Below are 57,671 nucleotides of genomic sequence, written 5' to 3'. Positions count from 1 at the left end.
CGCGCCCAGGTGGATCGCCGAGTTCTTCCTTGCTGATGTTCCGCTTTCCGTGGAATACCGCGAAGGTAAGGCCTCTATCTTTGGCTTCCATCATGAATTGTTCGAAGCCAGGAAAAAGCACGCTCAATGCTCTCACGGCTTCTGCAGTGCTGTTTACAGCCAGGCTGTGCCTGCCACCAAAACGCTTGCCCAGCACGCCATGCAGACGGATTGTGCGAAGACGCTGATTCGGTGCGTAGTTTGTTGCGCTCATACCTGGTCCTCCGCGTAAATACCTGCGGAAATGATTGCTCCGCCCCACCTGCGTCTACCGCACGCAATGGCTACCGGGTTGCCCGATGCGGTTGTGTTTTTGGCGCTGCCAAATGCATACCCTGGCGTGTTCTCTGGCGCACCACTGGTCTTCAAGCCTTTTGCCTGCGGGCTAAGCATCTGGATGACGCCGCCAAGCGCCATTGATGCGCCCATCACGATCAAGGCAGACCCAAATGGGGCCCCGGCGCCAAAGGTGCCAGTTGTGATGACGAGGCCAACGACGATCAGCACGGCGCCGATGACAGTCTGCAACGCGCCGCCGCGCTTACTGCCAGCTATCACTGGAGCAATGCGGATTTCGCCTTTGCCATGGAAGCCGAGTTCGCCTTCTGCAAGGTTTTGCTTTCCGCGAAACACGGCGTATTCCACCCCTTTCTCTTTGCTGGACGAAAGGAATTTTTCGAAACCGGGAATCTGAACGCAGAGAGCGCGGACGGCTTCGGCAGGACTGCGCACCGCCAAATCAAACCTGCGCCCAAATCTGCGCAGAACGCCGTAAAGCTTGATTGTGGTAAGAGGGGTGTACTCAATGGCCATGGCCATATGCGTCTCCTATGCGCCGCTGGGGGCGCTCGGTGCGGTGGGTGATGCCGGGGTGAAAACGACCCCAAGCTGTCTGGCCAGAAGTGTTCGTGACGCCACGCAATGCTCTGTGACTATCTGTTTATGCTGGACGCCAACAAACCAGTTCACATCCTGTGCGCGCGCGCCCCGGAACGTCCCGCGAAGCAGGTCGGCTGAGATCCGCGCTTCATCCTCAGTGAAAAAAGGTCCGTCGATATTAACTTTCTGCCCATCACGAACGTGCTGAACATCCCACACAACAAAGCCCGGGCTTGCGGCGTGCGGAGTAAACTCAGTGGTCTTGCACGCCTCGGCGAAGCGCTCCTTGTGGGTTGGCGGTTGCCGGTCGGTGTTGCTGTGTTGGTTACTCATTCATTTACTCCGTTAGCGCCACTGGCGTCTGTCGTAGTGTCATCGGTCGGTGCGATCAGGCAAGCCATAAGTACGGGGACAGGCCTTGCCATGCCACGTGCTCGCGGCTCCAGATCGATCAGTGCGCGAGCTGCTGCGACGGCTTGGTCTGACGTACCAGGGAAATAGTGTCGCCGGCCTTTGATGTCGCACGTGTACCCCGACGGCGGTGCCATCTCAGGGCCTTCACCGCTCGCGTTCACCACATCGACAACGATCATCATGGGGGTTTCTAATCGGCTTGAGAGCTGGTTTTCCAGATCTTCCAGTCGAGCCTTAATCGTCTTTTGCATCTGCGCCCTCCATCAGGTTGAGCAATGATTTGGGTTGTTTGATCGGGCCGCCACCCATTGCCGCTGCGGCGCATTCGTCCATCACCTGGCTGATAGCCTTCACTGTCAGATCAAACTCACCTACACGCATCAGGCGCTCCAACTGGTCTAATTTCGCGGCAATCCTCATTCATCACCCTCCATGCTCGCCTCTATCGCTTTCAGGCGGCGCTCAAGGTCGGCCACTTCGATAACTCGGGACATCCCCAGGACGGCATCAAGCAGAACCTTTCCCTGTTCGGCAGGGAGGGTGCCGGCGGCGATCGCGCGCATGATCGATCGAGCAGTAGTAATCAGGTCGGTGTCGTCGAGGTCGAAACGCACAGGGTCAGAGGTGGGCTTGAGCGCTGGAATGAGGCGCTCAAGAATCAGACGGCAGGCCTGCATATCTCCGCCTTTCGCTGCTTCGAGCACCTTTTCGGTGACGTCCTCGGCGCCCATGGCCAACTTGGCGCGGATAGCCTGGGTTTCACCAGACCTGCCACCGGGATTACCTGAGACGCCGGCCTTGAATGTGCCGTTTTTGTTCCGCTCTTTAAGGTCTTTAAGATCGCTCAATGACAACCCCCTTACCTGTCGGGTAAAGGGTGTCTGCGAGCCGCTGGGCGCGGTCACGGGCCTCCTGCTCGCTATCGCCCTGCAGCACTGCCAACGTCCGGCCATCTTGCTTGAGTCGAACGTGGTATTTCGGAGGCAGGCCACGCAGGGCGCGATAGAACAGTTCGCCCAGTTCGATGGGGCGGTAGCGTGCAGAAAGCCCCATGCGTTACGCGGCCCCCTGAATTTGCTTGATGGCCTCGGCTTCCTGCTCAGCTTCCTCTTTCTCGATCGCGTCGAGGCGTTCTTTGATGCGATCTACGGTGCCGGGATGGACGCCCGTTACGAGGTCGTTTGCGCTGTCGCCGGCCGCGCCAACCTGGTCGTCAAGACTGATGCCGCTGTCTTTACCGATCAGTTGAAACGCGCGGTGAATGGTGTCCTGAGCATCCTCGGCAGCCTGATACAGATCTTCGAATTCCTGGGCTTCGCGAGGGTTAGCGCGTATTAAGGCCTCTTTTTGAACTCGGGCGTACCAGTCAGGGCTAACACCGCTTAATTCCCGAGGAAGACGCAACATTGCGTCAACGTAGGCCTTAGTAGTGCCCATGAGAAGGTGCGAGGTACGCTCAGAAGGCGTCATTGCGCGGAGCTGTGCCGCAAGGGCCAGATCGATTTGTACGGCGATGGAATCACCGTCACGGTAAGGCGTCACGGATGTCAGCCTTGCGGCTTGGGTTTTGTGGATTGCGCGCACCTCGTCAAGCTTGCGCTGCAGTTGGCCAAGGAAATAAAGCCGGTCTTTGGCTGCGCTTTTGATGTCGTCTTTTTTTGCCTCGGCAGACAAGCGAGTATCGCTGTTGAAATTCATGGCCGCGATTTGCAGGCCGGACACATGGTTACGGGCATCGGTAGCGATCTGGTAAAGACCAGAGAAGATGCCGTCTTGGGCGTGACGCCACATACCGACGATGCGATCTTTGCCGCCAGATGTAGCGCGAAGGTTTTTTACTTGCATGGGTTTCTCCAGGGGCTGCGGCTGGCTATTTCCAGCGCTGTGGGGCGAGGTCGTTTAGGCAGACATCTGCCAGGTCGCTGACAAGAAAATCGATGTAGCCGTTTCGGCCGTGGATGCGATAGCCGCCTGAGGGAATCGCATCTATGGCGATCCCGGCCTGGGCGGCGCGCTGGCGAACTACTTCGCGCTTTTGATCCTTCATTGCATTGCGCTGCCGTAAGCGTCTTCGCCCTGCTCAATACGGATGTGCTTCTTGATTGCGCCGGCGGTGGTGGCCGCTGGAATTCGAGCGGCCTGCAATTGGCGGTCTTCGGGGTATTGATCGAGAATCGCGTCGACCTGCTGGAGCAGATCAAGCGCCTTGTTCATGTCTTCGATAACTTTTTCCATGGTGATTGAGACCTATGCGGGAAGAGATGAGAGAAGTGGACGGCGCTCGGCCAGTGCAATCAAAAGCGCGCTGGCCTGAATATCGCCATTGCCCGCCGCAGAGCGCAGTCGGCACCAGGCCTCGCTCACTTCTGCCTGGGTTGCTTTCTTGGATGGTCCACGGCCTTTGGCTGGCTGATGCTCGGCGGTGAAAGTCATGATTTGCCCTCTGGCGGATGTCGAAAATTGCGACGACTGAGGGCAGATTTACGCTTAATTGGGTATTTGTACAGTGCTTTTTAAGTGCACCTTAGGTGCTACACGCAACCGGATCAAACGGGACTGAAATAGTTGGTTTGTAGCTGATCGGGGGAGGCTTTTTTGTTGCATTAAGTCGGAGGCAGGCAAATTGATACAGAGCCGAGCTTTCGGCTCAGTTCATCCTCAATTTGAGTCCGGATAAAATCGGGAGTACTTCGGATAACGAAAGGGGAGTCGTTAGAAGTCGGATTTCAAATCCAGCCTGCAACGCAGGGCGGGACAACTCCCACCATTGGTGGAAGCCTCCAACCCTCAGTGGGGAATGGACCCACTAGGATCGGCGCAGCAGTTCTTCTCACGCCGGAGAAGCGCCATATTGTCACGCGCCACGATTTGCGAATCACGAAAACGTGGCGCGGCAAGATGCCACGGGGTTTCGTGCCATTTACCTGCTCCGGCCTGCTGTCAGGGCCGGCCGACATCCGGTGCTGGGATGACAGAATCGTTCGGGTTAAGGCGAAGAAGGCAGATCAAATGATCCGATTCGGACGATTCGTCTGTCTCGCAGATGGATACTCAGCGCGTTTATCACTCGGGAATCAGCAGTTCATTGTATTTAGCTGGAACCAAAGCGATCTCTCCCCAAGCGAGATTCGTTGCTGCTAAGCCGATGCCGCTCTCGGTGATTTTCCCGAAAAACATTACGATGCGCCCTCTAGAGTTGTCGGTAATCCCTTTATCTCGACAGAAGCCGTTTGGAAGTTTCACATAAAAGTCCTTTACGGCGGAATTGCAAACAAGTTTAGTCATCCGGGTAGAGGTATCGTGGCTCCCAGCGTTGTGACTGCCGATGATCTTTCCGTAGTACAGGCGAGGTGTCTGGGGGCTATCCATAATATCGTAATCAACGTCAGCGATAGCTGTGAGCAGCTCTGCTAGCTTCACCGCGTGCGTAGCCTGCGGCAGAAAAAAGTACTTGTCCTTGTTTTTTTCGAAGTTCCGGCATATGCCCGCGATGGTGGTAATTGAGCTGGGTAACTCGAAAGATTCACCTTCATGCCTTCCTATTGGCACCTCCGACAAAGGCCCTTCGATGTCCTCAACTGGCGTTTCGTCATACTCGTTGCTTGGGGCCAATCGGACCTCAGGTTTCTCCTGCAAAAATTCCTTCACGATCGCCAGGTGTTCGTGCTCGATCGCCCGTCGGGCTTCTTCCCACGTGTCATACCGTTTTCCAACCGGTCTCTTTGCTCTCAATACACACGCGACGTGCTGCCACCGATTTAAGTGACGGTAGAAAGGATCGCGTTGGTTAGTGAAGATGTCCTTTTTTTTAGGGGTACGCTCGACGTTCGTATAGCAACCCGGGCAAAACAGGTTACCCATCATCTCTTCTTCATATTCATCTGGCGCGACCCGCTGGCTTGCTTTGAGGGTATCGCGGTTGCCGCCGTCAAAGTTCCAGCCAGAAAGGTGATATGCGAAAGCGATTTTTCGTTTTGTGGACATTGGTTTTCATTCTTGAAAGGACTAATGCCAAGTAGCCATACCGTCAGCGGGAAATCAAGATATTAGGGGCACCTTCGGATTAGCCACCGTATCGCTTTCACCACATTGTGGCGTTTCGCCATTCGGGCGCGGTACCGATAAAATCGGAACGACTCGCGAATCGTATTCCCTCATTGGGGGAAGACTTCAGCGAAACCAAGCCAGCCCACAGATACCGGATCGCCTCACTCGGCAAAGCCGGAATTATGGCTTTGAGATGTGCTCAGTTTTGAGCAGATCTATATCCTCAGATTTGAGGGCATTCAGACGCAGCGGCGGCACGTCGTCTCGGCAAAACTGAATTTGAAATCGATCTTCTGGATTCGAAATCCGAAACTACCCGGGTATTGGGCAGATACCGGCAACATTTCCGGCATCTTGATTGGCTAAATTTTCAGCCGATCCCTTCGCTCCTACAGCCCTGGCCTATCCTCCCGTTTCGGTATGGCAGATGCCTCGGCGAATCACCACCCCATACCAGGGGCAGCATTTATTTTGCATCCTCCCTATTGCGTGACTGCTAACGAAGGCGCACCATTACTCCGTCGTGACTGCTAACGGAGGCCGCAATGAAGGAAGACGACTCGAAGGGACCGCTATCGGCGGCTGATCGCCAAAGGCTCTACAAGGAGCGACAGCGCGAACTGGGCTTTAGGCAAACCACGGTGTGGGTTCACACGGAAACGGAGGAGGAAGGCAAGCAGGCAGCACGGGACGGCAAGCCACTTAAGCCGATGGCGTCGAAAGACCCGTTGAGTTGGGCGGCAGGCTGGATCGCTGAGAAGGGTAAAGAGTAAACCACCGGAATCCCGGTAGTTTTGATGTCGGATATTCGGACATCAAAGGTGGGGAAATCCCGTAATTAGATATCCCGAAAGTTCGGGACATTAAGAAGAGGTGCCAGGCCGCTGCGTCAACAGCGGCCTAGCCATCACACGACGCCACTTTGAGGTATACGTCATGCAATTTCAGCACAATATCATTCAAATCATGGATGTGCGCGGGCAAATCATCGGCACTATGAAACTGCCCGCATCGATCAAGCTGAACGACCTGGCCCCGCTCAAGATGCTGGGTGCCATCAGCGTTAAGGTTCTGCCTTGTGTTGACCAGTTCAACGGCGTCAGCGCTGGGGGTGTGCAATGAATCTGCAGCCCTACGTCGCCGAGGGCGAACTACTGCACCAGGTGATCTTGAGCCCGCAAGAAATGTGCTCGATGAACTTCGCCCGCGAGGAGCTCAACAAGCTCGTACAGATACTGTGGCCGTTGCTCGACCCTCTGCTGTGCCGCGAGGAAAATGGGGTCGCCTCTGATATCGCGCGCCATATTGAGCTGATCCGCATCTTCAGCGGTAACTTCTGCTGGCGGCATCGCCACGTAGGTGCGTCTTTTGGGGTGGTGGGTAAACGAAAAGGAATCGACGACTGATGTGCCGCAACTGGGCACTACCCTGTAACCGGGTGGTGCCGGCCATCAACCCAAGGCCCGCACTCGTTGCGGGTTTGTTGCGCCTGGGCTTTGATGGAGCAGATTTGCGCCATGGCCCAAAGCTGGACCATATCAGGCCGGCACCAGTCCCATCTGTCTCGCGATCTGCCGAGGCTTCACGCCACCCTGCAGCGCGCGCCGGGCATCAAGCGTCATCTTGTCCAGCGCCTTCTCCTCAAACGCTACTGCCATCGCCTGAGCCTTGCGCACGATCAGCAATGCTAGCTCTGGCGGGAACTCAACTTTGGTGATTGGCAGGTAGTCGCAATCGATCACGGACATAGTTCGCTCCAGGTGGCCGGCGCGTTACTGCGCGTATGGCGGAAAGTTTAAAGCGTAGCGGTCCGGCTTGGTGAGCGTCTTCACGATCAACCCGCGTTCAACGAGGTCTGCCAGAGCTTTACGGAGTTTCAGCTGGGGAACCTCGCCCGAAACATCCGGGCGCAGCTCTCGGGGACGCGCATCCCAGATCTGATGAAAGAAACTCACAAGCACCATCCTCGAGTACTGCGGAGCTTTACGCCACTCCGCACCGCGCATGATCGAATCGGGCACGAGGAAGTACTCCTTCATGGCTGCGCGGATCTCGTACTTCTTCAACGTGACACCCATTATCTGCTCCTGTTCTCGGTAGTGGGGATGGTAATAGTTATAAAGGGGATCAGTTTTTGATCCGTTCACCCCTTCAAAAAGCCCGGCAAGGGTTCAATTTTTGACCCCTTCAAACCGGGGCGTATACATAACCAGACGCAACCGGAAAATAAGGGATCAAAAATTGACCCTACACGGATCAATAATTGACCCTGCAAAAATCGAAATCATGGGGCTAGTTTTCGGATTGGCCGTTCCGTCGGCCCGAGGTGAAGCAGCTTTCCTGGACAGTCGTGAATTCGCAGCCACGTAAGTGCGTACAGACTGGGCTTCATCCCGTTCTCACCCTTGAAGTTGTCGCGTGTTTTAACGATCAGATTCCTATCCTGGAGGCCCTGCAGAGCTCCACGTAGAGTGTTCTTTGCCATGCCCCCACGGACTTCCATCATGGATTCAGTCGCGGCCAGGTCGCCGTTGTTGTTTCCTCGATATTGGGAAATAAGCAAATTGAATACGCGACACTCCGAACCAGTCATGGTGCAGAAGTCAGGGTGCTCGCCCAGGAGCCTAGGGATCATGTACGCGCCACGCCCACCCCAGTCAGCGTCACGCCTTACTTGCTTCTTAGCCATTCAGCGACTCACGAGCAGGCGCAGAGATGCCCTCAGTTATGAGGGCATCCTGCAATCGGTGAATTACGACGCTTCGCGCATCAGAATGTATTTCGCAACCCGGTGCGGCGGCCGGCCTGGCTCCGTGGACTGATGCGTCCAGTAGGTGCGGATCTCGAACCCCTTTTTCCTGAGGCGGCGGATCGTGTTCGGGGGCTGGACGATATCCAGGTCTTTCGCTGCTTCGATGGTCGATACCGGCCCGTTGCGAAGGGCTTCAATCATCTTGCGATCTTGCTCGGTGGAAGAGTGTCGTGTCATAGTTTGATGCTCACGTTGGTGCTACCCAGTGTGTACTTGCTCTGGCGGTGCTCGAACACCGTCAGGGCAATCCTAAGCGCAGCCCTGCGCGAAACGACCTCCCTTATTCCGCAAATCAACGAGCCCCCGCTTTTGCTGCGCGTTCTATCCATGCCTTCAATTCGGCCACAAGGATCAAGCGGCGCTTGCCGAGCTTGAACGCCTTCAGATCCCCATTAGCCATGACTTCATAAATCCCCGACCTCGAGTAACCGGTCATACGTGCTGCTTCCTCAACGCTAACGGAGAGGGGCGACAGAGCAGCGATTTGCGACATAAACGACTCCTTCTGGCTGGGTTGATGGATGCCAGTGGTTGCTAGTCTATATTTAGAAATTCTAATTGTGCAAGCAATTGCTAAATTCATTCGTACTTATTCGGATTGACGAGAGAATGCGAGTGCAGCAAGCTATGCGCGTAGGTCGGTTGGGCCGACCCGTTGAGGTGGTAGGGCTATGGCAACGAAGACGAGCAAGCGGACCGGCGAGACCAGCACCACGGTTGCCGTTGGGATCAGGATTGATCCGAAAATAAAGTTCGCGCTCGACATAATGGGGCGCTTACAAAAGCGCTCTTTGACAGCTGTAATCGAGTGGGCCATTTCCCAGGCAATCGAACAACAATCAACCGATGTTAATGGGACATCCCTGGCAATCGTGCTCGACAACGTATGGTCGACTGATGAGTCTGTGCGACTCGTAATGCTCGCTATCAACTTGCCAGAGGCTCTCACATACGACGAGTTGAGAATCTGGGAAACTATCAAGGCAAGTTCATATTTTTGGCTTAATTACCCCGACGGTACTTTTAGTCATCGCAATGATGATTTGTCATTGAGTGCAGTTAGGTCCGGCTGGCGTGACCTTCTCGAGCACGTCGAAAAGTACCGCAATAGCGCGACGATCGTACCTATTAGAGATGAGGACATAATCCCATTTTAAATCAGCTCCACCGCCGCCGCCTTAGTGCCAGGCGCCAAGTGGGCATAGCGCAACGTCATCTTGATATCCGAATGCCCCAGCAGATCCCGTACCGTATTGAGCGGTACGCCGGCCATGACCAGCTTAGAAGCGAACGTGTGGCGTAGGTCGTGCCAGCGGAAGCGGTCGACCTTGGCCAGCTGGAGCGCCCCGGCCCATGACTTCTTGACGTTATCCAGCCGATTGCCGTCCCGGCCTGGGAAAACGAAGCCAACCCCGTCGCCTTGCTCTTTCCACTTCGTCAGCGTGTCGAGCGCCTCCCTATTCAAGGGTATGTGCCTTGTCTGCCCCGATTTAGAAGTGTCGCCCTCAACGGTGATAAGTTTGTTCTTCAGGTCGACATCAGGCCAAGTCAGGTTGAAGGCCTCCCCGCGCCGCACGCCGGTATTGATCGAGAGCAGCACCAGCGGCTCCAGGTGATCGGTAAAGCGCACAGCCCCCAGGTCGACCATGGGCTCTTTCTGGCGTTCTAATCGCCACTTGTTGGCACTGTCGCGCCCGGCGCGTATTTCGCCGCTGCGGGCATCCATCGCCTTCCGCAAGGCAGTCTCCTCGTCAGTGCTGAGGTAGCGTATCCGGCTGCGATCATCCACCTTCAATCGGCGCACCTTCACCAGCGGGTGAATATCCAACATACCCCACTCCACCGCCCGGCTCAGCACTCCACGAAGGCGCGTGATATTCCGATTCGCGGTCGATGGTGCCCGCCCTGCGCGAAGCCAGGCAGTACGGATCTGCTCGACGCGCTTGGTATCGATGCTGCTGAGAGGGAGAGCAAGCAGTTCGTCGAAGCTGTGCCGAATCGCCCGGTTACCATTTTTGGCATCGCGGTGGTGCTCAACGGCCCACGGCTCGAAGGAAGCGGTCAGAAACTCTTCAAGGGTGGGCATTGCGGCACCGGCACGTTTCTCCGTCACGGCTAAGGGCTCGCCATTAGCGTGAGCATCAGCAAGGTACTGTGCCGACTCCTTGCGCGCCTGGTCGAGCGTCATCGCGCCGACGCGGCCGAGGGTGGCCGCCTTGTTCCGCGCCCAAGTGACCATATAACTCGCGTGCCCGCTTGGAAGAACCCGAATGGAAAGCCCTGGTTGCAGAGTGTCGTGAATACGGTAAGTCTTCGCCGCAGGCACAATGCCGGTTATCGTCTTTCCAGTGATCTTTGTTTTCATTCCGGGCCCATGACAGCAGAGTGACAGCAAAAACAACTATACGGTCAAGGATTGGCGGACGCAACCGGACTGTAAGCCCAATGAATACTGGGCACTACCCTATAGACGCTGCACCTGAATTTGCCCTCCGAAGGCAGTGGTCGTGGGTTCGAATCCCGCCTGGTGCACCAGATTCAACAGAAAGCCCGCCATGTGCGGGCTTTTTTGTTTTTGCGGTAATTGCAGAGCGTTAGCAGGAACCTCACCGGCACCTGCAGTCCTTATAACGACTCATTTATCTGCTCGTCCAAGTTGATTTCCTTTTCCTGTCTCAAATCCCGTTTCAGATACATTAGATGTTCTAGATCCCGAGGAGATCTAAGCTTGCGGCCAAGGTCAGCTCTGCCAAAGCGCCAACCGCTATTGGGCCTATCTGTAATTGATCTAATCACGAGCGTCGGCCTGACTATCCTCCTTTCCTGCTAGATCCAACCTACCCTTTCAATGCCGGATGAGCTGCGAGATGAATGTGAGCGCCTTGAAATTGTTAGCCATTGCAGCACTACTGACTGGCTGCGCATCTTCCGGGCAAAGCGGGATAAAACCCATTCCGCCTTCGGCTGTAGCTCTGGATGATGCACAGATACGGAGCACGTTGATCGGAAATAAGCTGTTGAATGTCGGAACATCAGGGCTTCCGTATTCGCTGAGCTTCAATGGCGACGGGACGGAAGTTTTCCAGATGTCAGGCAACGCACCGGAGGTCGAGCGTTGGAGCACCAAAGATGGAGTGATTTGCTTTGTAACCTCGAAGAATCCTCACGAGTGCTATCGCTTGAAGAAGGACAATGACGACTACTGGTTTGTGAAACCCGATACCGGTGAGGTGCATTTCCACTACACCCTGAAACCTCAGTGACAGGTCGAAAACCTCACAAGCCTTCTCCCCCCTCGACTACACCCTACCTTCCAGCTGCCCTGACGCCACGCTGTCGCGCAGCTATTCGATTGATAGAAGTAAGCCCCCTCAAAACCAACACCAATCACCTACTCAACTATCCTAAGGTTCCCCATACCCAAGGCGACATCGGCCTACAGCGGAGGAACAATGAATAGCCTTCTGGCGAATGTCCTGGATGCACACGGCGGCCTTGATCGCTGGAATCAATTCTCGCGAGTCACGGCCACCATCATCGGTGGAGGTGGGTTGTGGCCGTTAAAAGGACTCGAAGCGACCACCACTCCGCGCGAGATGACGGCGACGATGCTGGAGCAAACCGCCTCGGCGAGTCCATTCGGCAAGCCGGAATGGCACAGCGTGTTCGAACCGGGGCGTGTGGCGATCGAAACCAACGAGGGTACGGTCATCAATGAGCGGTTGAATCCCAGAAAGTCGTTTTTGGGTCACACATTCGACACGCCTTGGGATCCGCTTCATCTGGCGTACTTCAACGGATATGCGATGTGGACGTACCTCAATACGCCTTTCATGCTGGCGTCGAGTGGTTTTGAGGTCACCGAGATTGAACCGTGGAAGGAAGGCGATGAGCATTGGCGAGTACTCCGGGCGCGATTTCCCAGGGAGATAGAGAGTCACTGTATCGAGCAGGACTTTTACTTCGGTGAAGACTACCTGTTGCGAAGACACGACTATCAGGTCGACGTAGCCGGCGGGTTTCGCGCGGCCCAGTACGTGAGTGAGATCGTCCAGGCCAACGGCATTTCATTTCCGTCGAAGCGGCGTGCCTATATGCGCGGTAATGATCTGAAGCCGATTCGCGATTTGTTGCTGGTGTCCATTGATCTGAGTGATTTTAGGCTTGAGTAGGTTCAGCAGGCATCAACCATGATCCAATGCAAACGCGCCTACGCCCCCGCCGCTTCCACCGACGGTCAGCGCATTCTGGTCGACCGTCTCTGGCCGCGTAACTGTCGCAAAGACCAACTCCCGCTGGACCAATGGCTACCTGACGTTGCGCCTTCCACTTCATTGCGCAAGGCCTTCAAAGCAGGTGATCTGGATTTTGCACAGTTCACAACCGCTTACCGCCAAGAGTTGGCAGCTCACCCGCAGCATTGGTGGGGGCTGGTGGATAGTGCCGCCAAGGACACGCTGACGCTGATTTTTTCCGCCAACGACCCGCTGGCCAATAACGCGGTGGTCCTTGCGCAATGGCTGGAGGAGGAGTTGGATAGGCGCTCGGATGCCCGTTCGCCGGCGTGTTACCTCAGTGATTTCCCCGACCACTGATCGATGGTTTTTCATTTCTGATAAAACATTTTTTATGCTTGAGCGATGCGATGGTTGCAACGGACTCAGCGGATGCCGACGCACCTCGCGACTGGAATAGTTAGTCCGTGCATATTAAGACACCCACAGCACCGGATAGCCCGCCGCCACCTGACAAGAAAGTATCATGATATTTACATTTAATTTACATTAGTGAATAGGCTTTTCACCTATGTAAATACTGTGAAAAGATTGTTGGCTTGACGATCAGCGGCTGTATCCTGAGCAACTAATCTATGAAAGCTACAGGCTCCCCAACTATGACCCGCTTATTTTGGAAGTTGATTCCAAAGATGCAGCGAGAACTTCTGCTTGAGCGGCTCTCGGTCGTGGATCGGCAGGTCGTAGACAAGACGATGTCCAGTCGCATCGAGTTCCCGGCGGTCTTCGACGAGCTGGAGTGTATCTTCATCCACGTCCCCAAATGCGCGGGCAGCAGTGTGGCGATGTCGATATTTGGCGATACGCCCACTGGTCACATCCCCTTGTACTGGTATGAGAAGCAGTTCTACGAACGCTACACCCACTACTTCAAGTTTGGCTTTGTACGAGATCCATTACAAAGAGCTTGGTCAGCGTACAACTATTTGCTGCACAACACGCAAAAACGCGATCGGGCAGCCAATGAACTAGTGAACAAGTTTCCTAATTTCGATGCGTTCATTGATAACTGGCTGCACCCGGACAACATCAACCGGCAGATACACTTCGCGCCGCAACACCTCTTTCTGCAAAACTCGATCGGACTGATCGATGTTGATTTCATTGGACGGCAGGAAACCCTGACCGAGGATTTCGTCGCGCTTTGCAAACAACTGGATGTTAAAGCCGAGTTGCAGCACATCAACCGCTCGCGACTACGGCCAAGTGACGAAAATCGCAACATTTGCTCCGCCGCCTCCCGGCGCCGAGTGAGGGAGGTTTATGCCCGTGACTACGAGTTGTTCGCTTATGACTGAGTTAAGACCAATCATCATCGCGCCCGCCTTGAGCGTCGATCACGCCCTGCGCGCCGGCATGAAGCAGCAGCGCCCTTGTTGCATCTGGTTCACCGGGCTCTCGGGTGCGGGCAAATCTACCTTGGGCAACCAGTTGGACCACGCGCTGCAAGCCAACGGCATGCACAGCTACCTGCTGGACGGTGATCGCTTGCGTCAGGGCCTGTGCAATGACTTGGGCATGACCGATGCTGATCGTCACGAGAACGTCAGACGCATCGTCGAAGTCGCTAAATTGATGGTCGATGCCGGCCTGGTGGTGATTGTCTCGGTGATCTCGCCGTTCCGTGCCGACCGTGACGCCGCCCGACAAGGCTTCGCTGACGGCGAGTTCATCGAGGTCCATGTCAGCACGCCTCTTGAGGAATGTGTCCGGCGCGACGCAAAGGGCCTGTACAAGGCAGTGAAAGAAGGCCGGATCACCAACTTCACCGGCATCGACAGCCCCTATGAAGCACCGCTGAAGCCCGAGTTCGTGATCGATACCAGCACCGGCGAGAGCGACGGTTTTATTGATCGGTTGGCGCAGCAACTGGATCGGATGCATGGCTGAAGAGCAGGCAGCGAGCACCTTGGGTGAACTCGCCGCTTTTTTCACCCGCCGTTAAAGGCCGCCAAGCACCCGCGCAAAAACCTGCCGATCAATATTTGCACCGCTCAAAATAACCGCCACTCTCTGCCCCTGCTGCACGTGACGTTCCTTGATCAACGCTGCCAACCCTGCGGCGCCAGCGCCTTCGGCAGTGTTGTGGGTATCTTCGTGGAACACCCTTATCGCGTCGGCAATTTCGTCCTCGCTGACCCGCACGATCCGCGCAGCACCCTGGCGAATAATCTCGAAGGCTTCCGGCAGCGGCATGCGACAGGCCATGCCGTCGGCGAAGGTATTGGCGGTTTCCGTGGTAATGATCCGACCTTGTTCGAAGCTCTGGGCAAAGGCGTCGGCATTCGCTGAAACGACACCGACAATTTCGGTGTTCAGCCCCAGCAAGTCACGGGTCTGAATCAGCCCGCAGATGCCAGAGCCCATGCCAATCGGCACGTAGACGGTTTTCAGATCCTGCACAGCTTCCAGCAGTTCCAGCGCGTAAGTCGCCACGCCTTTGATCAGGTCAGGGTGAAAAGCGGGGACACTTTCGTAGCCGTGAGTTTCGGCCTGACGCGCGGCTTCGGTTCGCGCTTCGTCGAAGTCCTGACCGAACTCGATCAACTGCGCGCCCATCGCCCGCATGGCGGCATTTTTCTCCGCCGAGTTACCCACAGGCACCACAATGATGATCGGCAAACCGGCGTTGCGTGCGGCCATGGCCAGGCTTTGACCGTGGTTGCCGCGGGTGGCGGTCACCAGACCCGCGACCTCGGGTTTACGCTGAAGCAGCCCTTGCACATAGGTCAGCCCGCCTCGAACCTTGAACGCGCCGGTTGGTGCATGGTTCTCGTGTTTGACCCAGACTTCGCAGCCCAGACGTTCGGCCAAACGCGGCCAGGCGTACTGCGGCGTGCCCGGAATCAATGGGCGAATGGATTGTGCAGCGTGGCGCAAGGCCGTCAGATCAAACATGGGACACCATCAGTTGGGTGGGTTTGACTCGATCTTAGGCGCAGAGCATTGTATGGGTTAAACCTTATATTGCATGAGCAACAATAAATGTGGACGCCAACGCTGCCGGACAGCGACCAACCGAAATACCTGGCGCTGGTTGACGCCATCACCCACGCGATCGAAAGCGGTGAGCTGAAAGTCGGTGAGCGTCTGCCGCCACAACGGCGTCTGGCGTGGAACCTCGGCTTGAATCCGAGCACGACCATGCAGGCCTATCGCGAGGCGGCACGTCGGCATTTGGTCTCGGGGGAGGTCGGACGCGGCACCTATGTACTGGCGGGCAGCAAAGAGGCAACCCTGTTCCGTCTTAAACAACCCGGCGAGCGACCAACGCTGATTGATCTGTCCACTAATGTGCCGGTGACCGACGACGACAGTCGGGATGAAGAGCGCTCGCTCAGCACCCTGATCGACAGCGGCCACGCACAACGCCTGCAAAGCTATCTTGGCGCAGACGACCTGGCATGGGGTCGCGCGCAGGGTGCTGCGTGGATGACCAGGCGCGGGCTGAACGTCGCCGCAGAAAATGTGCTGCTGTGTGGCGGCGCCCAGCAAGGGTTGTTCATGGCGCTGTTGTCGCTGTGTCAGCCCGGTGAACCGGTGCTGGTGGAGGCGTTTACCGCGCCGGGGATCAAGGCGGCCTGTCGGCAATTGCGCCTGCCTTTGCATGGCGTCGCACTGGACCACCACGGGATTGTTCCGGAAGAGCTGGACCGCATGGCGCGTGCGACGGGCGCCAGGGTGGTGGTGCTGACCCCGGTCCTGCAAAACCCCACGTCGACCATCATGTCACCTCAGCGCCAGCTTGAAATTGCCGAGGTGGTGAAACAACACGGGCTTTTGGTCATTGAAGATGACGTGTACGGCGCACTGACCTCCACACCGCCGCTGACCCGGCTGCTGGGCGAACGCGGGCTGCTGGTGACCAGCCTGTCGAAGACCGTCGCCCCCGGCCTGCGGGTTGGCTGGATCACGGCCGACCCTTCGTTACTCGAGCAGATCGATCCGCATGCGCAAGCCACGCACTGGGGCATCTCGCCGCTGTGCCTGTCCATCGCCGGGCAGTGGATCAAGGACGGCACCGCGCAACGCCGGCTGGCCTGGCAAACCGAAGAAACCACCCAGCGTTGGCGGCTGGCGAAGAAATTCCTTGGCTCAGCGCTGTATCAGAGCGAAAGCCCCTCACCGCATATCTGGGTGACCTGTTCGATGCCGTCGATGGCACTGGCACAGGCCTGCCGGGCGGCGCAGGTCGATGTGGTGCCGGCAGAGGTGTTCGCGGTCAAGGAGCACGACACCCACGCAATCCGCATCAGCCTGTGCGCGGCGAGTAACCGAGCACAGTTGAAAGTGGCGCTGGAACGGGTCGCAGAGATTATTAAATAGCGATGAATTTAATCGCCGAGTGGGTCTTCAAATCGCCTTCATGGGCCGCCAAGACAGTGGGCAACGATTCGCGCAGGAAGGTGACCCAGGTTTTGATTTTTGCATCGAGAAACTGACGCGACGGATAGATCGCGTAGAGGTTGATTTCCTGCAAGCGATGCTGTGGCAAGACACGCACCAGACTGCCGTCACGCAGGCCGTCGATGGCGGAAAAGACCGGTTGCACGCCAATCCCCATGCCGCTCTTGATCGCGACGGTCATGCCATCGGCGGTGTTCACATGAAAGGGAAAATGCGACAAGGTGATCAGCTCTTCCTGCTCCTCTGGCCCGACAAACTCCAGGCGCTCTTGAGGCACCGAAGCGTTGGTCACGCGCAGGCAATCGTACTGGTGTAGTTCCGACGGCGATGAAGGCTGACCATGCTTGGCCACATAGCCCGGAGAAGCACAGAGGATGTTGTAGGTCATGCCCAGTCGATGAGCGACGAATCCGGAATCCGGCAAGTCGCTGGCGGTGATGATCGAGACGTCATAGCCCTCTTCCAGCAAATCCGGAAGCTTGTTGGACAGGGTCAGGTCAAAGGTCACTTCCGGACGCACTTCGCGATAACGGGCAATGGCGTCGATGACGTAGTGCGTGCCCACACCCGCCATGGCGTGCACTTTCAGATTTCCCGCGGGCTTGGCGTTGGCGATACTGGCCTCCGCCTCGGCCTCCTGAAGATCCTCCAGAATGCGCTCACAACGCAGCAGGTAACGCTTGCCCGCCTCGGTCAGGGCGATGCGCCGCGTGGTGCGGTTCAGCAAGCGTGTATGCAGATGGGCTTCCAGCTGGGAGACGGCCTTGGAAACGTTAGCGGTGGTTTTATCCATGAGTTCAGCGGCGGCGGTAAAGCTGCCCGTTTGGACCACCAGACTAAAGGCCCGCATGTTTTGGAAAGTGTCCATCGAATACCCGCAGGTGATTAGCGTGAAAAGGGTAGACGATGCAGCAGGGCCGTACACTTCGACCTAAGCCGCACGCCTGCCCAGTTCTCCCTGCGCAGTAGTATATAAAGCAATGAACCCGGTGATTATCTCAAAACAGGTAATTCTGTTTATTGAAAATAGGCACCGGGTTCAAGGGGTTGTTTCTTTGCAATCTGCCTGAGCTATTGGCCCATGCCGCCGAACTTGCTCACAAGCATATTGACGAACTGCGGCACGGTCATTTTCTGATCGTTGAAGTTAACCACGTCGTTGGCGTAATGCAGCGTGGAGACCACGTCTTCGCCCTGGACCTTGGCCAGTTGCGTGACCACGGCCATGCCGCCCACCGTGTCGCTCGCGCTTTGGGCCTGTTGCTCGATAACTTTTGGATCGGTCTGACCACCGGCGGTGGCCGCCATGCTGGCGAGGTCTTTGACCATTGGCTTGGAGATCACCAGTTTAGCGTCCAGTTGTGTCAGCAGTTTTCTGACCAGATCCGGGATCTGTTGATCAAGCGTGCCAGGGTTGTTCAGGTCCAGCGCGATATGTAGCTGACTTTCGCCATTCGGTGTTTTGAGCGAGAGCTTTTCCAGTTCGATGTGCGGCTTGGCGGCCAGCATTTTCAGCATATTGGCATCGAGTTGCGCTTGATCGGCGTCGCTCAATTGCAGTTTCAGCGGCTGTCCGGCCAGCGCTGCGGCTTGTTGCTGTGGCTGAACTTTCTGTTGGTAGAGCGTGTACAGCGCCTGGGTCGAAGCGACGTCAAAGTTGCTAAACTTCCACAACATTTGCGCCGCGCCGACATCCTGGCCGCTGTAATTGATCATGCCGATGTCGTAGGTCACTTGTGCTGACAGGGTCGAAGCGTCTTCCTGCAGCAAGCTGGTGTTGACGAAGTCATGCAGTTTCAGCGGCGGCTTGCCAACCACCTGGAACACCGCGTTGGCGATCTTGAAATCGCTGTGGCCCAGATAGAAGCCTGACGCGCCTTTGGTACCGCCGGTATTGAAGGTCACGTCATGCAGTTCGACACTGACCGGGCCTTGTTCGGAAGGCATGGTCACGTTGAGGCCGTCGAGCTTGCCAACCACTTTGACTTTGTCGCCGTTTTCGCTGGCGTCCACCGCCAGGTTCAAACCGGAGAATTTGAAAGCGCTGTCCTGATTCTTGACGTCCAGCGGCAATACTTCTAACGCGCCTGACACCGAGCGGTCGTAGCCAATGGCGGTGTGGCCTTTCAGCGGCGTCGCGCCGTTGGTCAGGGCGAACCACTTCTCGGTGGCCGCGTTTTTCTCAATCTCGTAATTACTGGCAGCCATTACCGGCACCAGGTTCAAGGTCTTCAAGCGCGAGAACGGCAGCGGGCCATGTTCGATATTGTCGACGAACAGCAACTCTACGTTCTCGTTCCCCAGCTTTTTGCTGTTGAGGGTCATCCGATAGTGCGCGGTGCTGCTGAACAGATGGCGCTCGATGGAAACCAGCTCCAGGGTCGCAGTGCCGTCAAAACCGTTGAGCGAGCTCTTTACCTGATGGTTCGCATCATCAATGGTCGTGCGCAAAACGCCTTCCAATTGACCACCGGTGTACCACGCCCCGGCCGTACTCAGTGCTGCCACTGCAACGACGATTCCTACTGCAACCTTTGCTGATTTGCTCATCTGCCCTTCCATCCTTCGCTGTCCATGAACGCGCGAGATTATCATCCGCGGCTAGCCACGGTCTTCCCTGAAACGTTAGGCTGATGTTCGGATATGAATACGGGATCAGACGACATGGCTGAGCGAAACACGGATTTTGGCCCGATCAAGGCCGTTATTTTCGATATGGATGGCCTGTTGTTGGATACCGAGGGCATCTACACCGAAGTCACGCACCTGATCGCCAGCCGTTACGGCCGGGCCTTCGACTGGGAGGTCAAACGGGACACCATCGGCCGGGGCGCGCGGGACTTTGCCGGGTATGTGATCAACGCCCTTGAGCTGCCAATGTCCATCGATGAGTTCCTGACCACCCGCGAACCGATGCTGAACGAGCGTTTCCCGCAGTCGTCAGCGATGGCCGGCGCCGAAGCACTGGTACGCCACCTGGCCGCGAACAACATCCCGATTGCGGTCGGGACCAGCTCCTCGGTTCACTATTTCGAGGCCAAAACCACCTTGCACCGCGCGTGGTTCGAGCTGTTCGATACCGTGGTCACCGCTGACGATCCGCAAGTCGGCGCCGCCAAACCCGCCCCCGATATTTTTCTGGTTGCCGCTCGCCGACTGGGGGTCGATCCGAAAGACTGTCTGGTATTCGAAGACTCGCCGCTCGGCGTGACGGCAGCCAAGGCCGCTGGAATGTACGCCGTGGCCGTGCCGGATTCCCACATGCCGCTTGAGCAATACACCCATGCCGACCTGTGCTTGCCGTCGCTGGAAGCGTTTCCGTTGGAGGCGTGGGGGTTGCCGGGGTATTGATCCGGAACATCCTTCGGTTTTGATCAGACCGGTCAGGCCATGACCTTGAGGTCCACGCCCAACGCCTCCGCGAATGCCTTGACCAGCGGACTTCGCGGCGAGTTGTGGCGCAGGATCACGTTGAAAGGTGTTGAGAGATTGATCAAATCCGGCCGCAGCGCACGCAGTTTGCCTTCGCGCACCAACGGCTCGGCATAGTGTTGCGGCAGGAAGCCGACAAACCGTCCGGTAAGGATCAGCATCGCCACCGCCTCAACTTGCGAGGCCGAGGCGCCGACGTTGTCGTAATCGACGAAGTTGGCTTTCGCCCCATGTACGGCGTATCGATGATTGACCACCTGATGCTGGCGCAACACGTTGGCATCCATCTCACTGTCAGGCACTGCAAACAGCACGTGACCGGCAGCGCAGTAGGCTTGGGAGCGTTCTTCATACAACGCGAAGTAATCAAACTCTTCACGCTTTTGATACACCGGGACAACCCCCATAATTAATCGACCTTCGACCACGCCGCGTTCAACCTCATCCAATTGTGCGGCATGTAAGCGCAGCCTTACTTTCGGCGCACTCTCATTTAAAGTACGCAACGCAGCCACTAAAGGTGAATTAACATCGGACACGGTATTGTCAATAACGCCAATACTTAAATCACCGATCAACTCATTTTGTGCGGAGCTGAGTTTGTCGCGAAAACTGTCGACCGAGGCGAACAGATCGATAGACGCCTGATACACCTGCTTGCCCTCTTCGGTCAGGCAAAAGCCTTCCCGACCGCGCGTACACAGGCGCATGCCGATCCGGATTTCGAGGTCGGAGATCTGTTTGCTGATCGCCGCCAAGCCTACGTTCAGCTCGTTTTGTGCCGCACTAAAACCTCCCGCTTCCACCACCGCCTTAAATACCCGGAGCAGCTTGAAGTCCAGACCACTGAGTGCCAGTGGCGCTCGACCTCCCGGTTTAGGCGGCAAGTTTCCAGAAGTGGAAAGTGGGGTTTCCATAATACTTATTGACCTCACTCACACTATTCAACAGGCTTCGCCCAACAAAATATATAACGCCAGCGCACAATAATGACCCTCAATTATTGCGATTGGCAACCTCGAAATCATTTGTCCGTTCGGCGCCAAACTGCTGGCTTCAAGCAACTAAATTCCTGACATTTCGATCAGGTCTTTGTGCTTGTGATTTCTGTGTTATCGACCGAGGAAAAGAATAATGACGCAAGCGACCGACCGCCTCTGGGGCGCACGTTTCAAGAGTGGCCCTTCTGAAGCCCTGGCGGCGCTGTCGCGGTGCCCGGAGCGTTATTTTCGCCTGACGCCCTACGACCTCGCCGGCTCCCGGGCGCACGCCCATGAATTGCAGCGGGCCGGCCTGCTCGATGAGTCCGAAACCCAGTTGATGCTCGACGCACTGGACGGCATTGGCAATGACTTCCGCAACGGCCACCTGCATCCGACATTGGCTGACGAAGACGTACACACCTTCATCGAACGCGTGTTGACGGAACGCCTCGGCGCGCTGGGCGGCAAGCTGCGCGCCGGTCGCTCGCGCAACGACCAGACGGCCAACGATCTGCGTCTGTTCTTGCGTGATCATGCGCGCACCCTGACCACTGAAGTGCTGGCCCTGCAAAGCGCGTTGGTGGACCAGGCCGAGCAGCACATTGAAAGCATTTGCCCTGGCTTCACCCACCTTCAACAAGCGCAGCCGATTGTGTTTGCCCATCATTTGCTGGCGCATGCCCAGTCGTTTTTGCGCGATGTTCAGCGTCTGGTGGACTGGGACGTACGCTGTGCTTTCTCGCCCCTCGGTGCAGCAGCCATGGCCGGCTCCGCGATTGCGCGTCATCCGGAACTGTCGGCCAAGGAAATGGGCTACACCGCGCCGTGCGAAAACTCCATCGACGCCGTCGCCAGCCGTGACCACGTCGCGGAGTTCCTGTTCGTCGCCAGCATGCTGGGGGTCAATATTTCGCGCTTGGCCGAAGAGTTCTGCCTGTGGTCGTCACGCCAGTTTCAGTGGGTTGTGCTGGACGATGCCTACGCGACCGGTAGCTCGATCATGCCGCAGAAAAAGAATCCGGACATTGCCGAACTGGCTCGCGGTAAAGCGGGGCGTTTGATCGGCAACCTCACCGGGTTGCTCTCGACCCTGAAATCGCTGCCGCTCTCCTACAACCGCGATCTGAGCGAAGACAAGAGCAGCGTGCTCGACACCGTCGACACCTTGCTGCTGGTGCTGCCGGCGATGGCTGGCATGGTCGCGACCATGAAGGTCAACGTCGAAGAGTTGCGGCGTCAGGCACCCCTGGGCTTCACCCTGGCCACCGAAGTCGCCGATTGGCTGGCGGTGCGTGGCGTGCCATTCAAAGAAGCGCATGAGATCACCGGCGCGCTGGTCCAGTTGTGCGAGAAACATGGCATTGAATTGTGGGAGGCCACCCCGGCGATGCTGGCCGAAGTCGATACGCGCCTGACCCCACAAGTGCGCGACTGTCTGACCCTCGAAGCCGCCATCGCGGCCCGCAGCGGTTGGGGCGGCACCGCACCGCAGCAGGTGCGGCAACAGATCGAGCGCTTGCAAACCGCCCTCAAAGGCCAGCTGCAATGGGCCAACACCTACAACGGCTTTCGTATCTGACGAGGCGACTTCGGAGAAACACCATGAGCCAGACTCAGGCAGAGCGCTTGCAGGCCGAGCGCAAGAAGAACGAAAACCAGTTCGACATCACCCAGTACGAACACGTCCCCCGACGCTATTACGGGCGGATTTTCTTCGCCACTCTGATCGTGGTCGCCCTCGCCGGGCTGATTCGCGCGTTCGCCATTGGCCAGATCGAATGGTCGTACATCGGCCAGTTCCTGACCTCGCAAGCGATCATGTTCGGCCTGATGAACACCATCATCATGGCCGTGCTGGCAATGGCGCTGGGCGTGTTGTTCGGGGTCATTACCGCGATCATGCGCATGTCGCAGAACCCGATCCTGCGTTACGTGGCGATCACGTACACCTGGCTGTTTCGCGGTACGCCGCTGATTTTGCAACTGCTGCTGTGGTTCAACCTGGCGCTGATTTTCCCGGTGATCGCCATCCCCGGACTGTTCCAGCTGGACACGGTCAGCCTGATGACGCCGTTCGTGGCGGCGCTGCTGGGGCTGAGTATTAACCAGGGTGCTTACACCGCCGAAGTAGTGCGCGCCGGCCTGCTGTCGGTAGACACCGGTCAGTACGAAGCCGCCAAGTCCATCGGCATGCCACGCCTGCAGGCGCTACGCCGGATCATCCTGCCGCAGGCCATGCGCGTGATCATTCCGCCGGTGGGCAACGAGTTTATTGGCATGGTGAAAATGACCAGCCTGGCCAGCGTCATCCAGTATTCCGAGCTGCTCTACAACGCCCAAACCATCTACTACGCCAACGCGCGAGTGATGGAGCTGCTGATCGTCGCCGGTATTTGGTACCTGGCGGTGGTTACCGTTCTTTCTTTCGGTCAGAACCGCCTCGAGCGTCGTTTTGCCCGCGGCGCCGGCAAGCGTTCGTAAGACTGCCGAGGAGAATTTCACATGAGAAGCATCGTCAAAGCTGTAGCCCTGAACAAGTTCTACGACAGTTATCACGCACTGCAAAACATCAGCCTGGAAGTCGAACAAGGCGAAGTGCTGTGCATCATCGGCCCATCGGGTTCGGGTAAAAGCACCCTGCTGCGCTGCGTCAATCAGCTGGAAAAGATCGACAAGGGCGGCCTGTGGGTCGACGGCGAACTGGTCGGCTATCGCATCGTTGGCAACAAGTTGCACGAGCTGACCGAGGCGCAGATTGCCCGTCAGCGTCTGGCCACCGGCATGGTGTTCCAGCGCTTCAACCTGTTCCCGCACATGACCGTGCTGCAAAACATCATCGAAGGGCCGTGCCAGGTGCTCAAGCGCTCTCCCAAGGAGGCCACCGAAGAGGCGATCGAGTTACTGGCTCGGGTCGGTCTGGCGGACAAGCGCCATGCGTATCCGGTCGAGCTGTCCGGCGGTCAGCAGCAGCGCGTCGCGATCGCCCGCGCGTTGGCGATGCGCCCCAAATTGATGTTGTTCGATGAACCTACTTCTGCACTCGACCCGGAGCTGGTCGGTGAGGTGTTGTCGGTGATGCGCGACCTCGCGCACACCGGCATGACCATGATCGTCGTGACCCACGAATTGGGCTTCGCTCGCGAAGTGTCCAACCGCATGGTGTTCATGGACGCTGGCCAGATTGTGGAGGCCGGAAGCCCCGAGGAAATTCTAATAAATCCACAAAACCCACGCACTCAAAGCTTCATCTCTGCCGTTCGTACCTAAATTACAACTCAAATCGAGAACGACTTCATGAAGAACCTGATCCTTACCTCCGTACTTGCCGCCTTGATGGCGTCCACCTCGGCCTGGGCCGAGTTGCCGGCTGCGATCAAAGCCAAGGGCGAACTCGTCGTGGCGATCATGCCGAACTACCCGCCGATGGACTTCAAGGACCCGGCGACCAACACCCTGACCGGCATCGACTACGACCTGGGCAACGCCCTGGGCGAGCGTCTGGGCGTGAAGATCAAATGGCAGGAAACCGCGTTCGAACAGATGGTCAGCGGCCTGGTGACCAAGCGCGTCGACCTGGTGCTGTCGGGCATGACCGACACCGCAGAACGCCAGAAGTCGGTGACCTTCATCGACTACTTCACCAGCGGCCCGCAGTTCTACACCCTGGCCAAGCGTGACGACATCAAGGACGTCACCGATCTGTGCGGCAAGAAAGTCGGCACCAGCCGTCGCACCACCTGGCCGGCCGAAGCCGCCGAGTGGAGCAAGGCCAATTGCGAAGCGGCGGGCAAACCTGCGCTGATCGTGCTCGGTTCCGAAGGCTCCGCCGACGCGCGCGCGCAATTGCGTCAGGGTCGTCTGGATGCCGCCATGCAAGGTAGCGAAACCATTCCTTACCTGATGTCGCAGGAGAAGGATCAATACAAACCGCTGGGCACCGCGATCTCCAAACAGTTCACCGGTCTGGGCGTAAACAAGGCCAACCCTGAATTGGTCACCGCGATCAGTGAAGCGCTGCAAGGCATGATTGCCGACGGTACTTACCAGGCCATCCTGAAGAAGTGGAACCTGGAATCGGGTGCCGTGGACAAGATTCTGGTCAATAACGGTAAGTAATTCGCCTCCACATTGTAGGAGCGGGCTTGCCCGCGATGGCCTTGATTCGGTGCGTCTGATCCGACGCCATCGCGGGCAAGCCCGCTCCTACAGGGAACTCTACCCATAAGGACATACGCAACGCTGTGGCTACTTACTCGCTCGTGATTCGCCGGCTGATGATCTGTTCGCTGACGATCGTTGTCAGCCGGGCGATCACCAGTCCTTTGCTGACGTTGTTCCTGAGCAAGCGGTTGGGGCTGAATCAACAGGATGTCGGGCTGCTGCTGGGTATCGCGGTGTTCATCGCCACCTTGCTCGGGCTGTATGGCGGCTACGTCATCGACCGCCTGGAGAAGCGCAAGCTGCTGATTCTGGCGATGCTCTCCAGTTCGGTCGGCTTTGTGCTGCTGACCCTGGCCAACAACGTTTACCTGACCACCCTGACCCTGGTGATTACCGAGGCTGCGTCTGCGTTGTTTCTGATCGGCTCCAAGGCAATCATCAGTGAGAACCTGCCGATCGGGCAGCGGGCCAAGGTGTTCTCCCTGCGCTATACGCTGACCAACATCGGCTACGCCACCGGCCCGATGCTCGGCGTGTTGATTGCCGGGCAACTGCCATTGGCGCCGTTCTGGATCGCCAGCGGCATCGCCTTTTGCAGCGTGTTCCTGATGATCGGCATTGCGCCGACCCAACGCAGCGGCGACAGCAAACCCCTGAGTTTCCTCGACACCCTGGCGACTCTCAGAAGTGACCGCACGCTGATCATGTTCACCTGCGGCAGCCTGTTGAGCACTATCGTCCACGGCCGTTACACGCTGTACATGTCGCAGTACCTGCTGGTGATGTACAAGCCCGACCAGGCGCTGAACATCATGTCGGCCGTGCTCGCGTGCAATGCCGTGACTGTGATTCTCATGCAGTATCAAATTGGCCGCTTTCTCAAACGCGAGCAGTTGCGTTACTGGATCTGCCTTGGCACGGCGCTGTTCATCGCCGGATTGATCGGCTTCAGTCATGCCCAGAGCATGCTGTCGTGGTGTGTGGCGATGTTCGTCTTTACTTTGGGCGAGATGATCATCTACCCGGCGGAATTCCTGTTCATCGACACCATAGCCCCCGAGCCATTGCGCGGCAGTTATTACGGCGCGCAAAACCTCGCAGCCTTTGGTGGCGCCATGAGCCCTGTGATCTGCGGCTACCTGCTGATCAACTCGACGCCGACCAGCATGTTCTATGTGTTGAGCTGTTTGACGGCGGTGGGTGGGACTTTGTGTTTCTTGAGTGGCCGAAGGATCAAGGCTGTTCTGTGAGACCGCTTTCGCCAACAAGTTGGCTCCCAAAATAAATTGAGCTCCCACAGGATTGATATCGCTCGCGTTATCGCACTATTAATTTCAACGATATCCGGTAGCACTCTGATTGACTTCTTAATAATCGGGCACTGCGTAGAATCAGCCCCATGAAGTCCACATTTATACGGTTTGCTCCCTCGAACTCTCAGACTTCCCTTTCAGCCCGGCTCTTGCCGGGCTTTTTTTTGTCTGCCGTTTGACAAAAACCGCAGGTTTGAGGGACGTTAGTCTTCCTGTGTTCTGCCTTCCCCTCCTTCATTGAAAAGGATATCGAACATGACTTATCGCATTCTTGGCCAATCCGGCTTGCGCGTTTCAACTTTAAATCTCGGCACCATGATGTTCGGCGATCAGACCAGTACCGAAGAGTCGCTGCGAATCATCGATAAGGCTTGGGACCAAGGCATCAATTTCATCGACACTGCGGACGTGTATTGCGCCGGGCGCTCCGAAGAGATCGTCGGCGAAGCCATTGCGACGCGGCGTGATAACTGGGTCCTGGCGACCAAAATCGGCAGCGGCCCGACCCATGGTGTGCCGAACTCCAGCGGCTTGAGTCGCAAGCATATCTTCAACGGTATCGAAGCCAGCCTGAGTCGTATCGGCACCGACTACATCGACATCTATTACTTGCACCGCGAAGATCACGACACGCCACTGGACGTGACGGTTTCAGCCATTGGTGACCTGATTCGCCAAGGCAAAATTCGTCATTGGGGCGTGTCCAACTTCCGCGGCTGGCGCATCGCTGAAATCGTCAAGGTCGCCGAGCGCCTGGGCGTCGATAAACCGGTGATCAGCCAACCGCTGTACAACATCACCAACCGCACCGCCGAGGTCGAGCAGATTACGGCGGCGGCGTTTCATGGTCTGGGCGTCGTGCCTTACAGCCCATTGGCGCGCGGCGTGCTCAGCGGTAAATACGCCCCTGACGTCACCCCCGACAGCAACAGCCGCGCCGGGCGTCAGGACAAGCGCATTCTGGAAACCGAATGGCGCGTCGAGTCACTGCGGATTGCGCAGAAGATTCAGGAATACACCCAGGCCAAAGGTGTCGGCATCGTCGAGTTTGCGATTGCCTGGGTGCTGAATAACAAAGCGGTGTCGTCGGCCATTGTCGGGCCGCGTACCGAAGAGCAGTGGGATGGCTACCTCAAGGCGACCGAGGTGAAGATCACGGCGGAGGATGAGGCGTTTATCGATTCGCTGGTCACGCCGGGGCATTCGTCGACGCCGGGGTACAACGACGTCGCGCATTTTGTGTCGGGGCGGCAGTTGCGTTAGTACACCGGATACTTTGCAGGAGCTGCCGAAGGCTGCGATCGACCGGGCACGGGTCGCCCAATCAATCGCTATGAAGGTCCTTCGGACCTTTCGCAGCCTTTGGCAGCTCCTACAGGTAAGGCGTCGTCTGTTGTTAGCGCTCGTGCATCGCCTCTGCCCGCGCCCGCAAGATCGGTTTCAACAGATAGCTGAGGATGCTTTTCTTGCCGGTGATGATGTCCACCGAAGCGACCATGCCGGGAATGATCAGCAGCGGATGCTCATCGGTACCCAGGTGGCTGCGGTCGGTGCGCAGTTTGATCACGTAGAAGGTGTTGCCGTCGTCATCAGTGATGGTGTCGGCACCGATTTGCTCCAGCTTGGCCTTCAGCCCCCCGTAGATGGTGAAGTCATAGGCGGTGAACTTGACCATCGCTTCCTGACCCGGATGAATGAAGGCGACGTCTTGTGGACGGATCCGCGCTTCGATCAGCAGGGTGTCGTCCAGCGGCACGATTTCTACCAGGTCGCTGCCCGGCTGGATCACGCCGCCGATGGTGTTGACCAACAGCTGCTTGACGATACCGCGCACTGGTGAGGTCACCAGCGTGCGGCTCACCCGATCTTCCAGCGCTTTGCCGGTGGCCTGAGCCTTGCTCAGATCAGTTCGCGCTTCGTTCAACTGAGTCAGGGCTTCGCTGCGAAATTTGCCACGGGTCTCGTCGATTTTGCGCGCCACTTCCTTGATCGCCGATTCCGCACGCGGGATGGCCAGGGTGGTTGCGTCCATTTGCCCGCGCACTTCAACTTCCGAACGTTTCAAACGCAGCACTTCAACTGGCGAAACTGCACCCTGCGCCACTAACGGTTCGGACATACCGATTTCCTGCCGCAGCAGGTCCAGGCTGTGTTTGTACTGGGACTGCTTGGAGGAAAACTCGCGCAGTTCTTGTTGTTTCTGAATCAGTTGTTCCTGCAATCCAGCCACTTCGTCGTGCAATTGCTGGCGACGGCTTTCGTACAACGAGCGTTCGTTGGCAGCCTGACTGGGCGCTGCCTTGCTGACTTCGTCGGTGATGTTCAGCGCGCGATCATCCACCTCAGCGCTCAAGCGCTCGACGCGCAGCAGCATGGCCAGGCGATCCGCCTCGGTTTCGCCGACGTTGGAGACAAAGCGCGTGGCGTCCAGACGCAACAGCGGGTCGCCGATTTCGACGATTTGCCCTTCGTGGACAAACAGCTCAGAAATGATGCCGCCTTCCAGGTTCTGGATTTTCTGCAGCTTGGACGATGGAATGGCCTTGCCGTCGCCCTTGGTCACTTCATCGATAATCGCGAAATGCGCCCAAGATACGAGGAACACGAAGAAGCCGATCAACGCCCAGATAGTCAACCGCACAACACGCGGTGCATCTTCGAACAGCGCTTTATTGACCTCGGGCAGCGGCTGCCCAAGCATCGAATCGGTGCCTTTGAAATAACGTATCAGCGAGCCGGTCCAGCCCCCACCTTCTGACTTAAGCAACACCGATCTGCCCCTTTTTCAACGCTTCCATCACGGCGGCTTTCGGGCCGTCTGCCAGGATCTGGCCTCTGTCGATCACGATCAAGCGGTCCACCAACGACAACAGCGAGGCACGGTGCGTGACCAGAATCATGGTTTTATTGTCGATAACGCCTTGCAGGCGTTGCTTCAGGCGCTCTTCACCGGTGTTGTCCATGGCGCTGGTCGGTTCATCGAGCAACAGAATCGGCGGGTTGAGCAATAACGCTCGGGCCAGGGCAACGTTCTGCCGCTGTCCGCCGGAAAGGTTCTGACCGCGCTCGCCGACCTGCAATTCGTAGCCTTGCGGGTGCAAACGGGCGAACTCATGCACGCCCGCCAGCTCAGCCGCTTGCAGCACCAGTTCATCTTCGACGTAACGCGCACCCGAAACCAGGTTGTCACGCAAAGTGCCGCTCAACAGCTGGATGTCCTGCGCAACGTAGCCGATGTTGTGGCGCAATTCGCTGACGTCGATCTGCCGAATGTCCACGCCATCCACCAGCAACGCGCCGGAATCAGGCTGATACAGGCCGACCAGCAATTTGGCGAGGGAGCTTTTCCCGGAACCGCTACGGCCGATGATAGCGATTTTCTCGCCCGGCTTGATCGTCAGGTTAATGTTGGTCAGCGCCGCGTTCTGCTGTTGCGGGTAGGTGAAGTTCATCTGGCGACATTCCACCGCGCCTTGCAGGGTTCTGCGAGTCAGTGGGCGCTCGTCGTAGTTGCGCTCTTGCGGCAACTCCATCATCTGGTCGACCGAGGTCATGGTCACCCGCGCCTGTTGATAGCGCGTCAGCAGACCGGCCAGCGAACCCAGTGGGCTCAGCGCACGACCGCTGAGCATGTAGCAGGCAATCAGACCGCCCATGCTCAGGTTGCCGTCGATGATCTGGTACACGCCGAAAATGATGATGATCACCCCGGCCAGTTGCTGGATCAGCAGGGTGATGTTCATCGCCAGGCTGGAGAGCATTTTGACCCGCAACTCGAGGCGGCTCAGGGTACCAATGGTCTGTTCCCAGTGGTACTGACGTTCGCTCTCGGCGTTGTTGACCTTGACCGCGTCCAGCCCGGCCAGGGTTTCGATCAGGCTCGACTGACGCTCGGCGCCCAGCGCCATGGTGCGTTCCATGGTCGCGGTCAGTGGCTTTTGCAGACCCCAGCTGATCAGCAGCGCCAACGGGAATGCCACCACCGGCACCCACACCAGCGGGCCACCGAGCAGACCGATGACCAACAGAATCAGCAAGGTAAACGGCAGGTCGATTAGGCTGGTGAGGGTCAGCGAGGCGAGGAAATCGCGCAACGACTGAAACTCATGGATGTTCTGCGCAAAGCTGCCGACCCGGGCCGGGCGATAACGCATCGCCATGCCGACGATGCGCTCGAACAGTGTCGCGGAGATGATCAGGTCGGTTTTTTTCCCGGCAAGGTCGAGGCACAGGCTGCGCAAGCTTTTCAGCAACAGGTCAAAAATGTAGGCGCCGGTGATGCCGATCGCCAGCACCCACAGGGTCGATGCCGCCTGGTTCGGCACCACGCGGTCGTAGACGTTCATCACGAACAGCGGAGCCGCCATGGCGATGATGTTGATCAACAGGCTGGCCGCAATCGCATCGACATACAACCAACGCGAGCGCTTCAAGGTGTCGCGGAACCACGACCGTGCGCGCGGGATCAGCGAGCCGTGGTTCACGTCGAATTTGTGTTGTGGCTGAGCAAAAAACACTCGGCCGCTGTAATCGTCCGCCAACAGCTCGCGGGACACACGCACTTCGCCACCGTCGCTTTCGCTGAGCAGCAAGCGCGCCTGACCGTCTGCTGTCCAGCCGACCAATACCGCAGCGCGCCCTTCTTTGAGCAACAACAACGCCGGCATGGCGATCGCAGGAATCTGCTCCAGCTTGCGCTGCATCAAACGCCCTTGCAGACCGGCGCGGGCGGCTGCACGGGGCAGCAAATCCGCGCTCAAGCGTTGCGCAGGCAATGGCAGACCCGAGGTCAGCATCGCCCGGCTGGCCGGCTTTTGATGCAACTGGCACAGCGTGAGCAGACCATCCAGTAACGGATCGTCGTGTTGCGCGCGTGGATCATGACTGAGTTGAACTCGACTAACTTCTGATTCCACGCGTGTCACTCTTGATTAAGGCGGTTAACAAATAGGGCGGAGCGCTGAGTCAGTTCATGCCAGGCAGGCTGACGCGTGGCTTGACGTCGTTTTGCACGACTGTTGCCAAGGGTGCAACAACACCCTGACTTTTCAGCAATTCGCCCATGGTCGCTTTGATTCGATACTGAGTAAACAGCTGAAGATTTTTGACTTGGGCCAAACGCTGTTGCGCAGTGAACAATTCGTTCTCGCTATCAAGCAAATCGAGCAAAGTACGCTCGCCGAGGCTGAATTGTTTCTGATAAGCGGTACGCACCACAATGCTGTGATCGACATAAGTTTGTGCAATCGGCACTTGGGCAGTGGCGTTGTTATAGGCGTTCCATGCCAGACCCAATTCTTCATTCAACTGACGCAGCGCGTTGTTACGAATATCCAGCGCCTGTGTCGTTTGATACGACTTGGACTCTAGATCCGCCTTGTTGCTGCCACCGTTAAATACGTTGAAACGCATACGCAGCATGGCTTGCCATTCGTTATTGTGACCATTGAGGCCATCAACATCGTTGTCCGCCGAACGACCCAGCTCGGCGTCGAATTGTGGGTAGAAGCTCGACTTCGCAGCGTCGTATTGCTTCTCGGCAGCGCTAATGTCGGCTTCGGCCGAACGCAGAATCGGGCTGTTTTCCACCAGTTGACGACGGGCCTCATCCAGGTTGGCGGGCAGCATAGCGACAAAACCCTGCGGCTGAGTCAGTTGATCAGGCATCTGACCGACGGCACTCAAATAACCGGTTTGCGCATCGGCGAGGTTGGTTTGCTCGGTGATCAGGTTGTTGCGAGCCTGGGCCAGACGCGCTTCGGCCTGGTCAAGGTCAGCCATACGGCCCACGCCACGCGTGGTGCGCAGCTGGATCTGGTCGTAGATACGTTCGTGACTTTTCAGGTTTTCTTCGGCCAGACGCACCATTTCACGGCGCAGTAGCACGTCGAGGTAAACCTGGGCCACCGTCAGCGCAGTGCGCTCGGAAGTGCCCAGCAGCGAATAGGCGCGGGAGTTGACGTTGGCCTGTTGGCGGCCGACTTCGCTGGAAACCGCAAAGCCGTCGAATACCATTTGCGTTAAACGAACGCTGGACTCGCCACGATTGAGCGTCGAGTAGTGATTGTTGCCGTCGGCACGAGTAGTAACGCTGTCGGTACCTTCACGACCATAACCGGCCAGCACGTCAACGCGCGGCAAATAACCGCCCTTGGCCGCTTTTAATTGGTAATCGGCTGAAAGTCGATTATTGACCCCCGCCTGTATTTCCGGATGCACATCCATGGCCCGTTGCATGGCCTCTGGCAGTGTTTCTGCCTGAACAAAACTAGCAGCCAGAGCAAACGGAAGAACCGTTAAAAAGTGCGCACGCATATCAAATAAATCCCTTAAGACGGTGGTGTTCAACTGCCAGCAAAAAGATGCCGCTACGACAAAAAATAGGCAGCCGAATTGACCGTATATCGGGAAGAAAAAAGTGTTCCGAAACACGCAGCAAAAGTGGGGCAACCGCAGGAATATCAAAGTGACATTGTGTTGCCAATTGTTTAGGATGCCCATCAAATGGTCAATAGTTTGGCATAAACATTATAGCGAAAAAATCTAAGCCAAATTATTGACGACAAAGTGGCGCCAAATAACCGTACGTCCTGTCCTATTTAGCGGAAAATCGCTGCCCGACATGGAAATCAATCGAACGCAGTACCCGGAGAGTTTCCCATGAGCAGTGTTGTTGCCATCGTCAAAAGCATTGTTGGCCAAGTCGTCGCCGTATCTCCTGAAGGTGTTCAACGGGTACTCATCGAGGGCGACCGGTTATTCCTCGGTGACCAGGTCATGACAGGCCCTGCGGGCGCCGTCACTCTCGAATTGCAGGACGGGCGTCACCTGGATCTGGGTCGCGATACGCAATGGAGCAGCAACGAGCCAGACGTCGGCCAGTCCGCGACGGCCGCCGCCGATGCCTCGCAATCAGTTGCCGAACTGCAGCAAGCCATCGCCGCCGGTGCTGACCCTACCAAAATCCTCGAAGCGCCTGCGGCAGGTCCAGCGGTTCAGGGTGGCGGCCCGGCAGGTGGCGGCCATAGCTTTGTGCTGCTGGACGCGACCGCTGGCCGAGTGGACCCAGCCATTGGCTTCCCCACCGGCCCGATTGGCTCGGCTGCAATCGCGGCGGATCAACGCACGGGCGGCACCAACGACGGCAGCGAGCAGCTGCGCGCGTCGACCCTGACCCTCACCGCCACGCCGACCCTGACCGAAGCGGGCGGCGTGTTGGTCTACACCGCGACCGTGACTGCAGCGCCGCTGTCGCCGCTGATCATCACCTTGTCCAATGGCCAGACCATCACCATTGCTGTGGGCCAAACCACCGGCAGCGTCAGCGTGCCCTTGGCTGACCACAACAACGTCTACGTCAACCCAAGCGATATCAGCACCACCGTGACCGGCATCGCCGGCGGTGGCGGCACCGTGGTCACCATCGACCCGACGCCAGCCGTTACCCACATCACCGACACCATCGACAATACCGGCCTGACCCTGACGGCGAGCAACACCGTCACTGAAGGCGGGCAGATCATTTACACCGCGACCTTGACCAACGCCGCGCAGACCGCTGTCACCGTGACCTTGTCCAACGGTTCGGTGATCACGATTGCCGCAGGCCAAACCACCGGCACGGTGCATGTCGACACGCCGCCAAACGACGTCTACAAAAACGGCAGCACGGTCAGCACCACGATTACAGGCGCCAGCGGTGGCAACTTCGAGCAATTGACGCCCGACACCACCCCAGCCAAGACCACCATCACCGATTCCATCGACACCACCAACCTGACCCTGTCGGCCACGCCGACGGTCAACGAAGGCGGTCAGATCACTTACACCGCAACCTTGAGCAACAAGGCCCAGACCGATGTAACCGTGACCTTGAGCGGCGGCCAGAGCTTGGTGATCAAGGCCGGCAGCGATACCGGTTCGGTCACTCTCGATGCACCGAAGGACGACGTCTATAAAGATGCCGGCACCGTCAGCCAACACATTACCGGCGCTACCGGTGGCAACTTCGAGAACCTGGTACCGAGTTCCGACCCGGCTGTCACTAACGTTAACGACACCATCGACAAGTCCACCGTAACCCTGTCGTCCGACGTGGCCACCGTTGCTGAAGGCGGCGTCATCACCTACACCGCGACCCTGTCCGATAAAGTGACCGGCGCCCCGGTAGTGATCACCCTGGCCAACGGTCAAACCATCACCATTCCAGTGGGCGGCACCACCGGCACTGCCACCCAGTCGGTCACTGACGATGCGCTCAAAGGCCATCCGGACGTGGTCAACTCGATCAAGACCGTGACCGGCGGCAACTACGAGAACCTGGTTCCAGACACTTCGGATGTCAAAACCTCGGTGACCGACACGCCGACCACCACTAACCTGACCCTGTCGGCTACCGACACGGTCGCTGAAGGCGGCCAGATCACGTACACCGCCAGTGTCGACAACAATACTGGCACCGACCTGATCGTGCAGTTGAGCGGTGGTCAATCGATCACCATCAAGGCCGGCGAAAGCAGCGGTTCGATCACCGTCGATGCGCCCAAAGATGACGTCTACAAAGACGCCGGCCCGGTCAGCCAGACCATTACCGGGACCTCGGGCGGAAACTTTGAAAACCTGGTGCCGAGCGACAAACCCGCGGTCACCAACGTTACCGACACCATTACCGACTCATCGGTAAAGCTGACGGCGAACGCCTCCACCGTCGCTGAAGGCGGCACGATCACCTACACCGCGACCCTGTCGGATAAAGTCACCGGATCACCGGTTGTGATCACCCTGGCCAATGGTCAAGTCATCACCATTCCAGTCGGTAGCAGCACCGGCACCACCACTGAAAAAGTCAGCAACGACGCGGTGATTGGTCACGACGACGTGATCAACTCGATCAAGACCGTCACCGGCGGCAACTACGAAAACCTGGTGCCAGACACCACGCCAATCGCCACCAAAGTTACCGACGTCCTGACCCACACCGGCCTGAGCCTGACCGCAACGCCAGTGGCATTTGAAGGCGGCAAAATTGTTTACACCGCTACCCTGACCAACGCTGCCGGCACCGACCTGACCATCAAGCTCGACAACGGTCAGTCGTTCGTCATCAAGGCGGGCGCTACCAGCGGCTCGATCATCCTCGACGCACCGAAAGACGACGTTTACAACGATCCAAGCATCGTCAAAGCCAGCATTCAAAGCACCTCTGGCGGCAACTTCGAACAGCTGGATGTCAGCCATCAGCCGGCGCTTACCCTGGTGCGCGACACCATCGACCCGTCGAGCGTGAAACTCACCGCTGACGTGTCGGTCGCTGAAGGCAGCGTGGTGACCTATACCGCGACCGTGTCGGCGCCGGTCACCGGCTTCCCGCTGTTTATTGCGTTGGCCAACGGGCAGGTGATCTTCATCCCGATCGGCGGCACTACCGGCACCGCGACCCAGGGCGTGTCCAACGATGCGTTGATCGGCCACGCCGACGTGACCAACTCGATCAAGGGCGTGTTCGGTGGCAACTACGAGAATCTGATTCCAGATAACTCGACCGTTACCACCCACGTCACCGACACCCAGACCACCACTCACCTGACCCTGTCGGCGACGGCGGCAGTCAACGAAGGCGGCAAGATCACCTACACCGCCAGCGTCGATAACAAGACCGGCACTGACCTGGTCGTGCAACTGAGCGGTGGGCAGTCGATCACCATCAAGGCGGGCGCCAACAGTGGCTCGGTGACGGTCGACGCACCCCAGGACGACGTTTACAAAGATGCCGGCAAGGTCAGCCAGACCATTACCGGCTACACAGGCGGCAACTTCGAAAACGTTGCGGCGAGCACCACGCCAGCGGTGACCAACGTCGCCGACACCATCACTAATTCCTCGGTGAAACTGACCTCCGATGTCGCCACGGTTGCTGAAGGCGGCACGATCACCTACACCGCGACCCTGTCGGATAAAGTCACCGGATCACCGGTTTTGATCACCCTGGCCAATGGTCAAGTCATCACCATTCCAGTCGGTAGCAGCACCGGCACCACCACTGAAAAAGTCAGCAACGACGCGGTGATTGGTCACGACGACGTGATCAACTCGATCAAGACCGTCACCGGCGGCAACTACGAAAACCTGGTGCCAGACACCACGCCAATCGCCACCAAAGTTACCGACGTCCTGACCCACACCGGCCTGAGCCTGACCGCAACGCCAGTGGCATTTGAAGGCGGCAAGATTGTTTACACCGCTACCCTGACCAACGCTGCCGGCACCGACCTGACCATCAAGCTCGACAACGGTCAGTCGTTCGTCATCAAAGCCGGCGCCACCAGCGGTTCGATCATCCTCGACGCACCGAAAGACGACGTTTACAACGATCCAAGCATCGTCAAAGCCAGCATTCAAAGCACCTCTGGCGGCAACTTCGAACAGCTGGATGTCAGCCATCAGCCGGCGCTTACCCTGGTGCGCGACACCATCGACCCGTCGAGCGTGAAACTCACCGCTGACGTGTCGGTCGCTGAAGGCGGCGTGGTGACCTATACCGCGACCGTATCGGCGCCGGTCACCGGCTTCCCGCTGTTTATTGCGTTGGCCAACGGGCAGGTGATCTTCATCCCGATCGGTGGCACCACCGGCACCGCGACGCAGGGCGTGTCCAACGATGCGTTGATCGGCCACGCCGACGTGACCAACTCGATCAAGGGCGTGTTCGGTGGCAACTACGAGAATCTGATTCCAGATAACTCGACCGTTACCACCCACGTCACCGACACCCAGACCACCACTCACCTGACCCTGTCGGCGACAGCGGCAGTCAACGAAGGCGGCAAGATCACCTACACCGCCAGCGTCGATAACAAGACCGGCACTGACATGGTCGTGCAACTGAGCGGCGGTCAATCAATCACCATCAAAGCGGGCGCCAACAGCGGTTTTATTACGGTTAATGCACCGAGCGACGATGTCTACAAAGACGCCGGCCCAGTGAGCCAACACATTACCGGCTACAGCGGCGGTAACTTCGAGAACGTTGCAGCGAGCACCACGCCAGCCACCACGCAGGTCGCTGATACCAATGACACCACGTACATCAGCATCAAGGGTTCGACCTCGGTCACCGAAGGCGCCGACGCGGTCTACACCCTGTCGCTGACCAACCCGGCGCACGCGGCAGTTACTGTCACCGTCAATTACGACAATGGCGCGGGCTTCAAAGGCTCGATGACGGTCACCATCCCGAACGGTGCCAGCAGCTTCCAGTTCCCGATCCATATGCCGGACGACGCACTGGCTGGCAACGACAAAAACCTGGTTGTGACCATCAGCAATCCGGCGGGCGGCAACTACGAAAGCATTGCGGTCAGCCCGACAGGTGGCACGGCGACCACCACCGTGATCGATAACGACCCGCCGGCAGCGCAAGGCGGCACTGCGACCGGCACCGAAGACACCGCGCTGACCCTGACCTGGGCTCACTTCGGCATCACCAACCTTGACCCGAGCGCAGTGGGTGCAGGCATTACCCTGACTCACCTGCCCACCAATGGCACCCTGGAATACCAAGGCAAAGTGCTGACCGCTACCGACATCGGCACCGTGATCAGCAAAGCTGAAATCGACGCCGGTCACTTGGTCTTCACCCCGGCCGCCAATGAATCCGGCGTTCCGGCCAATGGCGGCCACGCTGTCGGCGATCAACAGGCGGACTATGCGCAGATCGGTTTCGAACCGACCCTGGGTAACGTCGTTGGAAACAATGCCACCGTGACCATCGACATCACGCCAGTGGCCGACATGCCGACGCTGACCATCGGCGGCGCGCTGGCACCGGCTACCGGCATGATCAAGGACACCTGGACCGGTTTGAGCGGCTTGGGCACCGACGGTAACGGCACTGCGCCGAACCTGCTGCAGAGCATCATCGGCGGCACCACCGCGACGCCTGACACCCACCAGACCGTGACCAACGTGACGGCACCCGATGTGGCGCAAGGCGTTGCCTCGAAGACCTCCGGCCTGATCTACATGGAAGCCGGTCACTCGTACACCTTCAGCGGCACCGGTGATGACGGTCTGTTGGTCACCGTTGGCGGCCAGCAAGTCGCGGCCACCACTTGGGGTGCTGGTGCGCAGCTCAACGGCACCTTCACGCCGACCGTGAGCGGTTACTACACGCTGGATATTTTCCATTACAACCAGAACGGTCCAGGCAACTACGACGTCAACCTTTCGGTGGATGGCAAACCTGCCACTGACCTGAGCAGCGCTGGCGTGCCGCTCTACACCTCCACCGCTGACCTGACTCACGCTGGCGTCCAAGTCGGTGACCTGCATGGCAGTAATGGCGAAGGTTACTACCAGGCCTACCAGATCAACCAAGGGCCGGAAAACGGCAGCGTGGCGATCTCGCCAATCACCACCAAACTGACGGACACCGACGGCTCGGAAACCCTGAGCGTGAAAGTCAGTGGTGCGCCAGCCGGTACGGTGTTCAGCGATGCCGCTGGCCATCATGCCACCGCTGACAGCCACGGCAATGCCGACATCAGCGGGCTCGACACCACCACCCTGAGCCTGAAGCCGCCCGCCAACTACGCCGGCTCGTTCGACCTGACCGTGACCTCGACCGCCACCGAGCACGCCAACGGTAGCCAAGCCTCCGCCAGCGGTGTGATCCCGGTCACCGTGTTCGCCCCAGTGGTTTCCGAAGCCAGCATTTCCGGCACCCATTCGGTCAACGAAGGCGATACCGCCAGCTACACCGTGACCCTGACTCAGCCGTCGCAAACCGGCACCACCATCAACTTCAGCTACAGCGGCACTGCGGCCAACGGCACGGACTTCACCGGCGTGGCTTCGGTCAAGGTTCCACAGGGTGCCAGCAGTGTTGATTTCAACATCGCGACCCTCGCCGACCACATTCTGGAAGGCAGCGAAAACTTCACGATCAAGATCGACTCGATCACTGCCGGCCTGAACGAAAGCGTATCGCCGAGCCACACCGCAGGTAGCATCACCACCACCATCGTTGATGGCGACACCGGCACGGTCACCCTGTCGGCACCGCAATCGGTGAATGAAGGCGGCCAGGTCACTTACACCATCAGCCTGAGCGAAAAAGCCCAAAACCCGATTACCGTGCATTTGAGCGACGGACACACGGTGACTATCGCGGCGAACACGCAGTCGGTTCAATACACTCTGCCGGCCCCAGTCAACGACGTGTACAACAACGCTCCGGTGACCTTGGCGATCAAGGACGCTTCGGGCCCGAACGGCGAACACCTGAGCTACAGCACGACGCCGGTTTCCACGCAAATCACCGGCAATGACGACACCACGCTGATCAGCATCAAAGGTGCTGCTGCATCGGTCACTGAAGGCGCAGACGCTACATACACTCTGTCACTGACAAACCCGGCACACGCCGACGTGACGGTGATCGTCAGCTACGACAACGGTGCTGGCTTAAAAGACTCGATAACGGTCACCATCCCGAACGGCGCCAGCGGCACTCAGTTCTCGATCCACATACCGGACGACACACTGGCCAGCAACAATAAGAACCTGGTCGTGACGCTCAGCAGTCCCGCTGGCGGCAACTACGAGAACATCGCCGTCAGCCCGACGGCAGGCAGCGCAACCACCACGGTTATCGACAACGACATCCCGGCCGCACGCGGGCAAACCGTCACCGGCACCGAAGACACCGGCCTGACGTTGACCTGGGCTAACTTCGGCGTCAGCAACCTTGACCCGAACGCCACCGGCGCCGGCATCACCCTGACCCAGCTGCCGACCAACGGCACACTGGCATATCAGGGCAAAGTGCTGACGGCATCGGACATCGGCACCGTGATCAGCAAAACTGAAATCGATGCGGGCCACCTGGTATTCACCCCGGCTGCCAACGTGTCCAGCAATCCATCTGGCGATGCGGGCCTGGGCAACAACCACGCGGACCTCACGCAGATCGGCTTCGAACCGACCTTGGGCAACGTCGTGGGCAGCAACTCCACAGTGACTATCGATATCAAGGCAGTGGCCGACGTTCCGACCCTGCACATCGGTGACACGCTGCCGCCAGCTACCGGTTTGATCAAGGACACCTGGACCGGCTTGACCGGCCTGGGTACCGATGGCAGCGGCGCGGCGCCGAGTCTGTTACTGGGCATCATCGGTCATACCACCGCGACGCCTGACACCCACCAGACCGTGACCAATGTCACCGATACGAATGTGCCACAGGGCGAAGCGTCGAAGACCTCCGGCCTGATCTTCATGGAAGCCGGTCACACGTACACCTTCGTCGGTACCGCCGATGACAGCCTGTTGATCACCGTCGGCGGCCAACAAGTCGCGGTCGCTACCTGGGGCGCGGGGGGGCAGGTCAATGGCTCGTTCACACCGACCACCAGCGGCTACTACACACTGGATATTTTCCACTACAACCAGAACGGCCCAGGCAACTACAACGTCAATCTGTTGATCGATGGCCAATACCCAAGCACCATCCCGGTCTACACCTCGACGGCTGACCTGACCGCCGCTGGCGTGCACCTTGGTGACCTGACCGGCAGCAATGGCGAAGGCTACTACCAGGGTTATCCGCTCAACGAAGGCCCGGAAAATGGTTCGGTTTCGCTGTCGCACATCACCACCGGCTTGACCGACATCGACGGCTCGGAAACCTTGAGCGTGAGCATCGGCAAGATTCCGCCAGGCTCGGTGCTGACTGACGCTTCGGGTCACACCTTTACCGCGACTGCAACCAGTACCAATGCCAACGTGACCGGCTGGGATCTGAATACCCTGACGATCAAGCCACCGGCTTACTACAGCGGTTCGTTCGATCTGTCGGTGACGTCGACCGCCACTGAACACGCCAACGGCAACCAGGCCAGCTCGGCCGGCACGATTCATGTGACCGTGGACCCGGCGACCTATCACACCACCGTTGGCGGTACCGGCAACGACACGCTGACGACCACCGACGGCAACAACATCATCGTCGCCGACGCCGGTCTGCACGTGGTGCAAGGCCAGAACTACAACATCGCGTTCCTGGTCGATACCTCGGGCAGCATGGGCACCACCGCGATCAATGCGGCCAAGGCCTCGCTGACGGCAGTCTTCACCTCGCTGCTGAACAGCCTGCAAGGCGCCAACCACGGCACAGTGAACATTTTCCTGGCGGATTTCGCGACCCAGGTGAATCACACAATGACCATCGATTTGTCCTCGGCAGGCGCCCTGGACAAATTGAAGGCCGCGCTAAACCTAATGTCGTCGAGTGGCACCACAAACTACGAAGATGCATTCAAGGCCGCCTCGAACTTCTTCGACAGCTCAACGGCAACGCACAACACCAACGCGACCAACCTGACGTACTTCATCACCGACGGTCAGCCGAACGTTCACGAGACGGGCGAATCCTTCAACCCGACGGTGATCAACTACAACACCCTGGCCGACAAGGCTCTCGACAGCCTGATCACTGTGGATAACTACCACATGGGTGACGTATTCAAGATGAGCCTCGGCGGGGTTGATCGGGTGGTCATCGACGCTGCGGGCCACGTCACTCAGTGGACCGAAAACAGTAAAGGCGCGTGGAGCGGCACCACACTGGCCGGCACCCTGCACTTCCAGGGCGACGGTACCTACGAGCTGGCGACCAACACCCAGAACGGCGACGTGTTGACCGACACCAAAGCGGCGTTCGCGGCGCTGAACAGTCAATCACACGTCAGTGCCATCGGCCTGAACAACGGCATCGTGATTTCGGATCTGTCGCCGTACGACACCGACCACAAGCCACTGACCAACATCAACCCGGCAGACCTGGCCAACGCAATCCTCGGCCACTCGGCGGCGGGCGCCGACAACGTCACGGCGGGTGTCGGCAACGACATTATCTTCGGTGACGTGGTCATCGTGCCGGGCTCAGGTGCTCAGGGCTACGACGCGCTGCAAGCCTTTGTCGGTACCCAGAACCACGTTGATCCATCGCTGGTCACCACCAAAGACGTGCATCAGTACATCACTGAACACGCTGCGGCGTTCGATATCTCTGGCCCGAACGACGGCAACGACACACTGTTGGGTGGCGCTGGCAATGACATCCTGTTCGGTCAGGGTGGCAACGACAACCTGGACGGCGGTGCGGGTAACGACACGCTGTTCGGCGGTGCCGGCAACGATATCCTGCGCGGTGGCATGGGTGACAACACGTTGATTGGTGGCCTGGGCGCGGACACCTTCGTCTGGAAATCCGGTGACACCGGTCACGATGTGATCAAGGATTTCAGCGCAGCGCAGGGTGATCGCATTGATCTGACCGATCTGCTGCACAACGAAACCGCAGGCACCATTGATAACTTCCTCAAGCTGACCACCGCCAGCGGACGGTTCCGCGACGCTGCAAATCAGCTCCGACGGCAAGCTCAATGCGGCAGGCGGCATCGCCAACGCAGATGTCACAATCAAGCTTGAAGGGACGAACTACTCGGGCTCCAGCATCAACTCGTTGATTGCCGGCGCCGACCCAACGATCAAGGTCGAACACCACAACTGATTGCCAGGCAACAATGCCGGGCGCGTCACAAAACGCGCTCGGCATTCTCCGTAGCACTCCCTGAATGGCACTCGCCGCTCATATTCGGGCTCAAAGCGCCTATGCTGCTGGGAACCGACGCCTTCGCTCGCTCAACTCAATGAGGGATTTCCAATGTTCTACGTTCAACGCGATGCACAGGGTTTGCTGATTCGCGTGGAAGCCGCACCTTATGCAGAGTCGACCGGCACCTTGCCGGCCGACGATCATGAGATTCAGGCCTGGTACGCCAGTGAAGCGGTGGAAACCAGCCTGAGCCAGCTCAAGCAGAGCGACATGGACATGATTCGGGTACTCGACGACCTGATTCAAGTGCTGACCAGCAAAGGCGTGATCCGCGTGACCGATCTGCCGGCGGCGGCGCAAGCCAAGCTGATGGACCGCAGCCACGCCCGGGAAGCCCTGGGTGGGCTCAGCCATTTGATCGACGATGATGAGACGGGGTTGATCTAAGCCAAGCAACACCCTGTAGGAGCTTGCCGAAGGCTGCGATCGACTGCAACGCAGTCGTGTTCTTATGGTCGCTGAAGGTCCTTCGGACCTTATCGCAGCCTTCGGCAGCTCCTACAGATACTCCCGCATTATTTCCAGGGCGCCGGCTCACCGAATAGCTGGCCTTGTACACCCTGAATCCCCATTTCCTTGATCACCTGCAACTCACCCGCGGTTTCCACGCGCTCGGCAATCAACGGCAAGTCGATGCTGTGCGCCGCGCGCTGGATGGCTTCGATGAACAGGCGTTTGTGGCTTTCCTCATCGATGGCGCGGATGTAGCTGCCATCGATCTTCAAATACGCCAGCCCCAAGTGCGCGAGGTTGCCGATCATGCTGAATCGACCACCAAAACGCTGCACCGCCAGGGAGTAACCGAGTTCGCGCAAGCGGCGAGTCAGTTGCACCAGCACCGACTGTTCAGGCAATTGCTCTTCGCCGATTTCCAGGGTCAGGCGTTTACCGAGGCGGCTGTGCTGCTTCAACGTGTCGAAGATTTTGTTGAGCGCCACTGGATCGGCCAATGTCGCCGCCGACAGGTTCAGCGCCAGCGATTGGTCGTGCAGCAGCATTTGTTGCACCACCATTTCCAGCATCAGTTGGTCGAGTCGCGTCGACCAGCCAAAGCGTTCAAGCCAAGGCAGGAAGCGCCCGGCTGGAATCGCTTTGCCCTGCTCATCGAGCAGACGCGACAGCACTTTGTAATGCAGGACGTGTTCGGTGTTGCGGCTATCGACCACCGGCTGGAAGAACAACTGGAAACGACGCTGAGTCAACGCCTGATCCAGCAGGGTGTTCCAGGTATATTGGTCGTCGCCCAGGGCCTTGGCTTCGTTGTGTTCGATGCAGCTCCAGGTACGCTCGCCCTCGCTTTCAGCCTGGGACAACGCTTGATCGGCCAGACCGAGCAGCGCCAGTGGTGAGTCGCCTGGGCTATAGGGCGCAAGACCGATGTGAGCGACGGGCGTGACATCCGACGCCCCGGTGGCTTGCAGGCTGAGCAGCGCATTTTCCAGACTTTGCGCCAACTGCAACGCCTCGGCGCGCATCATGCCTGGCGCCAGCACCGCGAACTCACCGCCACGGCTGCGGGTAATCAGGTTGGTGGTTTCAGGGTAACGGGCGCACTGGCGAACCAGTTGCTCGGCGACTGCCTTGAGCAATTCGTCGGTGCGTTTGCCGCCCAGGCGTTGGTTCAGGCCAGCAAGATCCGTGACCCGCAGCAGCACCAGAAAACCCGAGGTCGCCTCTTCCTGGTTGCTGACTCGCGCGTTGAGCTGCATTTCAAAATAACGGCGGTTGGCGAGGCCTGTCAGCGCGTCATGGTAAGACTCGACCCGCAGCTTCTCGCTACGCTCGGTATTTTCCAGAAACAGCGCCTTGAGCTTCTCGACCATCTGGTTCATGGCCTGAACCACACGACGCAGTTCCGGGGTGCGCGGCAGTTCCTGCAAGCTGAGGAATTCGCGACGGCCAATGGCGTGAGACTGCTCGACCATGTAATCCAGTGGCTTCAACTGACGGCGCAACAGCAGCGCACCAAGCACCGCACTGGCCAGACCGCAAAGCAGCAACCAGCCCAGGCTGCCGAGTGCGCTGTCCCACAGCTTCGCCACCGCGAACATCGGATGGCTGACCACTTCAACCCGTGCCGCCTGCTGCCAGCCTCGGCTGACAACCGCGTCGCCGCCCGCCGCTTCAAGGCCGATCAGCTTGACGAACCAACCCGGTACCGTGTCGTTGACCGGCGCGCCACTGCGCTCGACGATCACCTTCTCATTGCTCAGGTCGACGACACGGATGCTCGAGTAATAACCGCTGTCGAAGATCGAGCTGACCAGCAGACCGACCATCGTCGGATCGTCGATATTGGGCGTCAGCGAGAGTGCCAGGGCCGTCGCCGCATCCTGCGCATGCGAACGCAGTTGATTGACGTACTGCGCCCGAGAGCTTTCCAGGCTGACCATGAAACTGCCGCTAAAGGCGATCACCAAAAACAGACAGATAGCGATCAATAACTGTTTGAACAGAGACATTCCTACTCCTTGAGGTCAAGCTCGGCTAGAGATCAGGCTCGGCCGGGAAACCTTCGGCTTGCATCTTTCTCAACACATCCTGCCAACGTGACAGTTTCTTGGTATCGCTGACTCGCTTGTTACCTTTGGCGCCCGGCAACCATAACCCCTCGGCGTTGAAGGCATAGACCGGCAACAGGTCAGTCCGCTGGCTCGCAGGCTTGATCTCGTTGATCAGGCTGTCGAGCACCAAGGGTTCGGCGTTAGGGCTGGCGTAATACGTCAGCACCATGTGGGCACGGTTCAGTCGCAGGGCTTTGACGTAAGTGATCAACAGCTTTTCGCTTGGTACACCCAGGCGCCGGAGGCTGAAATATTTGGCAATCGCATAATCCTCACAATCGCCAGCCCCCTTCCACAGTGACTCAATGGGTGTCGCCCAGTAGTCCTCTACGTGCCAGTTATCAATGTCTTCCACGTAGCGCATCTGGTGGTTGAAGAACAGATTGACCACCTCAAGTTTCGCGCTCTCGCTCACCTGCTTTTCGTTCTCCAACAACCGCTGCCAGGCGTCGATGCGGTTGCGCCCCTCGCCCAGCGGACCATAAAGAGCCTCCGCCTTGCGGCTGATGACGGAAAAATCCCAATCGGCACTCAGACTGCCTGCCAGCAGCAAACCGACGAGCAGTAACCCACACAGGAGCCACCGCCCTACTCGAGGGACGGGCGCTGACTGATGAAGAGCAAACCGTGCCGCCAATTGTAATTAGTCCGTACGCTCATGCGAAATCCGGTCGATGGTGCGGGTTCGACCGAGAAAAAACAATGGCATCCTGCAATCACTTTTTACCAAGCGTCCGCTGGTTCCGCCGGCCGGGAAAATGACCTGTAAGATGTCCCACCCGACGCGCCACAGCTTGTACAAATATTGCAAAAGACTTTGCCGAAATTCCGGCCATAATGACCGTAAGCCTTGTAAACCAAGCGCTTCAGCGTCCCGGGTACTTCTACAAGGTTTGACAAGGACGCAGGTAATCACTAGTGTGGATTGGATCCAATATCCAGCTATATATAGAAGTATAGGTATGCGAGATAAGGACAACGAAAGCTTTTTAAGCCGCATCTTGGGAAAGGAGCAACCGCCCTCCCATCTTGCGCGAGCTGTGATCGAAGAAAAGTTGCGCAACGCCATTCTCGACGGGCGAATCCCGAGCGGCATGGCGTTGCGCCAACAGGAGTTGGCCACGCTGTTCGGTGTCAGTCGCATGCCGGTGCGTGAAGCCTTGCGTCAGCTGGAAGCGCAATCGCTGTTACGGGTCGAACCACACAAAGGCGCCGTAGTTGCGCCGCTTATAGGCGAAGATGCCGTGGATGCTTATGCATTACGCATCCTTCTGGAATCGGAAGCGCTGCGTTTGTCGATCCCGCATCTGACGGAAAACGATATCCATGCCGCACGAGGCTATATCGAGAAGCTCGAAGTCGAGACCGATTACAGCCAGATGGGCACACTCAACCGAATGTTCCACATGGCGCTCTACTGCAAGGCCCCCAACCAACGGCTGCTGCGCCTGGTGGAGCAAGGGTTGAACGAGGAAGAACGCTTTCTGCGTTTTAATCTATCGGCCATGGGCTTGGGCAAGCTGTCACAGGATGACCACTGGGCACTGCTTAATGCCGTCGCCGAGAAATCCACCAATGAGGCAGTCAGCGTGCTCGCCTATCACCTGAATCGCGGCGTGGAAGCCATCGCCCGCTATCTGAAGAACTCGGCGCCCGTCGAGCCAATAGCCCGATCACGCAAAATGAACGGTGCTTGAACGACCGGGACGAGTTCTCTGAGCTCGTCCTGAAACACTTTAAAGGCGCAGCCCTGTGCCTACTCCTGCAACGCCCTCCTTTCCCCCAGATGTCTACCCTGCACCTCCTGGGCCAGCGCCCTGACCCGGGCTGCCTTCTATTCTGTTTCGTGCCTTTGCTTATCGCGGGCTTTGCTAATGGTGCAGGTAGGCTCGTGCCACGATTAAGGCAAACTCAGACCATAAGCAGCGAGTGACATCACCAGGCCGAAGGACTGTTTGCCTGCAGAACTCCCGGCGCTATCAGGGCAGAACGTCTTCACACCACAGGGAGCCATCCAAGGAGTTTGTCGAACGGGCAGAAATCAGCTGGAAGGAGTTCCAGGATCGCCCGAAACATAAAAATCAACTTCTCACGTATCGAGCAATTCCGAGTGAGGCATTCACTCATTAATTAACATTCTGACTTTAATGGGCCGGAAGAGTTGCTCACACCCCAATAAAATCGAACCTCTCGACTTTATTCGGGCCCTGCTTACTCGAATTAAACCAAGTAACAAATATTATAAAAATAACTTGCCGATTGCTTTTGAACTGTTCTAACTTTTATTAAGTCGTCATCGACGACGCGCTGTGCGCTATTGACCGCCCGCCCTGCCACGCCGCCAGGCACAACGAATGCAGGTATACGCGGCAGGTAATCGTTTATTCACGACTTCAACTTCGAGGCACTCGCTCGTCCGCATCAACTATATGGACCACCGACACCAACGCCGATCACCTCACCGCGCGTTGATGGCCACAACAACTAAGGGACTTGTTTATGAATGGTCAAAAACTTCTTCTCGAACACAAAAAATCAGAACTCAGCGCTCACCCGATCTTTGCTGAAATTGACTCACTTCATGTGCTCAGGCGCTTCATGGAAACCCATGTGTTCGCGGTGTGGGACTTCATGTCCCTGACCAAGCGGCTGCAACAGGAATTGACCTGCACCCAGCTTCCCTGGCTCCCGCCCAAAGACCCGAAGGCTGCCCGCCTGATCAATGAGATCGTGCTCGGCGAAGAGTCGGACGACAAATTGACCCACGGCCACTACAGCCACTTCGAGCTGTACCTGGATGCCATGCGCGAAGTCGGTGCCAGCACCGCTCAGGTGGAGCGCTTCGTCGAGCTGCAGCAGGAAGGCGTCAGCTACGAAACCGCATTGCAGAGCGTCGATGCCAATCAGGCTGCCATCGGCTTCGTCAAACACACGCTGGAGACAGCGCTGCATGCACCGGCCCACAGCGTCGCCGCCGCTTTCCTGCACGGGCGCGAGAGCGTCATTCCGCTGATGTTCCAACGCATCCTCGATGACTGGGGCATCACCGTCGAACAGGCACCGACCTTTCGTTACTACCTGGAACGCCACATTGAGGTCGATTCCGAAGACCACGGCCCGGCCGCCGAAGCGTTGTTGGCGCGGTTAGTGGATGGCGACGAAAAACGTCAGCGCGAAGTGTATGACGCGGCCATCGCTGCCGTGGAAAGTCGTATCGCGTTGTGGGACAGACTGCGCCTGAGCATGCGCACAGAACTGATGGAGGTCAGCGCATGAACGCCGAAGACTACCTGTCCTTCGCCGATGCCTGGGAGGGTCGTGCGACGATTCGTACGCGCCCTCGCCGGATAGTCGAAAACGACGAAAAACTGATCTACCCACTCAGCCGCCAACCGCTGGTGCTGAGTGAAACCTTCACCCGTGAATGCGTAGATTTGCGCGACTTCGCGCTGGTGCAGAGCCTCTACAAATTCATCAACGATATTGTGATTTTCGAGACGGAGATCGTCGACAAGACCGCGCGCGCCATCGCCAAGAACCACTTTGCAATTCGCTTTCCGTTCGCCTGTCGCTATGACGCGATGACGGTCGTGGTGGACGAGGACTACCACGCGCTGGTGGCGATGGACTTCATGCAGCAAACCATCGCCCTCACCGGTATTCAGCCCATCCCGTTGCCCAATGAGATCGAGTTGAGCCGAGCAATCCCCGGGGCCCTCGCCTTGGCACCCGATCACTTGCGCAGCGCCGTGGAGCTGATTTGCGTGGCGGTCGCGGAGAACACCGTGACCAATGATGTCGCCGCCTTCGCCAAGGACGACACGGTCAAGCAATCGATCAAAGGCTTGATGGCCGATCACCTGCTCGACGAAGGCCGGCATTCGACATTTTGGGCGCGCCTGGTGCGTATTTACTGGACCAGCGCAGCGCAGGCCGATCGCGAAAGCATTGCGCACATCATGCCGGTGTTCATTGCTCAGTACCTGACCAATGACATCCAGAAAGGCTTCGACTTCGACCTGATCGATCACCTGCAGGTGGCCGACACGATCAAGCAACGGCTGAAGAACGAGGCGCTGGCCGTGACCTTCCCGATCAATCGCCATCATCCGCTGGTGGGCAACATCGTGCGCTTTTTCAAAAACAGCTCGATGCTCGAATCACCCTGTGTTCAGCGCGCACTGGCCGACTATCTGCCCAGCCAACCGGTGGGCCAAGGATCTTTGCTATGAAACGCCTGGAGATAGTTTTGATTGGCCAGAGCCTGGCCCTGCAACAGCTGATCGTTGAGCTGGAAGAGCATGGCCACCTGCTGCATACCGTGACGGATGCCATGGCGTTGGATTCCGGTTTACTGAGCAACGCTTGCCTGTTGATCGAAGACGGCAGCCTGAGTCTGACGGACCAGCAGGAACAGGCTTTCGCTTCGCTGGCGCAGTTGAGCCTGCGCGTGGGGAATAGCCCGGCCACCGAGGACGGCTTGCCTCAGCTTGAGTTGCTCTGCTGGTTCGGTACCGCCAGCGCGCAGCGCTTGATCTCACGCCTGATGCTGGCTGCGGAAACTTCAGGTAACGGCCGGGTGATGCGCGACAAAGCGATTGCAACGCTGGTTGAAATCGTCGCGCTACATGTCAGCCGCTTGTCCCGAGACGCCGGGTATTTTCTGCAAGCGCCTGTGGCCGAGCCTCCCCAGTCGGCGCAACAGTCAGGCCTGCACTTTTTGCAGCAACTGACGTTCAAGCATCGCTTCAACCGCACTGCCCGACCGCACTTGCTCGACCTGGCCGAAATACCGCTGGTGGAGCGCCTGGACCAAAGCTTTCGGCGATTTGCCGGGCGTACTGCGCTCAGCATCGGCGGCCAGAAGATTAGCTACAGCGCATTGCACGCTCAGAGCCTGGCGATTCAGCAACAGGTGTTGACTGTGCTGTCGCAGCAAAAGGCGGCGCCCATTGAAGGTCCGTTGGTGATCGGTATCTGTCTGCCGAAGTCGACAGCGTTGTTTGCCGGGATCCTCGCCATTCTCGGCAGCGGAGCGGTGTATCTGCCGCTGGACCCGAGCCAACCGACTCAACGCCAGCATTACATCCTGGAAAACTCCGGCGCCGTGCTGTTGCTGCACGATGGTCAACACCCCCTCGCAGAACAACGACCTGCGCTGGACATCAGCCACTTGGGGTTGAATGACACCGACCCTACCCGCCCTTTGATGCGTCAGCGACCTGCTTCAGATGCGCCGTGTATGGCGCTCTATACCTCGGGAACCACCGGCCACCCCAAAGGCGTATTGCTCAGCCAGCGCAACCTCAGCCATTTCACCGCTTGGTATGCGGAGCATGTGAGCCTGTCTGAGCACAGCCGGGTCCTGCAATTCTCGACACTCAGCTTTGATTCGTCAGTGATCGACATCTTCCCGACGTTGCTCTGCGGCGCGGAACTGGTGGTGCCGGGTGACGACCAGCGCCGCGACCCCTTGCAACTGGTCGAACTGCTCGGGCAGCAAATCAGCCACGCGTTTCTGCCGCCTGCGCTGTTGAGCATTCTGCCGCTGGATCGACCTCTAGGGCTTGAGCACCTGATGACAGGGGGTGATGTGTGTGAGCCTTATGTCATCGAGCGTCTGGCGGGGCAATGTCGTTTCTATAACCTTTATGGCCCAACCGAGGCGACGGTGCTGATCACTGCGGGGTTGTTCCAGCCCGGCAGCAGCAACAGAAATCTGGGGCAGCCGATTGCCAACAGTCAGATGCTGATTCTCGATGACGAGTTTCAACCCGTGCCCGAGTACACAACCGGTGAGCTGTACATCGTCGGCCCTGGGGTATGCCTGGGTTATCTGGGCAACCCGACGCTGACTGCCGAACGTTACTTGAACCTGCAATTGCCGGACGGCCAAAGTCTGCGAGCCTATCGCACCGGTGATATGGGTAAGTGGACGGCCGACGGTATCGAGCTGTGCGGTCGCCGCGACAATCAGGTGAAGATTCGCGGGTTTCGGGTCGAGCCTGAGGAAATCGAGCACTGCCTGCGCGACAGCCAATTGTATCGGCAGGTGGCCGTGGTGGTGGATGCACAGCGGCGGATTCTCGCGTTTGTTGCGCAACCGCAAGACGGACCCTCGGAGGTGGCACGCCAGGCACTTAGGGAGCACGTCGAACACCACTTACCGGATTACATGCGTCCTACGGCCTATACCGAACTGCCCGGCATGCCATTCGCCAGTAATGGCAAGGTCGACCGCAAGGCCTTGCTGGAACTGCCAGTGATCTTCCTCGACGCACAGCCGCGGCGCCTGCCGGAAACCGCGATCGAGCAGCAATTGCTGGAGCTGTGGGCCGAGTTGCTGGAGATGCCGCCTGGCGATATTTCCACCGATGAAAGCTTCTTCAACCTCGGCGGACATTCGATCCTGTTGTCACGGATGTTGCTGGAAATTCGTGAGGCGTTCGGGCGCGGTATTCCGATCAATCGCTTTATCGAGGCGCCGACACTGCTGACCTTGGCTGCCCTGCTCGACAGCGACAGCTCGAAGTCTTCCAGCTACACCATCAGCCCACAGGCGCTGCATGACGCCAACCCTGAGCTGGATCTATCGGTATTGCCGGTCAGCCGCCTGGGAGATGTGCATAAGGTGGTGGTCACCGGCGCCAATGGCTTTCTCGGCGTGCACATTGTCGAGGCATTGCTGGCTTGGGGGGCGAGCGAAATTGCCTGCCTGGTTCGAGAAGGTGGCGGGCAAAGCGCGCAGGCGCGGTTCGCTCAATCGCTGCTGGAAAACCGGCTTGAACACCTTGATCTGAGCAAGGTCACGGTCTACCCCGCTGACATCACTCAGCCGCTGCTGGGATTGAGTGCTGACGTGTATGAGCGCATCGACCGCGAATTCGGTGCATTGGTGCACAACGCGGCCAATGTGAACCATGTGCAGGATTACGAGACGCTGGTTAAGGACAACGTCGAGCCGATCTTCGAATGCCTGCGGTTGTGCGAGGGACGCAGCAAGAAGATCTTCAATTTTGTCTCGACACTGTCAGCGTCCAGCGCGATCGACAGCGCCGGCAATGTGTTGGAGGAGCCTGCGGCATGCACGCCACCCATCTACATCAAGAATGGCTACAACCTGTCCAAATGGGTGGCTGAACGCATTCTGCAGAAGGCTCGGGAACAGGGCGTATGGGCCAACATCTATCGCCCAGGCAACATCGCCTTCAACAGCATCACGGGTGTCTGCCAGCCCCACAAGAACCGTTTGATGTTGATGCTCAAGGGTTCGATGCAATTGGGTCAGGTGCCGGCGTTCGCAATGAACTTCGACCTGATGCCGGTCGACTTCCTGGCTCGCTTCATCGGCTTCCATGCCAGCCGTTATCAGGCCAGTCATGCCGTATTCAATCTGCACAATCCCGAACCGTTGAGCTGGAGCGGCTATGTCGCTGCGTTCCGTGAAGCGGGACGTGAGTTCGAGATGGTCAGCGTCGCGCACTGGCAACAGCAGCTCAGTCGAGTCGACAGCCACAACGCCTTGTTCGGTGTGCTGGGCTTCTACCTGGATGGCTTCGAAGAAGACATCGGCGATATCTCAATGATCGAGTACCACAACGCCGAGGCGGGTATTCACCGCATGGGCGAACGCTACCCGCTGAAAACCCGAGCGCTGCTGCGCAAAGGTTGCGACTACCTGAAAGAAATCGAATTCATCTAAACCAAACCGATGGAGAACACCATGAACCACATTAAAACCCTGGATACTCTGCAACCTGATACCCGGATTAAAAACCCTCTAGGCCAGCGCGTGGTCTCCGCTGTCGACATACCGAGCGATGCGCGAAAAGTCTGGAAGGTTGTTGGCGACTTTGGTGATTTTCCAGCGTTTATTCCTGCGCTGGAATCTTGCGAGGTGACCGGCAGTGGCGTGGGGTCGGTCCGCAAGAAATTCTTCAAGGATGGCAACATCGTGATTGAGCAGCTCAACTCACGGGACGATCAGGCGCTATACATGACTTGGTCGTTGATCTACACCACTTTGCCGATTAGCAATTTGTGGGCAGCCATGACCGTGACGACGCAGAGTGACGATCATTGCGTCGCGACCTGGAGCATCGTGGGTGAGCTTTCTGCTGAGTGGCCTGATTCGCCGGAAGCGTTCCAGACATTCCTACAGGGCTTTGCCGATGACGCGATGAACAACGTTCGGCAGCTGTTCTGTCAGACGCATGTGCTGCAGTTTTCATAGGCCAGAAAAGACAAAACCCCTGTCTGCGTGAGCAGACAGGGGTTTCGGAATTTAATCTTGACGATGACCTACTCTCACATGGGGAAACCCCACACTACCATCGGCGATGCACCGTTTCACTGCTGAGTTCGGGATGGGATCAGGTGGTTCCAGTGCTCTATGGTCGTCAAGAAATTCTGTAGCCGATCCGTTACCGCAGTAACGTGTCAGCAAAATTCGATAACTCTCATTAAAAACAAAACCCCTGTTCGCGTTAGCAAACAGGGGTTTCGGAATTTAATCTTGACGATGACCTACTCTCACATGGGGAAACCCCACACTACCATCGGCGATGCATCGTTTCACTGCTGAGTTCGGGATGGGATCAGGTGGTTCCAATGCTCTATGGTCGTCAAGAAATTCGGGTACTGACACGTCTTTCAACGTTTCAGCAAATCGGGTATGTGATAGCAATCTGTGTGCTGCAAATTTTCGTCGTTTGCGTCTTCACACCTGCATTTGCTTGTCTCTAAGCAAATTGCTTGGGTGTTATATGGTCAAGCCTCACGGGCAATTAGTATGGGTTAGCTCAATGCCTCACAGCACTTACACACCCCACCTATCAACGTCGTAGTCTTCGACGGCCCTTCAGGGGACTCAAGGTCCCAGTGAGATCTCATCTTGAGGCTAGTTTCCCGCTTAGATGCTTTCAGCGGTTATCTATTCCGAACATAGCTACCCGGCAATGCCACTGGCGTGACAACCGGAACACCAGAGGTTCGTCCACTCCGGTCCTCTCGTACTAGGAGCAGCCCCTCTCAAATCTCAAACGTCCACGGCAGATAGGGACCGAACTGTCTCACGACGTTCTAAACCCAGCTCGCGTACCACTTTAAATGGCGAACAGCCATACCCTTGGGACCGGCTTCAGCCCCAGGATGTGATGAGCCGACATCGAGGTGCCAAACACCGCCGTCGATATGAACTCTTGGGCGGTATCAGCCTGTTATCCCCGGAGTACCTTTTATCCGTTGAGCGATGGCCCTTCCATACAGAACCACCGGATCACTAAGACCTACTTTCGTACCTGCTCGACGTGTCTGTCTCGCAGTCAAGCGCGCTTTTGCCTTTATACTCTACGACCGATTTCCGACCGGTCTGAGCGCACCTTCGTACTCCTCCGTTACTCTTTAGGAGGAGACCGCCCCAGTCAAACTACCCACCATACACTGTCCTCGATCCGGATAACGGACCTGAGTTAGAACCTCAAAGTTGCCAGGGTGGTATTTCAAGGTTGGCTCCATGCAGACTGGCGTCCACACTTCAAAGCCTCCCACCTATCCTACACAAGCAAATTCAAAGTCCAGTGCAAAGCTATAGTAAAGGTTCACGGGGTCTTTCCGTCTAGCCGCGGATACACTGCATCTTCACAGCGATTTCAATTTCACTGAGTCTCGGGTGGAGACAGCGCCGCCATCGTTACGCCATTCGTGCAGGTCGGAACTTACCCGACAAGGAATTTCGCTACCTTAGGACCGTTATAGTTACGGCCGCCGTTTACCGGGGCTTCGATCAAGAGCTTCGCGTTAGCTAACCCCATCAATTAACCTTCCGGCACCGGGCAGGCGTCACACCCTATACGTCCACTTTCGTGTTTGCAGAGTGCTGTGTTTTTAATAAACAGTCGCAGCGGCCTGGTATCTTCGACCGGCATGGGCTTACGCAGTAAATGCTTCACCCTCACCGGCGCACCTTCTCCCGAAGTTACGGTGCCATTTTGCCTAGTTCCTTCACCCGAGTTCTCTCAAGCGCCTTGGTATTCTCTACCCAACCACCTGTGTCGGTTTGGGGTACGGTTCCTGGTTACCTGAAGCTTAGAAGCTTTTCTTGGAAGCATGGCATCAACCACTTCGTCGCCTAATGGCAACTCGTCATCAGCTCTCGGCCTTAGACTCCCGGATTTACCTAAGAGTCCAGCCTACCACCTTAAACTTGGACAACCAACGCCAAGCTGGCCTAGCCTTCTCCGTCCCTCCATCGCAATAACCAGAAGTACAGGAATATTAACCTGTTTTCCATCGACTACGCTTTTCAGCCTCGCCTTAGGGACCGACTAACCCTGCGTCGATTAACGTTGCGCAGGAAACCTTGGTCTTTCGGCGTGGGTGTTTTTCACACCCATTGTCGTTACTCATGTCAGCATTCGCACTTCTGATACCTCCAGCAAGCTTCTCAACTCACCTTCACAGGCTTACAGAACGCTCCTCTACCGCATCACCTAAGTGATACCCGTAGCTTCGGTGCATGGTTTGAGCCCCGTTACATCTTCCGCGCAGGCCGACTCGACTAGTGAGCTATTACGCTTTCTTTAAAGGGTGGCTGCTTCTAAGCCAACCTCCTAGCTGTCTAAGCCTTCCCACATCGTTTCCCACTTAACCATGACTTTGGGACCTTAGCTGACGGTCTGGGTTGTTTCCCTTTTCACGACGGACGTTAGCACCCGCCGTGTGTCTCCCATGCTCGGCACTTGTAGGTATTCGGAGTTTGCATCGGGTTGGTAAGTCGGGATGACCCCCTAGCCGAAACAGTGCTCTACCCCCTACAGTGATACATGAGGCGCTACCTAAATAGCTTTCGAGGAGAACCAGCTATCTCCGAGCTTGATTAGCCTTTCACTCCGATCCACAGGTCATCCGCTAACTTTTCAACGGTAGTCGGTTCGGTCCTCCAGTTAGTGTTACCCAACCTTCAACCTGCCCATGGATAGATCGCCCGGTTTCGGGTCTATTCCCAGCGACTAGACGCCCTATTAAGACTCGCTTTCGCTACGCCTCCCCTATTCGGTTAAGCTCGCCACTGAAAATAAGTCGCTGACCCATTATACAAAAGGTACGCAGTCACCCAACAAAGTGGGCTCCCACTGCTTGTACGCATACGGTTTCAGGATCTATTTCACTCCCCTCTCCGGGGTTCTTTTCGCCTTTCCCTCACGGTACTAGTTCACTATCGGTCAGTCAGTAGTATTTAGCCTTGGAGGATGGTCCCCCCATATTCAGACAAGGTTTCTCGTGCCCCGTCCTACTCGATTTCATTGCAAAGAGATTTTCGCGTACAGGGCTATCACCCACTATGGCCGCACTTTCCAGAGCGTTCCGCTAATCTCTAAACAACTTAAGGGCTGGTCCCCGTTCGCTCGCCACTACTAAGGGAATCTCGGTTGATTTCTTTTCCTCAGGGTACTTAGATGTTTCAGTTCCCCTGGTTCGCCTCTTATGCCTATGTATTCAGCATAAGATAACTGTCTTATGACAGCTGGGTTCCCCCATTCAGACATCTCCGGATCACAGTCTGTTTGCCGACTCCCCGAAGCTTTTCGCAGGCTACCACGTCTTTCATCGCCTCTGACTGCCAAGGCATCCACCGTATGCGCTTCTT

The 57,671-nt window shown here is 57.6% G+C and carries 50 protein-coding genes and 3 rRNA genes (2 of these 53 running past the window's edge); 24 read left to right on the top strand and 29 right to left on the bottom strand.

Going from position 1 to position 57,671, the window contains the following annotated elements; genetic code table 11:
• The 12 genes from ACF0H7_RS00280 to ACF0H7_RS00225 all read right to left on the bottom strand — a co-directional run.
• Nucleotides 1-253 carry the 5' end (the start) of a tail assembly protein gene (locus tag ACF0H7_RS00280; RefSeq protein WP_397450865.1) on the bottom strand. 389 nt of this gene lie to the left of the window's left edge, so only the first 253 of its 642 coding nucleotides appear in the window; it begins with the start codon at nt 251-253; the stop codon falls past the left edge of the window.
• Nucleotides 250-858 (bottom strand): tail assembly protein, encoded by a 609-nt coding sequence (locus ACF0H7_RS00275; RefSeq protein WP_397450864.1) that lies wholly within the window; start codon nt 856-858, stop codon nt 250-252. The genes ACF0H7_RS00280 and ACF0H7_RS00275 overlap by 4 nt, the downstream gene beginning before the upstream one ends.
• A gap of 9 nt (nt 859-867) precedes the next feature.
• Nucleotides 868-1,251 carry a hypothetical protein gene (locus ACF0H7_RS00270; protein ID WP_397450863.1) on the bottom strand — a complete coding sequence of 128 codons (384 nt, stop codon included), beginning with the start codon at nt 1,249-1,251 and terminating at the stop codon, nt 868-870.
• Nucleotides 1,248-1,583, bottom strand: a complete 336-nt coding sequence (locus ACF0H7_RS00265) for a hypothetical protein (protein ID WP_397450862.1) — start codon at nt 1,581-1,583, stop codon at nt 1,248-1,250. The genes ACF0H7_RS00270 and ACF0H7_RS00265 overlap by 4 nt, the downstream gene beginning before the upstream one ends.
• Nucleotides 1,567-1,752 carry a hypothetical protein gene (locus ACF0H7_RS00260; RefSeq protein ID WP_397450861.1) on the bottom strand — a complete coding sequence of 62 codons (186 nt, stop codon included), beginning with the start codon at nt 1,750-1,752 and terminating at the stop codon, nt 1,567-1,569. The genes ACF0H7_RS00265 and ACF0H7_RS00260 overlap by 17 nt, the downstream gene beginning before the upstream one ends.
• A complete protein-coding gene (locus tag ACF0H7_RS00255) occupies nt 1,749-2,180 on the bottom strand; it encodes a hypothetical protein (protein WP_397450860.1) in 432 nt (143 codons plus the stop codon). Before ACF0H7_RS00255 ends, ACF0H7_RS00260 begins: the two co-directional genes overlap by 4 nt.
• Nucleotides 2,167-2,385: a hypothetical protein gene (locus ACF0H7_RS00250; protein ID WP_397450859.1), complete on the bottom strand. Its 219-nt coding sequence runs from the start codon at nt 2,383-2,385 to the stop codon at nt 2,167-2,169. The genes ACF0H7_RS00255 and ACF0H7_RS00250 overlap by 14 nt, the downstream gene beginning before the upstream one ends.
• Nucleotides 2,386-2,388: 3 nt before the next feature.
• Nucleotides 2,389-3,177: a hypothetical protein gene (locus tag ACF0H7_RS00245; protein WP_397450858.1), complete on the bottom strand. Its 789-nt coding sequence runs from the start codon at nt 3,175-3,177 to the stop codon at nt 2,389-2,391.
• Between the two features lie 25 nt (nt 3,178-3,202).
• The gene (locus tag ACF0H7_RS00240; protein WP_397450857.1) at nt 3,203-3,379 is read right to left on the bottom strand and encodes a hypothetical protein; all 177 of its coding nucleotides are present in this window, start codon (nt 3,377-3,379) and stop codon (nt 3,203-3,205) included.
• Nucleotides 3,376-3,567: a hypothetical protein gene (locus tag ACF0H7_RS00235; protein ID WP_397450856.1), complete on the bottom strand. Its 192-nt coding sequence runs from the start codon at nt 3,565-3,567 to the stop codon at nt 3,376-3,378. Before ACF0H7_RS00235 ends, ACF0H7_RS00240 begins: the two co-directional genes overlap by 4 nt.
• A 12-nt stretch (nt 3,568-3,579) precedes the next feature.
• Nucleotides 3,580-3,765, bottom strand: coding sequence for a hypothetical protein (locus ACF0H7_RS00230; protein ID WP_397450855.1), 186 nt, complete (start codon nt 3,763-3,765; stop codon nt 3,580-3,582).
• Between the two features lie 630 nt (nt 3,766-4,395).
• A complete protein-coding gene (locus ACF0H7_RS00225; protein WP_397450854.1) occupies nt 4,396-5,316 on the bottom strand; it encodes a hypothetical protein in 921 nt (306 codons plus the stop codon).
• A gap of 608 nt (nt 5,317-5,924) precedes the next feature.
• On the opposite strand from ACF0H7_RS00225, the gene ACF0H7_RS00220 reads away from it, so the two are divergent.
• The 3 genes from ACF0H7_RS00220 (at nt 5,925) to ACF0H7_RS00210 (ending at nt 6,785) form a co-directional block, all read left to right on the top strand.
• The gene (locus ACF0H7_RS00220; RefSeq protein ID WP_397450853.1) at nt 5,925-6,152 is read left to right on the top strand and encodes a hypothetical protein; all 228 of its coding nucleotides are present in this window, start codon (nt 5,925-5,927) and stop codon (nt 6,150-6,152) included.
• Nucleotides 6,153-6,315: 163 nt separating this feature from the next.
• Nucleotides 6,316-6,501, top strand: coding sequence for a hypothetical protein (locus ACF0H7_RS00215; protein WP_397450852.1), 186 nt, complete (start codon nt 6,316-6,318; stop codon nt 6,499-6,501).
• The gene (locus ACF0H7_RS00210; protein WP_397450851.1) at nt 6,498-6,785 is read left to right on the top strand and encodes a hypothetical protein; all 288 of its coding nucleotides are present in this window, start codon (nt 6,498-6,500) and stop codon (nt 6,783-6,785) included. Before ACF0H7_RS00215 ends, ACF0H7_RS00210 begins: the two co-directional genes overlap by 4 nt.
• Nucleotides 6,786-6,917: 132 nt before the next feature.
• On the opposite strand, the gene ACF0H7_RS00205 is transcribed toward ACF0H7_RS00210, so the two are convergent.
• The 4 genes from ACF0H7_RS00205 to ACF0H7_RS00190 form a co-directional block, all read right to left on the bottom strand.
• Nucleotides 6,918-7,127 carry a hypothetical protein gene (locus tag ACF0H7_RS00205; RefSeq protein WP_397450850.1) on the bottom strand — a complete coding sequence of 70 codons (210 nt, stop codon included), beginning with the start codon at nt 7,125-7,127 and terminating at the stop codon, nt 6,918-6,920.
• A 24-nt stretch (nt 7,128-7,151) separates the two neighbouring features.
• Nucleotides 7,152-7,457: a hypothetical protein gene (locus ACF0H7_RS00200; protein WP_397450849.1), complete on the bottom strand. Its 306-nt coding sequence runs from the start codon at nt 7,455-7,457 to the stop codon at nt 7,152-7,154.
• A gap of 674 nt (nt 7,458-8,131) precedes the next feature.
• Entirely contained in the window at nt 8,132-8,368 is a 237-nt protein-coding gene (locus tag ACF0H7_RS00195) for a helix-turn-helix domain-containing protein (protein ID WP_186609160.1), read from the bottom strand.
• Between the two features lie 115 nt (nt 8,369-8,483).
• Nucleotides 8,484-8,684 (bottom strand): helix-turn-helix domain-containing protein, encoded by a 201-nt coding sequence (locus ACF0H7_RS00190; RefSeq protein WP_397450848.1) that lies wholly within the window; start codon nt 8,682-8,684, stop codon nt 8,484-8,486.
• Nucleotides 8,685-8,862: 178 nt separating this feature from the next.
• On the opposite strand from ACF0H7_RS00190, the gene ACF0H7_RS00185 reads away from it, so the two are divergent.
• Complete coding sequence (locus tag ACF0H7_RS00185; protein ID WP_397450847.1) at nt 8,863-9,348, top strand: hypothetical protein; 486 nt, start codon at nt 8,863-8,865, stop codon at nt 9,346-9,348.
• Here ACF0H7_RS00185 and ACF0H7_RS00180 read toward each other — a convergent pair.
• The gene (locus ACF0H7_RS00180; RefSeq protein WP_397450846.1) at nt 9,345-10,556 is read right to left on the bottom strand and encodes a tyrosine-type recombinase/integrase; all 1,212 of its coding nucleotides are present in this window, start codon (nt 10,554-10,556) and stop codon (nt 9,345-9,347) included. The two genes, ACF0H7_RS00185 and ACF0H7_RS00180, sit on opposite strands and share 4 nt — an antisense overlap.
• Nucleotides 10,557-11,058: 502 nt before the next feature.
• Between ACF0H7_RS00180 and ACF0H7_RS00175 the strand changes: the two genes are divergently transcribed.
• From ACF0H7_RS00175 to cysC, 5 genes are all read left to right on the top strand, one after another.
• On the top strand, nt 11,059-11,454 hold the full coding sequence (locus tag ACF0H7_RS00175; RefSeq protein ID WP_397450845.1) for a hypothetical protein: 396 nt from the start codon (nt 11,059-11,061) through the stop codon (nt 11,452-11,454).
• A 189-nt stretch (nt 11,455-11,643) separates the two neighbouring features.
• Nucleotides 11,644-12,363: a hypothetical protein gene (locus ACF0H7_RS00170; RefSeq protein WP_397450844.1), complete on the top strand. Its 720-nt coding sequence runs from the start codon at nt 11,644-11,646 to the stop codon at nt 12,361-12,363.
• An 18-nt stretch (nt 12,364-12,381) separates the two neighbouring features.
• Entirely contained in the window at nt 12,382-12,786 is a 405-nt protein-coding gene (locus ACF0H7_RS00165; RefSeq protein WP_397450843.1) for a DUF488 domain-containing protein, read from the top strand.
• Between the two features lie 299 nt (nt 12,787-13,085).
• Complete coding sequence (locus ACF0H7_RS00160) at nt 13,086-13,784, top strand: sulfotransferase family protein (protein ID WP_397450842.1); 699 nt, start codon at nt 13,086-13,088, stop codon at nt 13,782-13,784.
• Nucleotides 13,777-14,376 carry an adenylyl-sulfate kinase gene (gene cysC / locus ACF0H7_RS00155; RefSeq protein ID WP_397450841.1) on the top strand — a complete coding sequence of 200 codons (600 nt, stop codon included), beginning with the start codon at nt 13,777-13,779 and terminating at the stop codon, nt 14,374-14,376. The genes ACF0H7_RS00160 and cysC overlap by 8 nt, the downstream gene beginning before the upstream one ends.
• A 51-nt stretch (nt 14,377-14,427) precedes the next feature.
• On the opposite strand, the gene ACF0H7_RS00150 is transcribed toward cysC, so the two are convergent.
• The gene (locus tag ACF0H7_RS00150; RefSeq protein ID WP_397450840.1) at nt 14,428-15,384 is read right to left on the bottom strand and encodes a threonine dehydratase; all 957 of its coding nucleotides are present in this window, start codon (nt 15,382-15,384) and stop codon (nt 14,428-14,430) included.
• Nucleotides 15,385-15,471: 87 nt separating this feature from the next.
• On the opposite strand from ACF0H7_RS00150, the gene ACF0H7_RS00145 reads away from it, so the two are divergent.
• Entirely contained in the window at nt 15,472-16,812 is a 1,341-nt protein-coding gene (locus tag ACF0H7_RS00145; RefSeq protein WP_397450839.1) for a PLP-dependent aminotransferase family protein, read from the top strand.
• Here ACF0H7_RS00145 and ACF0H7_RS00140 read toward each other — a convergent pair.
• Both ACF0H7_RS00140 and ACF0H7_RS00135 read right to left on the bottom strand, forming a co-directional pair.
• Nucleotides 16,805-17,761, bottom strand: a complete 957-nt coding sequence (locus ACF0H7_RS00140; RefSeq protein ID WP_397450838.1) for a LysR family transcriptional regulator — start codon at nt 17,759-17,761, stop codon at nt 16,805-16,807. The genes ACF0H7_RS00145 and ACF0H7_RS00140 overlap by 8 nt on opposite strands.
• Nucleotides 17,762-17,964: 203 nt before the next feature.
• Nucleotides 17,965-19,443, bottom strand: coding sequence for a YdgA family protein (locus ACF0H7_RS00135; protein WP_397450837.1), 1,479 nt, complete (start codon nt 19,441-19,443; stop codon nt 17,965-17,967).
• A 114-nt stretch (nt 19,444-19,557) separates the two neighbouring features.
• Here ACF0H7_RS00135 and ACF0H7_RS00130 point away from each other — a divergent pair, with 114 nt between their 5' ends.
• Nucleotides 19,558-20,244, top strand: a complete 687-nt coding sequence (locus ACF0H7_RS00130; protein ID WP_397450836.1) for an HAD-IA family hydrolase — start codon at nt 19,558-19,560, stop codon at nt 20,242-20,244.
• Nucleotides 20,245-20,276: 32 nt separating this feature from the next.
• On the opposite strand, the gene ACF0H7_RS00125 is transcribed toward ACF0H7_RS00130, so the two are convergent.
• Nucleotides 20,277-21,242, bottom strand: coding sequence for a LysR family transcriptional regulator (locus ACF0H7_RS00125; protein WP_397450835.1), 966 nt, complete (start codon nt 21,240-21,242; stop codon nt 20,277-20,279).
• 217 nt (nt 21,243-21,459) lie between these two features.
• Between ACF0H7_RS00125 and argH the strand changes: the two genes are divergently transcribed.
• The 6 genes from argH (at nt 21,460) to ACF0H7_RS00095 (ending at nt 28,045) form a co-directional block, all read left to right on the top strand.
• Nucleotides 21,460-22,887: an argininosuccinate lyase gene (argH, locus tag ACF0H7_RS00120; protein WP_397450834.1), complete on the top strand. Its 1,428-nt coding sequence runs from the start codon at nt 21,460-21,462 to the stop codon at nt 22,885-22,887.
• Between the two features lie 23 nt (nt 22,888-22,910).
• Complete coding sequence (locus tag ACF0H7_RS00115) at nt 22,911-23,789, top strand: amino acid ABC transporter permease (RefSeq protein ID WP_397450833.1); 879 nt, start codon at nt 22,911-22,913, stop codon at nt 23,787-23,789.
• Nucleotides 23,790-23,810: 21 nt separating this feature from the next.
• A complete protein-coding gene (locus tag ACF0H7_RS00110) occupies nt 23,811-24,575 on the top strand; it encodes an amino acid ABC transporter ATP-binding protein (RefSeq protein ID WP_397450832.1) in 765 nt (254 codons plus the stop codon).
• A 27-nt stretch (nt 24,576-24,602) separates the two neighbouring features.
• A complete protein-coding gene (locus tag ACF0H7_RS00105) occupies nt 24,603-25,424 on the top strand; it encodes an ABC transporter substrate-binding protein (RefSeq protein ID WP_397450831.1) in 822 nt (273 codons plus the stop codon).
• 125 nt (nt 25,425-25,549) lie between these two features.
• Nucleotides 25,550-26,719: an MFS transporter gene (locus ACF0H7_RS00100; RefSeq protein ID WP_397450830.1), complete on the top strand. Its 1,170-nt coding sequence runs from the start codon at nt 25,550-25,552 to the stop codon at nt 26,717-26,719.
• A 318-nt stretch (nt 26,720-27,037) separates the two neighbouring features.
• A complete protein-coding gene (locus tag ACF0H7_RS00095) occupies nt 27,038-28,045 on the top strand; it encodes an aldo/keto reductase (protein WP_397450829.1) in 1,008 nt (335 codons plus the stop codon).
• Nucleotides 28,046-28,178: 133 nt separating this feature from the next.
• Here ACF0H7_RS00095 and ACF0H7_RS00090 read toward each other — a convergent pair whose 3' ends face one another.
• From ACF0H7_RS00090 to ACF0H7_RS00080, 3 genes are read right to left on the bottom strand one after another with little or no spacing between them, the layout of a single operon-like run.
• Complete coding sequence (locus ACF0H7_RS00090) at nt 28,179-29,552, bottom strand: HlyD family type I secretion periplasmic adaptor subunit (protein ID WP_397450828.1); 1,374 nt, start codon at nt 29,550-29,552, stop codon at nt 28,179-28,181.
• A complete protein-coding gene (locus ACF0H7_RS00085; protein WP_397450827.1) occupies nt 29,542-31,698 on the bottom strand; it encodes a type I secretion system permease/ATPase in 2,157 nt (718 codons plus the stop codon). The genes ACF0H7_RS00090 and ACF0H7_RS00085 overlap by 11 nt, the downstream gene beginning before the upstream one ends.
• Nucleotides 31,699-31,747: 49 nt before the next feature.
• Nucleotides 31,748-33,097, bottom strand: a complete 1,350-nt coding sequence (locus ACF0H7_RS00080) for a TolC family outer membrane protein (protein ID WP_397450826.1) — start codon at nt 33,095-33,097, stop codon at nt 31,748-31,750.
• A 345-nt stretch (nt 33,098-33,442) separates the two neighbouring features.
• On the opposite strand from ACF0H7_RS00080, the gene ACF0H7_RS00075 reads away from it, so the two are divergent.
• Both ACF0H7_RS00075 and ACF0H7_RS00070 read left to right on the top strand, forming a co-directional pair.
• The gene (locus tag ACF0H7_RS00075) at nt 33,443-43,273 is read left to right on the top strand and encodes a retention module-containing protein (protein ID WP_397450825.1); all 9,831 of its coding nucleotides are present in this window, start codon (nt 33,443-33,445) and stop codon (nt 43,271-43,273) included.
• Between the two features lie 235 nt (nt 43,274-43,508).
• On the top strand, nt 43,509-43,847 hold the full coding sequence (locus ACF0H7_RS00070; protein WP_397450824.1) for a tryptophan synthase subunit beta: 339 nt from the start codon (nt 43,509-43,511) through the stop codon (nt 43,845-43,847).
• Between the two features lie 128 nt (nt 43,848-43,975).
• On the opposite strand, the gene lapD is transcribed toward ACF0H7_RS00070, so the two are convergent.
• Nucleotides 43,976-45,922 carry a cyclic di-GMP receptor LapD gene (lapD, locus tag ACF0H7_RS00065; RefSeq protein WP_397450823.1) on the bottom strand — a complete coding sequence of 649 codons (1,947 nt, stop codon included), beginning with the start codon at nt 45,920-45,922 and terminating at the stop codon, nt 43,976-43,978.
• Between the two features lie 25 nt (nt 45,923-45,947).
• Nucleotides 45,948-46,661: a cysteine protease LapG gene (lapG, locus tag ACF0H7_RS00060; protein WP_397450822.1), complete on the bottom strand. Its 714-nt coding sequence runs from the start codon at nt 46,659-46,661 to the stop codon at nt 45,948-45,950.
• A 325-nt stretch (nt 46,662-46,986) separates the two neighbouring features.
• Here lapG and ACF0H7_RS00055 point away from each other — a divergent pair, with 325 nt between their 5' ends.
• The 5 genes from ACF0H7_RS00055 (at nt 46,987) to ACF0H7_RS00035 (ending at nt 54,257) form a co-directional block, all read left to right on the top strand.
• Complete coding sequence (locus tag ACF0H7_RS00055; protein WP_397450821.1) at nt 46,987-47,721, top strand: GntR family transcriptional regulator; 735 nt, start codon at nt 46,987-46,989, stop codon at nt 47,719-47,721.
• A gap of 802 nt (nt 47,722-48,523) precedes the next feature.
• A complete protein-coding gene (locus ACF0H7_RS00050) occupies nt 48,524-49,300 on the top strand; it encodes a DUF3050 domain-containing protein (protein ID WP_397450820.1) in 777 nt (258 codons plus the stop codon).
• The gene (locus tag ACF0H7_RS00045) at nt 49,297-50,256 is read left to right on the top strand and encodes a diiron oxygenase (protein WP_397450819.1); all 960 of its coding nucleotides are present in this window, start codon (nt 49,297-49,299) and stop codon (nt 50,254-50,256) included. Before ACF0H7_RS00050 ends, ACF0H7_RS00045 begins: the two co-directional genes overlap by 4 nt.
• A complete protein-coding gene (locus ACF0H7_RS00040) occupies nt 50,253-53,726 on the top strand; it encodes a non-ribosomal peptide synthetase (RefSeq protein WP_397450818.1) in 3,474 nt (1,157 codons plus the stop codon). Before ACF0H7_RS00045 ends, ACF0H7_RS00040 begins: the two co-directional genes overlap by 4 nt.
• 21 nt (nt 53,727-53,747) lie before the next feature.
• Nucleotides 53,748-54,257: an SRPBCC family protein gene (locus ACF0H7_RS00035; protein ID WP_397450817.1), complete on the top strand. Its 510-nt coding sequence runs from the start codon at nt 53,748-53,750 to the stop codon at nt 54,255-54,257.
• Nucleotides 54,258-54,312: 55 nt separating this feature from the next.
• Here the strand turns inward: ACF0H7_RS00035 and rrf (ACF0H7_RS00030) are convergent.
• The 3 genes from rrf (ACF0H7_RS00030) to ACF0H7_RS00020 form a co-directional block, all read right to left on the bottom strand.
• Nucleotides 54,313-54,428, bottom strand: a 5S ribosomal RNA gene (gene rrf, locus ACF0H7_RS00030).
• Between the two features lie 109 nt (nt 54,429-54,537).
• Nucleotides 54,538-54,653, bottom strand: a 5S ribosomal RNA gene (gene rrf, locus ACF0H7_RS00025).
• Between the two features lie 136 nt (nt 54,654-54,789).
• Nucleotides 54,790-57,671 (bottom strand): 23S ribosomal RNA (locus ACF0H7_RS00020) (it continues 9 nt past the right edge of the window).

It is taken from the genome of Pseudomonas sp. NA-150 (assembly GCF_044336365.1).
Classification (GTDB): domain Bacteria; phylum Pseudomonadota; class Gammaproteobacteria; order Pseudomonadales; family Pseudomonadaceae; genus Aquipseudomonas.
The sequence above is the reverse complement of the archived record's forward strand: the minus strand, read 5'-3'. Positions and strand labels throughout refer to the sequence as shown.

What these genes read in the sequence shown, in the direction of transcription:
- ACF0H7_RS00275 (WP_397450864.1), bottom strand. Translation starts at nt 858, where the DNA reads ATGGCCATGGCCATTGAGTACACCCCTCTTACCACAATCAAGCTTTAC.
- ACF0H7_RS00135 (WP_397450837.1), bottom strand. Translation starts at nt 19,443, where the DNA reads ATGAGCAAATCAGCAAAGGTTGCAGTAGGAATCGTCGTTGCAGTGGCA.
- ACF0H7_RS00140 (WP_397450838.1), bottom strand. Translation starts at nt 17,761, where the DNA reads ATGGACACTTTCCAAAACATGCGGGCCTTTAGTCTGGTGGTCCAAACG.
- ACF0H7_RS00160 (WP_397450842.1), top strand. Translation starts at nt 13,086, where the DNA reads ATGACCCGCTTATTTTGGAAGTTGATTCCAAAGATGCAGCGAGAACTT.
- ACF0H7_RS00210 (WP_397450851.1), top strand. Translation starts at nt 6,498, where the DNA reads ATGAATCTGCAGCCCTACGTCGCCGAGGGCGAACTACTGCACCAGGTG.
- ACF0H7_RS00165 (WP_397450843.1), top strand. Translation starts at nt 12,382, where the DNA reads ATGATCCAATGCAAACGCGCCTACGCCCCCGCCGCTTCCACCGACGGT.
- ACF0H7_RS00040 (WP_397450818.1), top strand. Translation starts at nt 50,253, where the DNA reads ATGAAACGCCTGGAGATAGTTTTGATTGGCCAGAGCCTGGCCCTGCAA.
- cysC (WP_397450841.1), top strand. Translation starts at nt 13,777, where the DNA reads ATGACTGAGTTAAGACCAATCATCATCGCGCCCGCCTTGAGCGTCGAT.
- ACF0H7_RS00115 (WP_397450833.1), top strand. Translation starts at nt 22,911, where the DNA reads ATGAGCCAGACTCAGGCAGAGCGCTTGCAGGCCGAGCGCAAGAAGAAC.
- ACF0H7_RS00185 (WP_397450847.1), top strand. Translation starts at nt 8,863, where the DNA reads ATGGCAACGAAGACGAGCAAGCGGACCGGCGAGACCAGCACCACGGTT.
- ACF0H7_RS00205 (WP_397450850.1), bottom strand. Translation starts at nt 7,127, where the DNA reads ATGTCCGTGATCGATTGCGACTACCTGCCAATCACCAAAGTTGAGTTC.
- ACF0H7_RS00270 (WP_397450863.1), bottom strand. Translation starts at nt 1,251, where the DNA reads ATGAGTAACCAACACAGCAACACCGACCGGCAACCGCCAACCCACAAG.
- ACF0H7_RS00240 (WP_397450857.1), bottom strand. Translation starts at nt 3,379, where the DNA reads ATGAAGGATCAAAAGCGCGAAGTAGTTCGCCAGCGCGCCGCCCAGGCC.
- ACF0H7_RS00105 (WP_397450831.1), top strand. Translation starts at nt 24,603, where the DNA reads ATGAAGAACCTGATCCTTACCTCCGTACTTGCCGCCTTGATGGCGTCC.
- ACF0H7_RS00075 (WP_397450825.1), top strand. Translation starts at nt 33,443, where the DNA reads ATGAGCAGTGTTGTTGCCATCGTCAAAAGCATTGTTGGCCAAGTCGTC.
- ACF0H7_RS00230 (WP_397450855.1), bottom strand. Translation starts at nt 3,765, where the DNA reads ATGACTTTCACCGCCGAGCATCAGCCAGCCAAAGGCCGTGGACCATCC.
- ACF0H7_RS00055 (WP_397450821.1), top strand. Translation starts at nt 46,987, where the DNA reads ATGCGAGATAAGGACAACGAAAGCTTTTTAAGCCGCATCTTGGGAAAG.
- ACF0H7_RS00265 (WP_397450862.1), bottom strand. Translation starts at nt 1,583, where the DNA reads ATGCAAAAGACGATTAAGGCTCGACTGGAAGATCTGGAAAACCAGCTC.
- argH (WP_397450834.1), top strand. Translation starts at nt 21,460, where the DNA reads ATGACGCAAGCGACCGACCGCCTCTGGGGCGCACGTTTCAAGAGTGGC.
- ACF0H7_RS00095 (WP_397450829.1), top strand. Translation starts at nt 27,038, where the DNA reads ATGACTTATCGCATTCTTGGCCAATCCGGCTTGCGCGTTTCAACTTTA.
- ACF0H7_RS00235 (WP_397450856.1), bottom strand. Translation starts at nt 3,567, where the DNA reads ATGGAAAAAGTTATCGAAGACATGAACAAGGCGCTTGATCTGCTCCAG.
- ACF0H7_RS00225 (WP_397450854.1), bottom strand. Translation starts at nt 5,316, where the DNA reads ATGTCCACAAAACGAAAAATCGCTTTCGCATATCACCTTTCTGGCTGG.
- ACF0H7_RS00195 (WP_186609160.1), bottom strand. Translation starts at nt 8,368, where the DNA reads ATGACACGACACTCTTCCACCGAGCAAGATCGCAAGATGATTGAAGCC.
- ACF0H7_RS00245 (WP_397450858.1), bottom strand. Translation starts at nt 3,177, where the DNA reads ATGCAAGTAAAAAACCTTCGCGCTACATCTGGCGGCAAAGATCGCATC.
- ACF0H7_RS00180 (WP_397450846.1), bottom strand. Translation starts at nt 10,556, where the DNA reads ATGAAAACAAAGATCACTGGAAAGACGATAACCGGCATTGTGCCTGCG.
- ACF0H7_RS00170 (WP_397450844.1), top strand. Translation starts at nt 11,644, where the DNA reads ATGAATAGCCTTCTGGCGAATGTCCTGGATGCACACGGCGGCCTTGAT.
- ACF0H7_RS00110 (WP_397450832.1), top strand. Translation starts at nt 23,811, where the DNA reads ATGAGAAGCATCGTCAAAGCTGTAGCCCTGAACAAGTTCTACGACAGT.
- ACF0H7_RS00200 (WP_397450849.1), bottom strand. Translation starts at nt 7,457, where the DNA reads ATGGGTGTCACGTTGAAGAAGTACGAGATCCGCGCAGCCATGAAGGAG.
- ACF0H7_RS00250 (WP_397450859.1), bottom strand. Translation starts at nt 2,385, where the DNA reads ATGGGGCTTTCTGCACGCTACCGCCCCATCGAACTGGGCGAACTGTTC.
- ACF0H7_RS00070 (WP_397450824.1), top strand. Translation starts at nt 43,509, where the DNA reads ATGTTCTACGTTCAACGCGATGCACAGGGTTTGCTGATTCGCGTGGAA.
- ACF0H7_RS00220 (WP_397450853.1), top strand. Translation starts at nt 5,925, where the DNA reads ATGAAGGAAGACGACTCGAAGGGACCGCTATCGGCGGCTGATCGCCAA.
- ACF0H7_RS00080 (WP_397450826.1), bottom strand. Translation starts at nt 33,097, where the DNA reads ATGCGTGCGCACTTTTTAACGGTTCTTCCGTTTGCTCTGGCTGCTAGT.
- ACF0H7_RS00035 (WP_397450817.1), top strand. Translation starts at nt 53,748, where the DNA reads ATGAACCACATTAAAACCCTGGATACTCTGCAACCTGATACCCGGATT.
- ACF0H7_RS00145 (WP_397450839.1), top strand. Translation starts at nt 15,472, where the DNA reads ATGTGGACGCCAACGCTGCCGGACAGCGACCAACCGAAATACCTGGCG.
- ACF0H7_RS00125 (WP_397450835.1), bottom strand. Translation starts at nt 21,242, where the DNA reads ATGGAAACCCCACTTTCCACTTCTGGAAACTTGCCGCCTAAACCGGGA.
- lapD (WP_397450823.1), bottom strand. Translation starts at nt 45,922, where the DNA reads ATGTCTCTGTTCAAACAGTTATTGATCGCTATCTGTCTGTTTTTGGTG.
- ACF0H7_RS00190 (WP_397450848.1), bottom strand. Translation starts at nt 8,684, where the DNA reads ATGTCGCAAATCGCTGCTCTGTCGCCCCTCTCCGTTAGCGTTGAGGAA.
- ACF0H7_RS00175 (WP_397450845.1), top strand. Translation starts at nt 11,059, where the DNA reads ATGAATGTGAGCGCCTTGAAATTGTTAGCCATTGCAGCACTACTGACT.
- ACF0H7_RS00130 (WP_397450836.1), top strand. Translation starts at nt 19,558, where the DNA reads ATGGCTGAGCGAAACACGGATTTTGGCCCGATCAAGGCCGTTATTTTC.
- ACF0H7_RS00260 (WP_397450861.1), bottom strand. Translation starts at nt 1,752, where the DNA reads ATGAGGATTGCCGCGAAATTAGACCAGTTGGAGCGCCTGATGCGTGTA.
- ACF0H7_RS00150 (WP_397450840.1), bottom strand. Translation starts at nt 15,384, where the DNA reads ATGTTTGATCTGACGGCCTTGCGCCACGCTGCACAATCCATTCGCCCA.
- ACF0H7_RS00050 (WP_397450820.1), top strand. Translation starts at nt 48,524, where the DNA reads ATGAATGGTCAAAAACTTCTTCTCGAACACAAAAAATCAGAACTCAGC.
- ACF0H7_RS00215 (WP_397450852.1), top strand. Translation starts at nt 6,316, where the DNA reads ATGCAATTTCAGCACAATATCATTCAAATCATGGATGTGCGCGGGCAA.
- ACF0H7_RS00045 (WP_397450819.1), top strand. Translation starts at nt 49,297, where the DNA reads ATGAACGCCGAAGACTACCTGTCCTTCGCCGATGCCTGGGAGGGTCGT.